This is a genomic window from Vibrio sp. 378, assembly GCF_033339435.1.
Genome location: NZ_JAWOUO010000005.1, coordinates 1 through 57,671 on the forward strand (window position 1 = coordinate 1; position 57,671 = coordinate 57,671).

51 protein-coding genes and 1 pseudogene (1 of these 52 running past the window's edge) are annotated in these 57,671 nt (G+C 44.9%); 22 read left to right on the forward strand and 30 right to left on the reverse strand.

All coding sequences use genetic code 11. The annotated features are described in order from the left end of the window. Nucleotides 1-471: 471 nt before the first annotated feature. Complete coding sequence (locus R7Q48_RS10600) at nucleotides 472-1,344, reverse strand: Tim44 domain-containing protein (protein ID WP_005384268.1); 873 nt, start codon at nucleotides 1,342-1,344, stop codon at nucleotides 472-474. Between the two features lie 392 nt (nucleotides 1,345-1,736). On the opposite strand from R7Q48_RS10600, the gene R7Q48_RS10605 reads away from it, so the two are divergent. The 3 genes from R7Q48_RS10605 to R7Q48_RS10615 all read left to right on the forward strand — a co-directional run bounded on the left by R7Q48_RS10605 (nucleotide 1,737) and on the right by R7Q48_RS10615 (nucleotide 5,260). After that, a complete protein-coding gene (locus R7Q48_RS10605) occupies nucleotides 1,737-2,327 on the forward strand; it encodes a TetR/AcrR family transcriptional regulator (RefSeq protein ID WP_005382308.1) in 591 nt (196 codons plus the stop codon). 13 nt (nucleotides 2,328-2,340) lie between these two features. Continuing rightward, entirely contained in the window at nucleotides 2,341-4,215 is a 1,875-nt protein-coding gene (locus R7Q48_RS10610) for an MFS transporter (RefSeq protein ID WP_256903166.1), read from the forward strand. 115 nt (nucleotides 4,216-4,330) lie between these two features. Continuing rightward, nucleotides 4,331-5,260 carry a YeiH family protein gene (locus R7Q48_RS10615; protein ID WP_005384270.1) on the forward strand — a complete coding sequence of 310 codons (930 nt, stop codon included), beginning with the start codon at nucleotides 4,331-4,333 and terminating at the stop codon, nucleotides 5,258-5,260. Here the strand turns inward: R7Q48_RS10615 and R7Q48_RS10620 are convergent. The 7 genes from R7Q48_RS10620 to R7Q48_RS10650 form a co-directional block, all read right to left on the reverse strand. Beyond that, nucleotides 5,257-5,445 (reverse strand): hypothetical protein, encoded by a 189-nt coding sequence (locus R7Q48_RS10620; protein ID WP_017634658.1) that lies wholly within the window; start codon nucleotides 5,443-5,445, stop codon nucleotides 5,257-5,259. The genes R7Q48_RS10615 and R7Q48_RS10620 overlap by 4 nt on opposite strands. Before the next feature lie 100 nt (nucleotides 5,446-5,545). Further along, the gene (gene menE / locus R7Q48_RS10625; RefSeq protein WP_238844082.1) at nucleotides 5,546-6,973 is read right to left on the reverse strand and encodes an o-succinylbenzoate--CoA ligase; all 1,428 of its coding nucleotides are present in this window, start codon (nucleotides 6,971-6,973) and stop codon (nucleotides 5,546-5,548) included. Continuing rightward, nucleotides 6,958-7,947, reverse strand: a complete 990-nt coding sequence (gene menC / locus R7Q48_RS10630; RefSeq protein ID WP_238844081.1) for an o-succinylbenzoate synthase — start codon at nucleotides 7,945-7,947, stop codon at nucleotides 6,958-6,960. Before menC ends, menE begins: the two co-directional genes overlap by 16 nt. Before the next feature lie 125 nt (nucleotides 7,948-8,072). Beyond that, complete coding sequence (menB, locus tag R7Q48_RS10635) at nucleotides 8,073-8,939, reverse strand: 1,4-dihydroxy-2-naphthoyl-CoA synthase (RefSeq protein WP_005382318.1); 867 nt, start codon at nucleotides 8,937-8,939, stop codon at nucleotides 8,073-8,075. Further along, entirely contained in the window at nucleotides 8,932-9,759 is an 828-nt protein-coding gene (gene menH / locus R7Q48_RS10640) for a 2-succinyl-6-hydroxy-2,4-cyclohexadiene-1-carboxylate synthase (protein WP_238970239.1), read from the reverse strand. The genes menB and menH overlap by 8 nt, the downstream gene beginning before the upstream one ends. Then, nucleotides 9,746-11,464, reverse strand: coding sequence for a 2-succinyl-5-enolpyruvyl-6-hydroxy-3-cyclohexene-1-carboxylic-acid synthase (gene menD / locus R7Q48_RS10645; RefSeq protein WP_256903167.1), 1,719 nt, complete (start codon nucleotides 11,462-11,464; stop codon nucleotides 9,746-9,748). The genes menH and menD overlap by 14 nt, the downstream gene beginning before the upstream one ends. Continuing rightward, nucleotides 11,461-12,768, reverse strand: coding sequence for an isochorismate synthase MenF (locus R7Q48_RS10650; protein ID WP_033906881.1), 1,308 nt, complete (start codon nucleotides 12,766-12,768; stop codon nucleotides 11,461-11,463). The genes menD and R7Q48_RS10650 overlap by 4 nt, the downstream gene beginning before the upstream one ends. A gap of 217 nt (nucleotides 12,769-12,985) precedes the next feature. Here R7Q48_RS10650 and R7Q48_RS10655 point away from each other — a divergent pair, with 217 nt between their 5' ends. From R7Q48_RS10655 to R7Q48_RS10665, 3 genes are all read left to right on the forward strand, one after another. Further along, nucleotides 12,986-14,200 (forward strand): pyridoxal phosphate-dependent aminotransferase, encoded by a 1,215-nt coding sequence (locus tag R7Q48_RS10655; protein ID WP_005384283.1) that lies wholly within the window; start codon nucleotides 12,986-12,988, stop codon nucleotides 14,198-14,200. 90 nt (nucleotides 14,201-14,290) lie between these two features. Further along, nucleotides 14,291-14,875, forward strand: a complete 585-nt coding sequence (yfbR, locus tag R7Q48_RS10660; protein ID WP_025766954.1) for a 5'-deoxynucleotidase — start codon at nucleotides 14,291-14,293, stop codon at nucleotides 14,873-14,875. A gap of 15 nt (nucleotides 14,876-14,890) precedes the next feature. Continuing rightward, nucleotides 14,891-16,213, forward strand: a complete 1,323-nt coding sequence (locus R7Q48_RS10665; protein ID WP_213967019.1) for an anti-phage deoxyguanosine triphosphatase — start codon at nucleotides 14,891-14,893, stop codon at nucleotides 16,211-16,213. 6 nt (nucleotides 16,214-16,219) lie between these two features. Here the strand turns inward: R7Q48_RS10665 and R7Q48_RS10670 are convergent, their stop codons facing one another. Further along, nucleotides 16,220-16,834: a tRNA-uridine aminocarboxypropyltransferase gene (locus R7Q48_RS10670; RefSeq protein ID WP_213871761.1), complete on the reverse strand. Its 615-nt coding sequence runs from the start codon at nucleotides 16,832-16,834 to the stop codon at nucleotides 16,220-16,222. A gap of 3 nt (nucleotides 16,835-16,837) precedes the next feature. On the opposite strand from R7Q48_RS10670, the gene rrtA reads away from it, so the two are divergent. Then, on the forward strand, nucleotides 16,838-17,389 hold the full coding sequence (gene rrtA, locus R7Q48_RS10675) for a rhombosortase (protein ID WP_165401728.1): 552 nt from the start codon (nucleotides 16,838-16,840) through the stop codon (nucleotides 17,387-17,389). Between the two features lie 98 nt (nucleotides 17,390-17,487). Here rrtA and R7Q48_RS10680 read toward each other — a convergent pair whose 3' ends face one another. From R7Q48_RS10680 to R7Q48_RS10715, 8 genes and pseudogenes are all read right to left on the reverse strand, one after another. After that, nucleotides 17,488-17,772 carry a ComEA family DNA-binding protein gene (locus R7Q48_RS10680; RefSeq protein ID WP_031777211.1) on the reverse strand — a complete coding sequence of 95 codons (285 nt, stop codon included), beginning with the start codon at nucleotides 17,770-17,772 and terminating at the stop codon, nucleotides 17,488-17,490. A 255-nt stretch (nucleotides 17,773-18,027) separates the two neighbouring features. Further along, complete coding sequence (gene ppiD, locus R7Q48_RS10685) at nucleotides 18,028-19,887, reverse strand: peptidylprolyl isomerase (protein ID WP_005382334.1); 1,860 nt, start codon at nucleotides 19,885-19,887, stop codon at nucleotides 18,028-18,030. A gap of 201 nt (nucleotides 19,888-20,088) precedes the next feature. Beyond that, a complete protein-coding gene (locus R7Q48_RS10690; RefSeq protein ID WP_005382341.1) occupies nucleotides 20,089-20,361 on the reverse strand; it encodes an HU family DNA-binding protein in 273 nt (90 codons plus the stop codon). 191 nt (nucleotides 20,362-20,552) lie between these two features. Then, on the reverse strand, nucleotides 20,553-22,904 hold the full coding sequence (lon, locus tag R7Q48_RS10695) for an endopeptidase La (protein WP_005382343.1): 2,352 nt from the start codon (nucleotides 22,902-22,904) through the stop codon (nucleotides 20,553-20,555). 130 nt (nucleotides 22,905-23,034) lie between these two features. Beyond that, complete coding sequence (gene clpX, locus R7Q48_RS10700) at nucleotides 23,035-24,315, reverse strand: ATP-dependent protease ATP-binding subunit ClpX (protein ID WP_005382345.1); 1,281 nt, start codon at nucleotides 24,313-24,315, stop codon at nucleotides 23,035-23,037. Between the two features lie 70 nt (nucleotides 24,316-24,385). Then, nucleotides 24,386-25,012, reverse strand: coding sequence for an ATP-dependent Clp endopeptidase proteolytic subunit ClpP (gene clpP / locus R7Q48_RS10705; protein WP_005382347.1), 627 nt, complete (start codon nucleotides 25,010-25,012; stop codon nucleotides 24,386-24,388). A gap of 105 nt (nucleotides 25,013-25,117) precedes the next feature. After that, nucleotides 25,118-26,425 carry a trigger factor gene (gene tig / locus R7Q48_RS10710; protein ID WP_256903168.1) on the reverse strand — a complete coding sequence of 436 codons (1,308 nt, stop codon included), beginning with the start codon at nucleotides 26,423-26,425 and terminating at the stop codon, nucleotides 25,118-25,120. A 274-nt stretch (nucleotides 26,426-26,699) separates the two neighbouring features. Further along, a pseudogene (locus R7Q48_RS10715) lies at nucleotides 26,700-26,912 on the reverse strand (hypothetical protein). Nucleotides 26,913-26,951: 39 nt separating this feature from the next. Between R7Q48_RS10715 and R7Q48_RS10720 the strand changes: the two are divergent. The 3 genes from R7Q48_RS10720 (at nucleotide 26,952) to R7Q48_RS10730 (ending at nucleotide 30,360) form a co-directional block, all read left to right on the forward strand. Then, the gene (locus R7Q48_RS10720) at nucleotides 26,952-28,757 is read left to right on the forward strand and encodes a sensor histidine kinase (RefSeq protein ID WP_115385828.1); all 1,806 of its coding nucleotides are present in this window, start codon (nucleotides 26,952-26,954) and stop codon (nucleotides 28,755-28,757) included. A gap of 4 nt (nucleotides 28,758-28,761) precedes the next feature. Then, on the forward strand, nucleotides 28,762-30,099 hold the full coding sequence (locus R7Q48_RS10725; protein ID WP_005382254.1) for a sigma-54-dependent transcriptional regulator: 1,338 nt from the start codon (nucleotides 28,762-28,764) through the stop codon (nucleotides 30,097-30,099). Between the two features lie 78 nt (nucleotides 30,100-30,177). Further along, nucleotides 30,178-30,360, forward strand: a complete 183-nt coding sequence (locus R7Q48_RS10730) for a hypothetical protein (RefSeq protein ID WP_021034161.1) — start codon at nucleotides 30,178-30,180, stop codon at nucleotides 30,358-30,360. Nucleotides 30,361-30,393: 33 nt separating this feature from the next. Here R7Q48_RS10730 and R7Q48_RS10735 read toward each other — a convergent pair whose 3' ends face one another. The 13 genes from R7Q48_RS10735 to R7Q48_RS10795 all read right to left on the reverse strand — a co-directional run bounded on the left by R7Q48_RS10735 (nucleotide 30,394) and on the right by R7Q48_RS10795 (nucleotide 46,972). Further along, nucleotides 30,394-31,755, reverse strand: coding sequence for a TRAP transporter large permease (locus R7Q48_RS10735; RefSeq protein WP_005382255.1), 1,362 nt, complete (start codon nucleotides 31,753-31,755; stop codon nucleotides 30,394-30,396). Nucleotides 31,756-31,758: 3 nt separating this feature from the next. After that, complete coding sequence (locus R7Q48_RS10740; RefSeq protein ID WP_256903169.1) at nucleotides 31,759-32,433, reverse strand: TRAP transporter small permease; 675 nt, start codon at nucleotides 32,431-32,433, stop codon at nucleotides 31,759-31,761. 70 nt (nucleotides 32,434-32,503) lie between these two features. Beyond that, entirely contained in the window at nucleotides 32,504-33,502 is a 999-nt protein-coding gene (locus R7Q48_RS10745; RefSeq protein ID WP_017634784.1) for a TRAP transporter substrate-binding protein, read from the reverse strand. 212 nt (nucleotides 33,503-33,714) lie between these two features. Continuing rightward, entirely contained in the window at nucleotides 33,715-35,184 is a 1,470-nt protein-coding gene (locus R7Q48_RS10750; RefSeq protein ID WP_256903170.1) for a protein adenylyltransferase SelO, read from the reverse strand. 176 nt (nucleotides 35,185-35,360) lie between these two features. Then, nucleotides 35,361-36,173: a sugar transporter gene (locus tag R7Q48_RS10755; protein ID WP_256903171.1), complete on the reverse strand. Its 813-nt coding sequence runs from the start codon at nucleotides 36,171-36,173 to the stop codon at nucleotides 35,361-35,363. 172 nt (nucleotides 36,174-36,345) lie between these two features. Further along, nucleotides 36,346-39,330, reverse strand: a complete 2,985-nt coding sequence (locus R7Q48_RS10760) for a M6 family metalloprotease domain-containing protein (RefSeq protein WP_318132278.1) — start codon at nucleotides 39,328-39,330, stop codon at nucleotides 36,346-36,348. A gap of 360 nt (nucleotides 39,331-39,690) precedes the next feature. Beyond that, on the reverse strand, nucleotides 39,691-41,058 hold the full coding sequence (locus tag R7Q48_RS10765) for a TrkH family potassium uptake protein (protein WP_025766961.1): 1,368 nt from the start codon (nucleotides 41,056-41,058) through the stop codon (nucleotides 39,691-39,693). Then, complete coding sequence (locus tag R7Q48_RS10770; RefSeq protein ID WP_005388291.1) at nucleotides 41,055-41,717, reverse strand: potassium channel family protein; 663 nt, start codon at nucleotides 41,715-41,717, stop codon at nucleotides 41,055-41,057. The genes R7Q48_RS10765 and R7Q48_RS10770 overlap by 4 nt, the downstream gene beginning before the upstream one ends. Nucleotides 41,718-41,967: 250 nt before the next feature. Next, complete coding sequence (locus tag R7Q48_RS10775) at nucleotides 41,968-43,176, reverse strand: DEAD/DEAH box helicase (protein WP_206959869.1); 1,209 nt, start codon at nucleotides 43,174-43,176, stop codon at nucleotides 41,968-41,970. A 99-nt stretch (nucleotides 43,177-43,275) separates the two neighbouring features. Next, nucleotides 43,276-44,016: a transglycosylase SLT domain-containing protein gene (locus R7Q48_RS10780; RefSeq protein WP_017634789.1), complete on the reverse strand. Its 741-nt coding sequence runs from the start codon at nucleotides 44,014-44,016 to the stop codon at nucleotides 43,276-43,278. 210 nt (nucleotides 44,017-44,226) lie between these two features. Then, nucleotides 44,227-45,471: an NAD(P)/FAD-dependent oxidoreductase gene (locus R7Q48_RS10785; RefSeq protein ID WP_025766964.1), complete on the reverse strand. Its 1,245-nt coding sequence runs from the start codon at nucleotides 45,469-45,471 to the stop codon at nucleotides 44,227-44,229. A gap of 7 nt (nucleotides 45,472-45,478) precedes the next feature. Continuing rightward, nucleotides 45,479-46,546, reverse strand: coding sequence for a class I SAM-dependent methyltransferase (locus tag R7Q48_RS10790; protein WP_005388297.1), 1,068 nt, complete (start codon nucleotides 46,544-46,546; stop codon nucleotides 45,479-45,481). Nucleotides 46,547-46,573: 27 nt separating this feature from the next. Continuing rightward, the gene (locus R7Q48_RS10795; protein ID WP_005382272.1) at nucleotides 46,574-46,972 is read right to left on the reverse strand and encodes a hypothetical protein; all 399 of its coding nucleotides are present in this window, start codon (nucleotides 46,970-46,972) and stop codon (nucleotides 46,574-46,576) included. Between the two features lie 76 nt (nucleotides 46,973-47,048). Between R7Q48_RS10795 and R7Q48_RS10800 the strand changes: the two genes are divergently transcribed. The 12 genes in view from R7Q48_RS10800 to R7Q48_RS10855 are tightly spaced (at most 15 nt apart) and all read left to right on the forward strand, a layout consistent with a single transcriptional unit that may run on beyond the window. Continuing rightward, a complete protein-coding gene (locus R7Q48_RS10800) occupies nucleotides 47,049-47,777 on the forward strand; it encodes a beta-ketoacyl synthase chain length factor (RefSeq protein WP_206954006.1) in 729 nt (242 codons plus the stop codon). Continuing rightward, the gene (locus R7Q48_RS10805) at nucleotides 47,774-48,541 is read left to right on the forward strand and encodes a lysophospholipid acyltransferase family protein (protein WP_053307503.1); all 768 of its coding nucleotides are present in this window, start codon (nucleotides 47,774-47,776) and stop codon (nucleotides 48,539-48,541) included. The genes R7Q48_RS10800 and R7Q48_RS10805 overlap by 4 nt, the downstream gene beginning before the upstream one ends. A 13-nt stretch (nucleotides 48,542-48,554) precedes the next feature. Then, entirely contained in the window at nucleotides 48,555-48,815 is a 261-nt protein-coding gene (locus R7Q48_RS10810; RefSeq protein WP_005382278.1) for a phosphopantetheine-binding protein, read from the forward strand. Nucleotides 48,816-48,830: 15 nt separating this feature from the next. Further along, nucleotides 48,831-49,088 carry an acyl carrier protein gene (locus R7Q48_RS10815; protein WP_005382279.1) on the forward strand — a complete coding sequence of 86 codons (258 nt, stop codon included), beginning with the start codon at nucleotides 48,831-48,833 and terminating at the stop codon, nucleotides 49,086-49,088. Beyond that, a complete protein-coding gene (locus R7Q48_RS10820; RefSeq protein WP_025766967.1) occupies nucleotides 49,088-49,648 on the forward strand; it encodes a hypothetical protein in 561 nt (186 codons plus the stop codon). Before R7Q48_RS10815 ends, R7Q48_RS10820 begins: the two co-directional genes overlap by 1 nt. 4 nt (nucleotides 49,649-49,652) lie before the next feature. Then, nucleotides 49,653-51,053 carry an AMP-binding protein gene (locus R7Q48_RS10825; RefSeq protein WP_262580014.1) on the forward strand — a complete coding sequence of 467 codons (1,401 nt, stop codon included), beginning with the start codon at nucleotides 49,653-49,655 and terminating at the stop codon, nucleotides 51,051-51,053. A gap of 10 nt (nucleotides 51,054-51,063) precedes the next feature. Further along, nucleotides 51,064-51,432 (forward strand): 3-hydroxyacyl-ACP dehydratase, encoded by a 369-nt coding sequence (locus R7Q48_RS10830; protein ID WP_193837661.1) that lies wholly within the window; start codon nucleotides 51,064-51,066, stop codon nucleotides 51,430-51,432. Then, on the forward strand, nucleotides 51,425-53,131 hold the full coding sequence (locus R7Q48_RS10835) for a glycosyltransferase family 2 protein (protein ID WP_262580015.1): 1,707 nt from the start codon (nucleotides 51,425-51,427) through the stop codon (nucleotides 53,129-53,131). Before R7Q48_RS10830 ends, R7Q48_RS10835 begins: the two co-directional genes overlap by 8 nt. Next, nucleotides 53,115-54,668: an HAL/PAL/TAL family ammonia-lyase gene (gene hutH, locus R7Q48_RS10840; RefSeq protein ID WP_021449613.1), complete on the forward strand. Its 1,554-nt coding sequence runs from the start codon at nucleotides 53,115-53,117 to the stop codon at nucleotides 54,666-54,668. Before R7Q48_RS10835 ends, hutH begins: the two co-directional genes overlap by 17 nt. Continuing rightward, on the forward strand, nucleotides 54,668-55,114 hold the full coding sequence (locus tag R7Q48_RS10845; RefSeq protein ID WP_005388315.1) for an acyl-CoA thioesterase: 447 nt from the start codon (nucleotides 54,668-54,670) through the stop codon (nucleotides 55,112-55,114). Before hutH ends, R7Q48_RS10845 begins: the two co-directional genes overlap by 1 nt. Continuing rightward, nucleotides 55,114-55,734 (forward strand): LolA family protein, encoded by a 621-nt coding sequence (locus R7Q48_RS10850; RefSeq protein ID WP_025517803.1) that lies wholly within the window; start codon nucleotides 55,114-55,116, stop codon nucleotides 55,732-55,734. Before R7Q48_RS10845 ends, R7Q48_RS10850 begins: the two co-directional genes overlap by 1 nt. Continuing rightward, nucleotides 55,706-57,671: the 5' portion of an MMPL family transporter gene (locus tag R7Q48_RS10855; protein WP_318132279.1), read on the forward strand. It continues 377 nt past the right edge of the window; the window shows 1,966 of its 2,343 coding nt (coding positions 1-1,966); the start codon lies at nucleotides 55,706-55,708; its stop codon lies beyond the right edge, outside the window. The genes R7Q48_RS10850 and R7Q48_RS10855 overlap by 29 nt, the downstream gene beginning before the upstream one ends.

Genomic DNA, 57,671 nt, shown 5'->3' on the forward strand with positions numbered 1-57,671 from the left:
CAGTAAATAAGTGATCAGAAATAGCGTAGGGAAAATGCTTGAGAACAAGGCGCAATTTTTCGATAAGTAGTTATTCTGCAATCAAAAATTGCAACGCAGTTATCGAGTATTTTAACAAGCTAGAATGACCAGTTATTTACTACGATTGGTATAACCTATACTCAATCTCACTAAAGCAACCAACCCCATGTGAAGCTCCACAAACAAAAGGCTGAGGAGCAGATCTTTACCCTACAAACAATGTACTAGCTATTTTGATTTTGTTAGTTCGTATGGCCTTAATATGAATGTTCAATATAACTAGGAAAACACTTGAGGACTTACTAGAAAAAGTGGGTTCGCAAAATTACCAAACGGACTCAATTAGTGATGTTTGTATAAAAACACGTACAAGAAATATAAATGATAGATACAAAAAATCCCGCAGGGGATGCGGGATTTTTACTAGTGACTAAATTGGTTTAAAGGTGACTAGCCTTGAATACCAACGATTAACCATGGCGCATTAGGCGCAGTCAAGTCACGCTCTAGGTGCCAGATATCTTCGATTTCTTCTTCAACACCTTCTACTGTGTCACGGTAACGACCGCTAAACTGCAGACTAAGCTGTGCTTTATTTGCATCGTAATCAGCACGGACGATCTCCGCATCAACGTACATTACGTCAGTATGCTGCTCACCGTCGAGCTTCGCGCGCTCTGCTTTTAGGTCTTCAAACAAGCTTGGAGAAACATATTCTTCAATAGTTTCTAGCTGGTTGTGATTCCACGCACCTTGCAGGATTCGATAGTGTTCACGAGAACCATTAATGAACGCTGCTTGGTCAAAACCCGGTGGGTAGTTATGTGGTACGTCTGTTTGAGCGCCAAAACCACCAAAGCCACCATTATTTGTGTTTGGTTGTTGCTCAAAGTTTTGCATGTTTGGTTGCTCAAACTTAGATGCGTTGCCACCAAATGCAGGCTGTTGACGATGCTGGTTCATACTGCCCTGCTTCGCACCTAGCATACCGCGCATTAGTTTAAAGATGACAAAGGCAATCAAACCAATAATTAGGATATCCATAAACTGGATACCTTCAAAAGCACCGCCAAAGAATGCAGCAAGTAGACCACCAGCAAGAAGTCCGCCTAGCAGACCACCCATAAGGCCTTTCTTACTTGAAGACTTTGTCGTCTGATCTTTGCCGACCGTATTGGTGTTTTGTTGCTGTTGTTTCGGTGCTGGTGCAGTTTTGTAGCTCTTACCGAAAGACTTACTGCCACCAAACTTCTTCGCTTCCGCGATAGGCGTTACAGCAACAGTAAACATCAATAAAGCAACAATAGAAAATAAACGTTTCATCGTTATCCTTAAAGTTAGCTATCTAAGATAGTGCCCCATTTTCAAGACGAAACAATCGTTGTTTCAAACAGTAGCACGCCAAAGATGATTTTTAAGTCATCATACTCTGTATACCGATTGATGAAAATAGCTTATAGAAGCTGACATGTATCAGAATATTGCCAAAAATGCAGACTGCTCACACTGCTTACAATTCAGCTGAAGGCGCTTGATCAATGTAAAAAAAGTATGGAATAAGTTCACTAATACTCCAGATTGTTTTACTTGAATTAGAATCAGTGACACAGCTCAGAATCCTACACCTTGAGGACACTTGGATACATTGCCTTGTTGACGGTTAATAGGTAGCTGACTATCATATTGAACGATGTTCAATAAAGTAGTTTGAGAGTATGGCGCGCAGAAACGATCACACCCGAGAAGAGTTAGTGAATTTGACGTTAACAACGGTCAAAAACTTTTTAGATGAGAATTCTTACCACGAACTCAGTCTTCGTAAAATCGCTAACATGATTGGTTACGTGCCAAGCACATTGGTAAATGTTTTTGGTAATTATAATTTGCTACTGCTTCATGTTGTCGCTCAAACTTTAGATGAGTTATCTCAAGAAGCACGCAAAGCGACTAATGACAGCAAAGACTCCCATCAAGCGCTTTTTGAACTCGCTTATTGCTACCACGATTTTGCTCAAAAACACCCATACCGTTGGCAGTTAGTGTTCGAACACAACATGAATGGAGCAGAACTTCCGGAATGGCATGCCAAACGTATCGATGGTATGACGGGAATGCTAGAGTCACTATTGGCTCAAATCGCACCACATCGTACTGAATCCGAAGTGATTCAAGCGAGTCGAGTCCTTTGGTCTGGCGTACATGGCATTACTTTACTCAGTGTTGATGATAAGTTTTTCTCTAGTGAACCGATTGATGGCAAAGAGTTGATCAGTAATCTTCTTTCTAACTATCTCACGAACTGGTAGCAAAGGATTATCCATGTCATCCGACAGACAGCCGTCGTTACTTACGCAGAGAAAGTTCCTGCCCTATTTCATTACTCAGTTTTTTGGCGCTTTCAACGACAATATTTTTAAAAACGTTTTGCTGTTGTTTGTCGCATTCGCGGGCTCCAGTGCACTGCCTATTTCGAGCAATTTGTTCATCAACCTTGCGGCAGGCTTGTTCATTCTACCGTTCTTTCTGTTCTCTGCTTCCGCTGGCGTATTAGCCGACAAATATGAAAAGTCATGGTTTATTCGTAAGGTCAAACTATTTGAAATAGCCATCATGCTGTTGGGTGCCATCGGATTCATAACCGAAAGTTATGGTGTGCTTTTATTGCTACTGTTTTTAATGGGCACACAGTCAGCATTTTTTGGCCCAGTTAAATATGCCCTTTTGCCTCAAAAGTTAAATGCTAAAGAGTTAGTGCCCGGCAACGCTCTTGTTGAAGCTGGTACCTTTATCGCCATCCTTATTGGCACCTTAGGCGCTGGGATTATAGCCTCTGCAGACAACGCAAAATACCTTGCCGCATTTTGTGTCGTGATCTTCGCATTGTTAGGCTACTTGTCGAGCCGCTCAATCCCCTTTGCTGCAGCCAGCGCTCCCAATCTCTCTTTTCGTTGGCAACCATACAAGCAAACCAAACACACGCTCTCTATCGCCAAATCCGAGCGAGTTGTTTTTCAATGCATAATGGCAATAAGTTGGTTTTGGTTTTTAGGCGCCGCATATCTAACACAATTCCCGAATTTCACTAAGATTTACCTAAATGGCACCGAGAGTGCGGTGTCTTTCTTGCTCGCTCTATTTTCCATTGGTATCGCGCTAGGGTCGCTACTTTGCAATTGGATCTCAAACCATCGTATCGAAGTCGGTATTGTGCCAATTGGTGCCTTTGGCATTACGGTATTTGGGTACCTAATGGCCACTTCCATTCCCAATGATCTACCTGTTTTCCATAACTTTGTAGACTTCTTTAGATATGAGCCTTTTTGGCCATTATTTTTCTACCTATTGATGATTGGCGCTTCGGGCGGTTTGTTTATTGTGCCTCTTTACGCATTAATGCAGCATCGAGCAAAGGAAACCGAACGTGCTCAAGTCATCGCAGGGCTCAACATCTTTAACTCTCTGTTTATGGTCGGCAGCGCTGTCTTAGGTATTGTGTGCTTAAGTGTAATCAAGATGACAATTCCTCAGCTGTTTGCATTGTTAGCCATTTTAAATTTCTTAGTCGCCGCTTACATCTTTTTGCAAATTCCTATTTTTGTAGTTCGCTTTGTCATGTGGATGCTTACGCACACCATCTATCGAGTTAAGCATAAGAATCTACACAACCTACCCGAGCATGGTGGGGCATTGATTGTATGTAATCATGTAAGCTACATGGATGCATTGCTACTTAGTGCCGTATGCCCAAGGTTGATTCGTTTTGTGATGGAGGAAGATTACGCCAACCTACCTCCATTAAGGCGCTTTTTACGTCGAACTGGGGTAATTCCAATTTCAGCGAGTAACAGAAGCTCTATCAGACGTGCATTTAACGATGTGGAAGCTGCGCTAAGCGAAGGTCATATCGTCTGTATTTTCCCTGAAGGAAGATTAACTTCAGATGGTGAAATGAATGAATTCATGCGCGGTATTGATATCATTCTACGTCGTAGCCCAGTACCCGTCATACCTGTTGCACTTAAAGGCTTATGGGGAAGCTATTTCAGCCGCGCAAAAGGTCGCGCATGCCGTGGCTTACCGACTCGATTTTGGTCAAAGCTAGAAATTGAGGCAGGACAACCGGTGCCACCAAATGAGGCAACGGCAAAAACAATGTTCGATAAAGTGCATCAACTCAGAGGCGACTGGCGATAAAATACACTTGAACACATGTTTAGGATAACTGAACATGTGTTCAAATCATTAAGACAAACTGACCACACCCAGTGCGATATACTCTCCCTTTCATTCACAACAGCGAATAAAAACCTTGAATAGAAACTACCTCCTGTTTGGATTGGCGTTACTTTTTTGTTTAACCCCCCTTGCCTCCTCTCCCATTGCTCTAGTTATCGGTTTTCTACTCGCAAGTTTTGGTTTTGTGCCTTCCGAGCTGCCCATCGCTTCTTTTACTAAAAAGCTGCTGTCTTACTCGATTATTGGCTTAGGCTTTGGCATCAACTTTGAGCAAGCGCTTGCAGTCACATCGGATGGTATCGGCCTGATCATCGCCACTATTACAGGCACACTGATCATGGGCACTCTCATTGCCAGGGTAATTAAATTGGAGCGAGTAACCGCTTACTTAATCTCATCAGGTACTGCAATTTGTGGTGGTAGCGCAATTGCTGCTGTGGCACCGGCGATTAAAGCGAAAGACGAGCAGATTGGATTAGCACTGGCAACAGTGTTTGTCCTGAACTCCATTGCACTCTTTGTGTTTCCTGTGATTGGACATGCTTTAGGGCTAGATCAACACACGTTTGGCACATGGGCTGCGATTGCCATTCATGACACATCTTCTGTTGTCGGGGCTGCCTCGGCCTATGGGGAAGAAGCACTAACGACGGCAACAACATTGAAACTCGCGCGCGCTTTATGGATCATTCCTGTTGCTTTGATCAGTGCCGTCATCTTTTCAAGAGGCCAAAAAGAGAATGGAAAGAAAAAACTAGCTATCCCTTATTTCATTTTTTGGTACTGTGCAGCTATCGCGTTTAGCGACTTCTTTCCTCAATTTGAAATGGTCTATCACGGCATTTTCATTGGAGCAAAGCAAGCGTTGGTTGTTTGTCTGTTCTTGATAGGTTGCAGCATTTCAATTTCAAAACTAAAGTCAGCTGGAGCTAAGCCGCTGTTGTTTGGTGTGACTCTGTGGGTGTTAATTTCGACCACTTCTCTAAGTTGGTTACTGTTTTAGATATTGGTGGTCTGCTTATCGCGTTGAGGGGACGGTATTTCCCGTTTGCTATTTTTGTATATAACGACCAACGCAATAGCGATCAAAAATGCCGTTAGCTCAGCAAGAGAGCGGGCTAGCCCTTCACTACTTATCGCGATACCAATTTGTAGTGCTACTGCCGCAATTAAAACTAGCTTTGCCATCCTGAACCTTATGCATTTTCTCTCCACGAAGAAGCATAATTATGATTCAGAGTTATAAGGATACGAAATTCTCTTTATGACTAATACATAGCAAAATTGACTAATGCTGAAGTGATGACAACAGCCACTCTTTCACGGCCTTACGCGAAATTTTGATCCCATCTTCTAGTAGAGTTTGTGGCATTACATGGTATTCCACTGGCCATTTAAACTTCTCTAACTTTGATTGCAAGTGCTGGTCATACTCCGACTTGCTGCGCAATCCATTGGTCTGAATCACAGCTACTGGTCTATGACCAAACTCCGCGTCTTCGACTGGAACCACTATACTCTGCACTACACCATCAATTTGGTTCAAAGCGGCTTCAATCTCTTCACAATGGATATTCTCACCACCAGAGATAAACTGATTGTCGGCACGGCCGATTATCTTTAATTCATCACCTTGCCACTCGCCAAGATCCTTGCTGTCAAACCAGCCTTTCTCATCCAGGAATGGGGTAACATGTCCTTGATGGAAATACCCTGCCGCTAATGTCTTACCGCCAATAAAAATGCGTTGGTCAACTAATTTTATCTTACGGTGCTTCAATACATGTCCAGCATTACTGGTGCAGTCAATTCTCTTTGCGGTAACGGTAGAGGCCGCCTCCGTCATCCCATAACCTAACCATGTCTCAATGCCTTGCCCTGTTGCTCGTAGTGCCAACTCGTGATCAACGTGGCTGCCGCCCAGTAGCACATGTGTCAATGACAAATGTGCATCATCATCCAATAACCGTTTGAGCTGAGTCGCAACCAAAGAAGCGTGTGATACGCCCTGAACATCATCAACAAGTTTCCCTGAACCGACTTTTAGTGTTGCTCCGACATATAGCCAACGATAGACAATCGCTAATCCAGAGACGTGATACAGCGGAAGCGATAACAGCCAAGCATCTTGCTGAGTGAAAATGAACTCCTGCAACAAGCCCTCTGCAGACGCAAGATGCTGTCGATGTGTATGAACCACAGCTTTAGGCTCACCTGTAGAGCCAGAAGTAAATACTACTGAAGCGAGCCGGTCATGATGATAGCTATCTTCAGTCAACGAATCACTCTCTTGCTGTGATACTACAGGCGGTGAAAGCAATGTTGCCTTGAGTTTTTGTATATCATGTTCAGAAAAGGTCGAAGCGCACTCCTGAGAAAACCAGATAAACCGAGTTTGATCAGGCCTGTAAAGTGTAGCAAGCTTACCCTGCAACTTATCTAGTGGTTGTTCCATGGTCAGCGCAGCGAGCGCGCCTAACTGTTTGGAGGCAAGATAAAACAACAGTGTTTCTACTTGGTTCTTGCCAACCAAAGTCAGCACATCCCCCCGAGTTACACCCAAGTCATTCAAATAGTGAGTGTATTGGTCAATACGCTTCGAGAGTTGTTGCCAGTTTAAAACTTCTGTTGATGTCTTGAGTGCAATAGAAAAAGGGCTCGTTTGAGCCCAATATTTCCATGGTGCCTTCGCAATATTGTCTACGCAGAATGCCACACAATCTCCTGGTCTTTTAGAGGAAGTACGGGAAGTTCACACTTAGGCCAGCCCTGCTCTAGCTGAGCTTTGAATAAGCCAATCGTATCCAAACCTGGAACTTCATCAGGCAGCTGCCATTGGGCAAAGCGCGCTAATTGAGTTAAACCGAGACTGGATTCAATGCTCGAGCTAATCACTGCTTTCATCCCTAGTGACTTCGCTTTCTCTATCAGTGTAATACAAAAATCCACTGAACCAATGAGTGTGGGTTTGATAATGATCGTTTTCACTCCAGTTAGATCTTCAAGACGGAAATCTTCACGACGAACCGCATCTTGCAATGTTTCATCCCAAGCGATAGCAATACCAGTATTAATCGCAAAAGAGAGACTATCGCCAGGAGAGCGGCACGGCTCTTCCAAAAAGGTAATGCGCTGACGCAAAGACGGAGTAATGTATTTAGCAAACTGCTGCGCTCTTTCTGGTGTCCAAGCGCGATTGGCATCCAGTCGAAGCGTTAATTGAGGGATTGATTCAAGAAAAAGGTTCACAAGCATGCCATCGCGAATTGGCTCATAAAGTCCAACTTTCACCTTAGCGACTTTCTCACCTTCCATTTCGTTCAGCTTTGGAATGAGCTCATCTGGGTCGCCAGTGCATAGTGGCGCTGTTTGGTATTTACCTTGTTGTGGTAAGCCACCAGCTAATTCAAGCTGTGCCATCGATAAACCAAACGCAACCGACGGGTACATATTGGCATAATCCACATCCAACTCTGCTACCCAACGCTCAGCCTGCTCTTGTAGTTGAACACCCGCATCTTCGGTGCTCTCTAAGCTAAAACCAGGAAGAGGAGCGACTTCTCCAAGCCCTGTTTTACCATCTTCGATAAGCGCAACCACATAACCAACACGTTCGGTTAGCTTGTTGTCACGTAGGATGACACCACTATCCATGGGCAAGCTATAACGATAAATTTTCGCTTCACGCATAATTCAAGTCCTATGTAATGCCGTATATTTGAGCGTTCTGACGAGCAATCCCACCAGCCTCCCAGAGGGCGAGGCGCTCAGGAAAAAAGGAACAGAGGAGCTAACACGCTCCTCATTTAGACGGATTATGGGTTGCGTGGGAATTTATCGAAGTCTGGGCGACGCTTCTCGTTAAAGGCGTTACGACCTTCTTGGCCTTCATCAGTCATGTAGAACATCATCGTTGCGTTACCCGCTAGCTCTTGCAGACCCGCTTGACCATCACAATCTGCGTTTAATGCAGCTTTCAGGCAGCGCAATGCCATTGGGCTGTGCTGTAGTACTTCACGACACCAACGAACGGTTTCTTTCTCTAGATCCGCTAGTGGTACAACTGTGTTTACTAGGCCCATGTCTACTGCTTCTTGAGCATTGTAGAAACGACATAGGAACCAAATTTCGCGAGCTTTCTTTTGGCCTACGATGCGAGCCATGTAAGATGCGCCCCAACCTCCGTCAAATGAACCCACTTTAGGGCCTGTTTGACCAAATTGAGCGTTGTCAGCTGCAATTGTTAGATCACACATCATATGCAGTACATGACCACCGCCAACAGCCCAACCAGCTACCGATGCAATAACTGGTTTTGGACAAGTACGAATATCACGTTGGAAGTCCAATACGTTTAGGTGGTGCGTACCTTGGTCGTCTTTATAGCCGCCGTAGTCGCCACGGATCTTCTGGTCGCCGCCAGAACAGAATGCGTCTTCACCTAGACCTGTCAGAATGATCACGCCAACACCAGAGTCGTAACGCGCATCTGCCAACGCATCAATCATCTCTTTTACCGTTTGAGGACGAAACGCGTTACGCACTTGAGGACGCGCAATGGTGATTTTCGCGATACCATCTTCAGACTTATGGTAATGAATGTCCTCGTATTTCTCGCCGCAATCTTTCCATTGAACCGGAGCGTAAAGTTCTTCTTCAGAAATGCCTACTGTTTTAGCCATGGTGATTCCCATTGTTCTCGTTACTCTCACCAAAGTGAGACTGAATTATTTGCTTGGTATGTATCGCAAACTGTTTGGGCTGCTCTTGATGGACGTTATGACCAGCGCCTTCAACTTGTCGATACGCCAACCCGCTATGTTGTGCCAGTTGGCTAAATTTTTGGTCTTTCTCACCACACAAGTAATACACTGGTATGTTCTGCTTTTGCAGTGAGGGCAACAAATATGCCTGTTTGGCTAACGATGTCGCCATCAACATATTCGCCACCGCTGAGCCAAGATTATCACTTCGCTTCGCAATGAATGTTTGTCTTTGCTCATGGTTTAGTGAAGAAAACACCGCTTGTTGGTACCAATCGTTCAAAACACGTTCAAGTGGTTCAGTTTTGAAACGCATTGCCCAGCGAGCATCATTCTCTAATCTCACCTGTTTCTCTGACTCAGTTTGAAGCCCGAAGTTTCCCCCTTCAACAATCGCGCCCGCAATATTGAGATCTGGAAAGCATTGATGGGCAATACCATGCATCGCAATGCGGCCGCCCATAGAGTAACCAATCAAAATAAGTGGTTGTTGTGAGGGAAATAATAAAGATAGTGTGGAACCAAGAAGTTTGCAGCAATCATTCAGATCGCTGCAAGAAATAGATTGGCTGTGCCCATGACCAGGGAGGTCAACCGTAACACGTTCATACTCGGGTAACGCGTTGATACACGCTTGCCAATCGGCACCGCTACCAAGCAAGCCATGCAAAAACACCAAAGTGGGCAACGTTCTACTTTGGTGTTTTTCTAATACAGGGAAACGTTCAAAGTAAAGCATTCAGACTCTTATTAAATGCCTTGAGTGTCTCAGCAGCTTGGTTAGGTGGGGTTTGAACCTCGACCAGCAACGTTCCTTGGCCGTGACATAAATGCTCTTTTACAGATGATTGGAATTGCTCCAGTGTAGAAACATGCAAATACGCCAAACCAAACTGCTTTGCCGCGTGTTCAAACTGATAACCATGAGGCATTTGATAATATGTCGTCCTGCGCTCTGGTGGTACTGGCAACATATCAAAAATCGCACCGCCGTCATTATTAGTAACAACAAGTACCGCCGGCAGTTTATTGTGAGAAAATAGCGCCAGAGAATTGAGATCATAAAGTGCTGCTGTGTCACCAATATACACCAGTAACGGATTACCTCTTGCCCGTTGCACGCCTGATGCCGTAGCAAACAAACCGTCAATCCCTGACGCGCCTCGATTAGTGAAAACCTCTACACCATCCAATTTTCCGTACATATCAACAAGCCGAACAAACAAGCTATTACCCAAGAAAACATCTACGTTCTTTGTGCGCTCGTTGATGTCTGCTGCCAACGCAATTTCGTCAACGGCAGACGCTGAATCAGATAGGAAGGCTTCTTCGATACGTTGATGAACTCGCTTAACGTCATTCGCTAACCTATCAGCCCACCCAGCAAATATTGACTTCTCAAAGCTAATGCGAGAAACCCACGTTTGAGGAGGCTCAACCCAGTGCATTTGCGCCAGATGATTTTGGTTATTCCGGTCCATACAAGGTGAGACATACCAATACTGAACGTCTTTACTTTGTTGATTTTTCGATACTTGTTTATCAATCCATTGGTTCAAACGTTTGGAGATGATTCGGCTACCAAATTGGATAATAAGTTCACAAGATTCAAGCTCGTTTGCGAACTCGGGAAGTTGAAGCCATACATCGTAATACGCCCAATCCGAACTGAGACCACTTTGCGGGTCTGCAAGTACTGGCCATCCCATCTTTTGTGCAAATGCCTGCGCCGACTTCGCTTGTTCAAGCGGTAAGCTGCCAATCACAACCAAGCCTTTTTTGTCTGAAAAAGGCGGGATGTTCGCCTGTGACAAATGGCTAAAACGCTGAGTATAAGTGCCGCTTCCTTTTCGCCATCCGGCGACCGAATCTAAGTAGGTTTGATAATCCGCTTTTGCGCCGTTGGAATACAAAGGCTCTGGAAATGCACAATTAATATGAACGGCACTACCCTGCAATTGCTGAGTAAACATCACTTCGTCAACAGAGGTCAGCAACCAGTTAAGCGACGTTGCTAAATTTGGGCTTGGTAAATTCAAACTGGCCGAAACATGATGTGAAAAAATACCCAATTGATTTATCGCTTGGTTTGCACCACAGCCGACAAGTTCTACTGGACGATCTGCTGTCAGCAGCACCAGTTTTTCACCAGTAAGTTTGGCTTCGGCAACCGACGGTAATAAGTTCGCCACTGCCGTACCAGAGGTAACGATAATTGCCACGGGTTCCTGAGTAGCTTTCGCTAAACCAAGAGCCATAAAGCCCAATCCACGCTCATCAAAATGAGTATGAATGGAAAAGTCGGACTGTTCTGCCGCTTCTAAAGTTAAAGGCGTAGAACGAGATCCGGGAGCGATACAAACATGCTTAACGCCAAATCGCTGAAGCTCAATCAATATGGTTTCTGACCAAACTCGATTGAGCACCGCTTGGTCATGACTCATGATGCGACTCCCAATGGCGGATGATCAGAAATCAGCGTAAGTAACGTCGACATTTTCTTATCAAGTTCTGCCCACTCATGTTCTGCAATGGAGCCTGGAACAATCCCTGCGCCCGCAAACAGTTGTACTTGCTCACCGAGCACAAGCGCACTTCTGATTGCGACACAAAACTCTGCTCGTTCATGGCTGATGTAACCCATTGACCCCGCGTACCAGCCGCGTGCAAAGGGCTCATTATCAAGAATAAACTGCATAGACTCTTGTCGGGGTAAGCCAGCAACCGCCGCTGTTGGCTGAAGCGCCGATAACAACTGAACACCATTTATCCCCGCTCTTAGACTAGCGTGAATATTTCGCTTAAGGTGCTGCACTTTTCGTAGTCTGACCAAACTCGGTTCAGCTTCCACTTCAACCATTTCAGAATGCGGTGATAGACGATCAATGATGTCGTCCACCACATACTGGTTTTCGTTGAGGTTCTTTTGGTCTTGGGATAACCAATTCGCCAACTCCATATCTTGAGTGGCATTGTCTCCCCGACCAATCGTACCTGCTAACGCTTCGGTATGTAGCTCATGCCCTACGCGAGAATACAAACGTTCTGGCGTAGACCCCATAAAACTGTGCTTACTGTCTAAGCTCAGCATGAAATGGAAGCTATGATGGTTATTTAAGTAACTTGCTTTAAGTAGCTGTGCAGCACTTAATGTGTTATCAAGCTGCACGGTAGAGCGACGCGCTAAAACCACTTTCTTAAAATCATCATTCTCTATACCAGTCAGAACCTTATGAACTAACTCATTCCATTGAGGCTGACTTGGCGTATGAACAATAGAGCGGATGTGAGACGAAATTGGAGCTAAGGTTGCGACCTCACAAACCAGTTTATTCAACCCAGCTAGAGTTCGCGCTTTGTCTTCTGAAATATTAACTGCGAGAGACCACTGTTGGTCAAAACGAATTAACTCAATTTGAGGCAAAAAGAAAAAAGAAGGCATACAGCGGCGATTCTTCTCATGCTGCCCATCAAAAGAGCGCCCGCCCCAAACTCTTTGCCCTTCACCCAGAATGGTATAAGCAGGACCTGGCTCAACAAAAGCGTGCAATTGCCCTAGTGCAACGACCTCTTCACGTGTATCGCGGGACTGCCAATAAAACTTAGGGAAAAGTGGTTGTGCATCAAGCCAATCAATAAATGAGAAATTAGGTTTCTCGCTAAGGGGCTCGACCAGACGTGTTTGATTGCCTTCCGATTGCTGAACTCGCTCGATAATTCTCTTTACGGCTTGATGGAACTGTGACAAATCAACCTCGTTGTATGTGAGGATAAATGGTAACTGACGGCTACTCTAAGTTTAGACCCAAAGCAAATCAAGGTCGTATGCGATCTTTTGCAAAATCCTGTGATAGCAAGCGAGCAAAACTTAACCAGCAGACAGATTATTTACAGATATATATTCTAATAAAAAACAAATTATTGTATTTTAATAAAGAAATTAACGAATTTTTAGGAATTAAACAATGCAAAATATCGGGATGTCGTCAAAACTCGACAATGTCTGCTACGACATTAGGGGTCCTGTACTCAAACATGCTAAGCGCATGGAGGAAGAAGGGCATAAAATCCTAAAGCTAAACATTGGTAACCCTGCCCCATTTGGTTTTGACGCCCCTGATGAGATTTTAGTCGACGTGATTCGTAATCTGCCGACTTCTCAAGGCTATTGTGATTCCAAAGGTATTTACTCTGCTCGTAAAGCTGTGGTCCAACACTATCAGCGTAAAGGTATACGCTCGCTAGATGTCGAAGATGTGTATGTAGGTAACGGCGTGTCTGAGTTGATCGTAATGGCCATGCAAGCGCTATTAAACAATGGCGACGAAATGCTGATCCCAGCACCAGACTACCCGTTATGGACAGCTTCAGTTGCACTATCTGGTGGTAAGCCGGTTCATTACCTATGTGATGAAGAGGCTGACTGGTACCCAGACCTTGAAGACATCAAAAAGAAAATCACACCAAAGACACGTGGCATTGTTCTGATCAACCCGAACAACCCGACAGGTGCGGTATACAGCCGTGACTTCCTACTTGAAGTGATTGAGATAGCACGCCAGCATAAACTGATCATTTTCGCAGATGAGATCTACGACAAAGTGTTGTACGACGGTGCAACACATACCTCAGTCGCCACACTCACTGAAGACGTGCTAGTCATGACATTCAATGGCCTTTCAAAAGCCTACCGTGTTTGTGGTTTCCGTGGTGGCTGGATGTTCCTAACGGGGCCTAAACATCTGGCTCAAGGGTACGTGAATGGCTTGGAGCTGCTTTCATCGATGCGTTTATGCGCAAACGTACCAATGCAACATGCGATTCAAACCGCGTTAGGTGGATACCAGAGTATTAATGAACTGATTTTACCTGGCGGACGCTTATTAGAGCAGCGCAACCGAGCGTATGAACTGATCAATCAGATTCCTGGTGTTTCTTGTGTCAAACCTAAGGGTGCGATGTACCTCTTCCCGAAAATCGACACTAAAATGTACAACATCAAGAACGATCAACAGATGGTTTTAGATTTCTTAAAACAAGAGAAGGTCTTACTAGTGCAAGGTTCTGGCTTTAACTGGCCAAAACCAGACCACTTCCGCATCGTGACACTACCGCACGTTGAAGATCTAGAAATCGCCATTGGACGTTTTGAAAGATTCCTATCAACCTACAGCCAGTAACGAATCACTGGTAGTATTTAGTGCTGATCTCTCATATGCTTAGAGGAACTCCTAGTGAGTTCCTTTTTTACACCAGAAACGGAGAAAGCCATGAAAGAAAGCCATTTTTTCGCCCACCTGGCTCGAATGAAGCTGATCCAACGCTGGCCTTTAATGCGGTCCGTCTCACCAGAAAACGTTTCAGAGCATAGCTTACAAGTTGCTTTTGTCGCTCATGCCCTTGCCCTAATTAAAAACAAAAAATTCGGCGGTAACCTTAATCCAGAGCGTATCGCGATTCTTGCCATGTACCATGACTCCAGTGAAGTATTAACGGGTGATCTTCCGACTCCAGTGAAGTATTACAACCCTGAAATTGCCAAAGAATATAAGAAGATAGAATCGGCAGCGGAGCAAAAATTACTCTCAATGTTACCGGAAGAGTTCCAAGATGACTTTGCCCCCTATCTTCTTTCTCACTCTGCTCACGAAGAGGACGCAAAAATCGTTAAGCAAGCCGATTCCATCTGTGCCTATTTAAAGTGTCTCGAAGAACTAAGCGCCGGTAACCATGAGTTCGCTCTGGCAAAAAAACGCTTAGACGTCACTTTGCAAGAACGCAGAACGCCTGAAATGGATTACTTTCTCAATACCTTTGCCCCAAGTTTCGAATTATCGTTAGATGAAATCAGTTAGCTTACGGAGATAATCGTGTCGTTTGAATTACACCCGCAATGGCAAGAGCGCCATGATGATGAGCATAAAATCCGTCGAGACGACCATCGGAGCCCGTACCAACGAGACCGAGCGCGCATTCTTCACTCGGCTGCATTTCGACGCCTACAAGCAAAAACCCAAGTACACGGCAATAGCTTGGAAGACTTTCACCGCAGTCGGTTAACACACTCCTTAGAAGCGTCGCAACTCGGGACCGGTATCGTCGCCCAGTTAAAGAAAAAACAGCCAGAGTTCCGTGATCTATTACCATCAGACAGCTTAATTGATTCATTATGTTTGGCGCACGACATCGGGCACCCCCCATACGGTCATGGGGGAGAAGTCGCTCTAAACTACGTAATGCGCGAACATGGCGGCTTCGAGGGGAACGCCCAAACCTTTCGTATAGTCACTAAGTTAGAGCCTTATACCGAGCATTTCGGAATGAATTTATCACGCCGCACACTGCTTGGTTTGATTAAGTACCCTGCCCTCATTAGTCAAACACGCTCCGTCAAGTTGCCTCAGCCAGCCGAGCATCAACGTAAACTAAAAGCAAAAGACTGGAGCCCAGCTAAAGGCATTTATGATTGTGATAAAGACTTATTTGATTGGGTAATTGCACCGCTTTCTGACAACGACAAGGCATTGCTTAGTCTGATGCGTTCAACGCCAGAATCGGAGTTTGAGCACAGTAAAACGCGTTTTAAATCACTCGATTGCTCAATCATGGAGCTGGCAGATGATATCGCCTACGGTGTTCATGATTTAGAAGATGCAATCGTACTTGGTATGGTGACACGTCAGCAATGGCAAGAAGGCGCAGCAAGTCAATTAGCGGACTGTGGCGACCCGTGGTTTGAAGCTCATATCGATTCCATCGGACAGATGCTATTTAGCGGTAAGCACCATGAGCGGAAAGACGCCATCGGTGGTATGGTTAACGCGCTACTGACCAGCATTTCAATCAAAATGGTGGATGAGCCGTTTAATAACCCGTTACTGTCTTGGAATGCGTGTTTAGAACCACAGATGGCACGTGCACTTGACGTACTCAAGCACTTTGTCAGCACCTTCGTTATCCAAGTCCCGCAGGTCCAGATCGTTGAGTATAAGGGTCAGCAAATTATTATGGATATTTTTGAAGCGTTAACAGCAGACCCAGAGCGATTACTACCCGTTCATACAAAAGATCTGTGGTGTCAGGCGAAGAGCGAGAGCAATAAAATGAGGGTCATCGCCGATTATATTTCTGCAATGACCGATGGTCACGCGCAAAAGCTACACCGCCAACTTTTCTCTTCCATCGTTCTTTAGTAACACTCAACCTTTCAAGTAATTCTTTTCAAAAACGCCCGGAGGCATCTGGGCGATTTGGAATTCGATCATCTTTTCAAAGGCACGCATCAGCGGTGTAAAGTCTCGCTCGGGTTCAAGCAAGCGAAGCGAATGATAACCAGCCTCGACTGTCGATAAGCTATTCTCAGAGGGCGCCTTACGAATGGTGTAGTGCCCTTGTAGTTGCTTAGGCAACTGCACGGTTGGGAATGAATGTAAGTTGCTTGAGAGTTGCCACATTTTGTACGCTTTTTTCCACGTACCATCGAGCAAAATCAAACGTATTTTCTTAGATACACTATGACTCGCTTGAGTGATTTCAGAAATGCATCGTGACTCTTCTGATGGGTAAAGAACAAAATGTTGATATGACTCATCCGCTAATAAGTGATTTAAGACATCATCACAAGAAAAGTCCTCTCCTATCAAACAAATACAGTTATCTAAACTCAAATTGAGAATCCGTGCCGTACCAAGCGGACGATGTTCTTCACTCGTGTGCTGAAGAATGATAAGTTCTACCTCGCTTGCCAGCGGTACAATCCATTGGCAAATACACGCTTTTTGCGATTTTCCACAACGAGAACAATAACGAGACATAGAGTGAACCTTTATACCTTGCTGAGTATTATCAGCGTGATCTGTTTGATACTTCAATTTGAACCAATGGCAAGCCTAACCGAGTGGCACAGCTACAATATACGCCATGGTGAATGGTGGCGAATCGTAACAGGAAATCTCACACATACCAACTTTGCGCACTTAGGAATGAACCTCGCAGGATTGTGGATCATTACTTTTATTTTTCGCCCAAGCACTCGTAACTTCCTTATCGTTTTTTCAATCTTATGTGCATGTGTTGGTGCGCTGAATTTGTTTACCAACATGTCGGTGTACGTGGGTTTATCCGGCGTATTACACGGATTGTTTGGATTTTGGGCGCTCAGAGAAGTCTTTGAAAGCAGAAGAAGCAGTGTGTTGTTAGTCGGAGGGCTAATCGCCAAAGTAGCATGGGAGCAGGTCTATGGCCCATCCAGCAGTACTGCTGAGCTTATCGGTGCAAACGTTGCTATTGATGCTCATATGTTTGGCGCACTCGGTGGGTTAGTAATGGCTTTAATGGAAAAAGGCCTTCGCCGTCGTTTATTCGGATAAAAAATCCCGAACCACGAAAGAGGGGCTGGTTCGGGAAAGCAGTAATAGGGAAACAGATATTGTTCTGAATTCAGACTCAATATCTACGATACATCAAGCTACAGTAAAATGCGGTCTTCGTTTTTCTTAACTGTCGCTTCACCTATGCCTTTTACGCTCTTCAAATCTGCTGCCGTTTTAAAAGGGCCATGTTCCTCGCGGTAGTCCACTATACTCTGCGCTTTCTTCTCACCTATACCTTTCAACATGGTCGCAATTTCTTCAGCAGTGGCCGTGTTGATATTTACAGTAATTTCAATTCCTTCATATTTGTCAGTGGCTGAATCCGCAGCCATGCTAAAAGGTGCAAAAACAAATAAGCACAATGTCAAAATCCATTTCATATTGAACATACAATCTCCAAAATAGTAGGCTAAAAACAGTCGTCGAGAGCGAGTCACTATCAAGTTTGAAATGGAAAGCAATATGGTTATGCATTTAACAAACTGAGATGACCCGGAATTCACAACGGCCGCTATCACTTAAACGCGCACTAATTTAAGTAATGCCTATTGATGATTGAAGTTCATAAAGACAAAAATAAAACGGACCGCTTATGCGGTCCGTTTTATTCAACATACAAATTACACTAATTGTGCTTAGTTGCTCACAACAAAGTACTCAATGTCAGTATTTGCACGCAGTACGGCTAGTACAGATGATAAATCTTGCTGAGAAGATGCACGCTGCATTTGCATCGCAACTTGATCTTCTAACTCACTATCTAGCTCTGCGTTTACAGCATCAAGCTCGATGATAATGATGTTACCTTCAAGATCTTTAGACTGACCGTATACTGGTTTACCATCGACTGGTTTTGCCATCGCGAATACCGTTGTTGCCAACGGAGAACGACGATCTACTGTCTCTTGTTCACCAAAGGCAAGATTGTTTTCAGCAAGCACGTTCGTCTTACCTTCTTTCAATGCCGCAACGACTTGTGTTCCAAGTTCCATCGCTTCTTGCTCACCTTTAACACGAGATAGCTCTGCAACAACCTGATCTTTCACTTCTTCTAGTGGAAGAACTGTCTCGTCACGCGCATCTTCAACACGAACAACGATAATATGCTCAGGCGCAACTTCGATAGCTTCAGAGTTTAGGCCATCTTCTTTAACTTCAGGGCTTAGGATAGCTTGCATTACCGCAGGGCTACGAAGCACTTCAGGTGCATCAACCTGAGAAATAAAGTCCGTTGTCTTCACTTCTTGGTTAACCGCTTGAGAAGCATCATACAATGAGTCTGGGTATTCAAACGCTACGCGCTCAAGCTCATTTTGCAACTCGTAGAATTGATCGATCGCTTGTTGGTCGACCATCTCTTGTTTGATTTCAGCAGCGACTTCTTCAAATGGCTTCGCCACAGAATCTTTTAGCTCTTCAAGCTTGATAATGTGATAGCCAAAGTCCGACTTTACTAGACCCGACGTATCGCCAGGATTCTTCAGTGCGAATGCCGCTTCTTCAAAAGCAGGGTCCATCACATCACGCTCAATCCAACCTAGGTCACCACCGTTTTCAGCGCTGCCAAAATCGTCAGATTTCTCTTGAGCAAGCGTCGCAAAATCTGCACCCGCGTTTAGCTCATCTAGGATAGCTTGCGCTTTTGCTTCATCGTCCCCTTCTACAAGAATGTGAGCGACACGTCGTTGCTCTTCTGAAGAGTATTTGTTTAAGTGCTCGTCGTAGTACTTTTTCACCTCAGCATCAGAAACATTAACTTGTTCCTTTAGCGCTTCAGCTGACAGTTCGATGTAAGAGACTTTAACCTGCTCTGGGCGTGTAAAGTTGTCTGGGTTTGCTTTGTAGTACTCTTGAATTTCTTCGTCGGTCAATTCAATATTTTTCGCAAACTCCGCTAAGTCGATCTGAATCGTGCGAATATCACGAGTTTGAGTGAACAGCTTGCCTTCTGCTTGTACTTCACCCGGCAGAATAAATTCACTGTTTTGTAGCGCATTCAGCAGTTGCTCACGAACCAATTCACGACGCATGTACTCAGCAAAAGAGTCTGGCGAAAAGCCTGCACGACGCAAAGAAGCTTGATAGATCTCTTGATCAAACTGACCATTAGATTGGAACTGAGGCATGTCTAGAATCATGCTACGCACTTGAGTGTCGCTGATTCGCAGACCCAAAGCTTCAGCTTGTTGGTCAAGCAACACGTCATTGATCATTCGATCTAAAACGGATTTGCGGAAAGATTCAACATATGCAGGGTCAGCCAGCATTTGAGAGAAGTAGTCACCCAACTGAGCTTGCATACGGTTACGCTCATTTTGGTATGCCATCTCGAACTCACCACGAGGAATCTCAGTGTTACCGACTTTCGCTGCAGAGTTGTTGCTACCACCAACGATGTAGCTACCTACACCTGCAAATACGAAAGACAGGATGATAAGTCCAAGGATAATTTTGACCGCGATGCTATTCACGCCTTCGCGTAGTCGATCCATCATAATTTAACTGCTCTCCACAATTGAAGCCTACTGCTTCTATCTAATAGAAATAATGGCGCAATAATATCAGAAAAAGAAATGCGCATCAGTATGATGCGCATAATTTAAGAAAGTTCGGCTCGAAGTTTGTAAATTTTTGTTCGAAACTTATTGTTTGAGCAAAAGTTAAGCAAATGGCCGGTTACAGAAATAACGCCGTGATTAGTTACAAGCGTCTTTCAGTGCTTTACCAGCTTTGAAAGCTGGTACTTTTGCTTCTGCGATTTGGATTTCTTCACCAGTTTTTGGGTTACGACCAGTACGTGCAGCACGAGTACGAACGCTGAATGTACCAAAGCCAACTAGAGCGACTTGATCACCAGATTGAAGAGTTCCGCTTACTGCTTCGATGAATGCATCTAGAGCACGACCCGCTGACGCTTTAGAAATATCTGCATTTTCTGCGATTTGTTCTACTAACTGAGTTTTATTCACTGTAATTTCCCCTTTGTGTCATCTGTGATTATTTTTGTGATGACTTTCGTTCCATTGTTAAGAAAATATGCTCCACCCCTTATTCATCAAGGGCTGGCAGCTATCGAAACTAACTTAGCGCCCAAAAAAAACGCTGACAAGCCTTTTTGGGCTTATCAGCGTAAACTTTTACTTATTTTTGCTACACATCACTATTTTTGAGACTCAAACTCAACGCCCGTCGGGTCTCGCTCTAGTGCGACTTTCAGTACTTCATCAATCCACTGTACAGGGATAACTTCCAGATCCGCGATAACATTATCAGGAATCTCTTCCAAATCACGCTCGTTATCTTTTGGAATTAGCACTGTCTTAATGCCACCACGGTGTGCCGCAAGTAACTTCTCTTTTAGGCCGCCGATAGGTAGAACCTCACCACGCAGTGTGATTTCACCCGTCATCGCTACTTCTGCTTTCACAGGGTTGCCTGTTAGAGAAGAAACCAATGCTGTACACATTGCTGTACCCGCACTTGGGCCATCTTTTGGTGTCGCGCCTTCCGGGACGTGTACGTGAATATCTTTCTTCTCGTAGAAGTCAGTATTGATACCTAGCTTTTCTGCACGAGAGCGAACCACTGTCATTGCTGCTTGGATAGACTCTTGCATCACATCACCAAGAGAACCCGTTTGTGTCAGCTTACCTTTACCTGGCATTGATTGAGTTTCAATCGTTAATAGATCGCCACCCACTTCGGTCCAAGCTAGGCCAGTTACTTGACCAATTCGGTTACTTTCATCCGCTTTACCGTAATCGAAACGTTGAACACCTAAGTACTCTTTTAGGTTGTCCATCGTTACCGTTACTGACTTGATGTCCTTATCCAGCAAGATGTTCTTCACCGCTTTACGGCAGATCTTAGAAATCTCACGCTCTAAGTTACGGACACCCGCTTCACGCGTGTAGTAACGAATGATGCCAATAATCGCAGAATCTTCAATGACGATCTCATCCGCTTTCAAGCCATTACGCTTCACTTGTTTATCAACAAGGTGACGTTTTGCAATGTTCAGCTTCTCGTCTTCGGTGTAACCAGATAAACGAATAACTTCCATACGGTCTAACAATGGACCCGGGATGTTCATCGAGTTCGATGTCGCAACAAACATAACGTCAGAGAGATCGTAATCCACTTCTAGGTAGTGATCGTTGAACGAGTTATTCTGTTCAGGATCAAGTACTTCTAGTAGAGCCGATGCCGGATCACCACGCATATCGGAAGACATTTTGTCGATTTCGTCCAATAAGAACAGCGGGTTCTTCACACCAACCTTCGACATCTTCTGGATCAATTTGCCTGGTAATGAGCCGATATAAGTACGACGATGACCACGAATTTCCGCTTCATCACGCACACCACCCAACGCCATACGAACATACTTACGGCCTGTAGCTGAAGCAATTGAACGACCAAGAGATGTTTTACCGACACCAGGAGGACCAACAAGACAAAGGATAGGGCCTTTTAGCTTGTTGATACGGTTTTGAACCGCCAGGTATTCAAGGATACGTTCTTTGACGCGTTCTAGACCGTAGTGATCTTCATTAAGAACCTCTTCTGCTTTCGCTAAGTTTTTCTTAACTTTTGAGCGCTTAGCCCAAGGAACGCTGACCATCCAATCGATGTAGCTACGAACCACTGTTGCTTCAGCAGACATTGGAGACATCATCTTAAGCTTTTGCAGCTCTTGCTCTGTCTTTTCACGTGCCTCTTGAGGCATTTTTGATTCGTCAATCTTCTTCTGTAGCGTTTCGAACTCGTCTGGTGCGTCTTCCATCTCACCAAGTTCTTTCTGAATCGCTTTCATTTGCTCATTCAGATAATACTCACGCTGAGATTTTTCCATTTGCTTTTTAACGCGACCACGAATTCGTTTTTCAACTTGCAGCAAGTCGATCTCTGATTCCATCTGGCCCATCAGGAATTCCAGACGCTCAGTGACGTCAACAATTTCAAGCACTTGCTGCTTATCTACCAACTTTAACGGCATATGAGCCGCAATGGTATCCGCTAAGCGTGCGGCTTCGTCGATACCATTAAGTGACGTTAGCACTTCTGGTGGAATCTTCTTGTTTAGCTTAATGAACCCTTCAAACTGATTAATCGCGCTGCGAACAATCACTTCTTGCTCACGCTCATCCAATTCTGGCGTAACAACAAATTCAGCTTCCGCTAGGAAGAAGTCACTCTCTTTAAAGTGATTGATTTTTGCTCGCTGCTGGCCTTCGACCAATACTTTTACTGTGCCATCCGGAAGCTTCAAGAGCTGGAGAATGGTGGCTACCGTACCTACGTCAAATAGGTCGTCAACCGTAGGCTCGTCAGTATCCGCTTGCTTTTGTGCCACAAGAAGAACTTGTTTGTTGGTTTCCATCGCCGTTTCTAGACAGCTAATCGATTTCTCACGACCAACAAACAATGGAATAACCATGTGTGGGTAGACCACTACGTCACGTAGAGGTAGTACCGGGATCTCGATACGCTCGGAACGTTCCAAGTTCATATAATTCTCTCTTCCGCTTTCACGTTTAACGTATTACTTAAGGCAGTATATGGGGGCTAATTGTTTGGATTCAATAAGAGAAATAAAAAAAGGAGGTAATTACTTACCTCCTTTTTCATTATGGCTGAATTTACTCTGCTCCAGCTGCCTGATTGTCTGCGTTACTGTAAATAAGCAGTGGCTCTGACTCGCCATTAATGACGGACTCATCAATCACGACTTTACTAACGTCTGTTGCAGATGGTAATTCGTACATGGTTTCAAGTAGCACGCCTTCAAGAATCGAGCGTAAGCCACGAGCACCTGTTTTACGCTCCATTGCTTTTTTCGCGATAGCGCGCAGCGCATCTTCACGGAATTCAAGTTCGGCGTTTTCTAGCTCAAACAATGCTGCATATTGCTTGGTCAGTGCGTTCTTCGGTTCACATAGGATCTGAATCAACGCTTCTTCATCAAGCTCAGTCAGTGTTGTTGTTACAGGTAGACGACCAATGAATTCTGGAATGAGGCCGTACTTCACTAAGTCTTCAGGTTCAACTTGAGTAAATAGCTCACCTACCGTCTTCGATTCATTCTTCGAACGAACTTCAGCACCAAAGCCAATACCTGTACCTGTTGCAACACGCTGCTCAATCACCTTGTCTAAGCCAGCAAAAGCACCACCACAAATGAACAGGATCTTAGATGTGTCCACTTGTAGGAATTCTTGCTGAGGATGCTTACGACCACCTTGAGGTGGAACCGATGCAACCGTACCTTCGATAAGTTTTAGTAGCGCCTGCTGAACACCTTCACCAGATACGTCACGCGTAATAGATGGGTTTTCAGCTTTGCGTGAAATCTTATCAATTTCATCAATGTAAACGATGCCGCGTTCCGCTTTAGCTACATCGTAATCACATTTTTGCAGAAGCTTTTGGATGATGTTTTCAACGTCTTCACCTACGTAACCGGCTTCGGTTAGTGTCGTCGCGTCTGCCATTGTAAATGGCACATCCAAGAATCGAGCTAATGTCTCCGCAAGTAGTGTTTTACCGCTACCTGTAGGACCAATTAGAAGGATGTTACTCTTACCAAGCTCCACACCTTCGCTCGTTGTATCACCATTGCGTAAACGCTTGTAGTGGTTATATACCGCAACTGCGAGCACTTTTTTCGCGTAATCTTGCCCGATCACATAGTCATCAAGGTGTTCACGGATCTGTTTTGGCGTTGGTAACGCTTCAGATTCTTTCTTAGGGAGAACATCCTTGATTTCTTCGCGAATAATATCGTTACATAAGTCGACACACTCGTCGCAAATGTACACTGACGGACCTGCGATTAGCTTGCGAACTTCGTGCTGACTTTTGCCGCAGAAAGAACAGTACAGCAATTTACCGCTGCCACTTTCTTTGCTTTTATCTGTCATTCGCTAACCTCTTAGCCTTTACTCTTCATGAATGAGTGTATATCAATTTTTGCCAAAATGCGCTGGCTAATTACTCGCCACGGTGGCTTAACACTGCATCCACGATACCGTATTCCACAGCCTGCTCTGATGACATGAAGTTATCACGATCAGTATCGCGCTCAATGACTTCAAGAGGTTGGCCTGTATGTTCTGCTAACAACTTGTTTAGTTTCTGTTTAATCGTCAGGATTTCCTGAGCATGGATTTGGATATCAGAAGCTTGACCCTGGAAACCACCCAATGGTTGGTGGATCATTACACGTGAGTTAGGCAGTACGTAACGCTTACCTGGCGCACCACCTGCAAGCAGGAAGGCACCCATTGAACATGCTTGACCCATACACACAGTGCTGACATTTGGCTTAATGAACTGCATGGTATCGTAAATAGACATACCAGCTGTTACGCTGCCGCCTGGCGAGTTGATGTATAGGAAAATATCTTTATCTGGATTTTCAGATTCTAGGAAAAGTAGCTGAGCCACGACAAGGTTTGCCATGTGGTCTTCCACTTGACCCGTTAAAAAAATCACGCGCTCTTTAAGCAGACGTGAGTAGATGTCGTAAGAGCGTTCGCCTCGGGAAGTTTGTTCAACCACCATTGGTACTAGCGCGTCCATAATTGGCGACATTGCATTTTTTTCTTGGTAGCTCATATTCTTATGTCCCTAAAATAAATGGCCCGGATGATGACTATCATACGGACCATTGTTAGCAGAATAGTTAACGTTAAGTCAACCTTCTACGCAAGATATTGCTTATTAAGCAGCAGGTTGTTGTTGGTTAAGTAGCTCGTTGAAGCCTACTTCTTTCTCAGAAACCTGTGCTTTAGCGATGATCGCGTCGATTGCTTGCTCTTCTAGAGCTACGTTGCGCATGTTGTTCATCATTTCTTCGTTTTGCTCGTAGTAAGCAATAACTTCTGATGGATCTTCGTATGCAGTAGCCATTTCTTCGATTAGAGCTTTAACTTTCTCGTCGTCCGCTTTTAGCTCTTCAGATTTGATTACTTCACCTAGTAGAAGACCAACAACTACGCGATGTTTAGCTTGTTCTTCGAACAGTTCACGTGGAAGCTGAGCAGCAGCTTCTGGGTTACCACCGAAGCGTTGTGCAGCTTGTTGACGCAGAACTTGGATTTCTTGCTCGATAAGCGCTGATGGTACGTTGATGTCGTTTTGCTCAACTAGACCGTCAATCGCTTGCTCTTTGATGCGGTTCTTAACAGCTTGCTTAAGTTCGCGTTCCATGTTCTTACGAACTTCAGCTTTAAGTGCTTCAACACCACCTTCAACAACACCGAACTTAGCAACGAACTCGTCGTTTAGTTCTGGTAGTTCACGAGCTTCAACTTTGTTCACTTTGATTGCGAACTTAGCTGCTTTACCTTTTAGGTTTTCAGCGTGGTAATCTTCTGGGAAAGTCACGTCGATGTCGAATTCCATACCAGCAGTTTTACCTGCGATACCGTCTTCGAAACCAGGGATCATGCGACCAGCACCCATTTCTAGAGGGAAGTTCTCAGCTTTACCACCTTCGAACTCTTCACCGTCGATAGAACCAACGAAGTCGATGCTTACGCGTTTGCCATCTTCTGCTGCTTCTTCAACTTCAACCCAAGTTGCTTGTTGCTTACGTAGAGTATCGATCATCTCTTCTACGTCTGCATCTTTAACTTCTGTTAGTGGTTTTTCAACAGTGATGCTCTCTAGGCCTTTAAGCTCAACTTCTGGGTAAACTTCAAAAGTTGCAGTGAAAACTAGGTCTGAACCTTCTTTGTTCTCTACAGGAGCGAAAGTTGGAGCGCCAGCTGGGTTGATTTTCTCTTTAACGATAGCTTCGATGAAGTGGCGTTGCATTACTTCACCAAGAACGTCTTGACGTACTGCTTTGCCGTACATCTTAGCAACCATTTTTAGAGGCACTTTACCCTTACGGAAACCATCGAAACGACGGTTTTTAGCGATGTTGCGTAGTTCAGCTGTTACAGCGTCTTCGATGTTTGCAGCTGGAACAGTAATGTTTAGACGGCGCTCTAGGCCCTCTAGCGTTTCAACAGTAACTTGCATTATATATAAACCTCTAAAGTGGCTCGGTTTTCCGAGCGTATGAGCGAAACTCAGAGGAGCTTACGCTTCATCCTTGTGTAGTGTTCTGTCCGAACACCTAATTTAAAATCGAGTATCGATACTGGTTGTCAGTACCGGACTAATCAGTGATATCTTCGATAAAATAACCAAAGGTATCTCCTATTAGCCTCAGGACAGAATTTTTAGACGCGACATTCTAGCGATCTGTCGCAACCCTGTCGAGCCAATAGCCACTATGTGGACATTGTCTGCGCTAAATTCTCGAATGCTGACCCATTTTTTCTTCAAAAATGCGATTCAGACACCGTCTAAGCATCGCCAGCATATCTAGAATGGGGACAATAGCGACTTTTTCAAGAGAATCGACCGGTTTTTTTATCGAAAAGCCTAAAAAGAGATCTTGCTCTTGTTTTACTCCACAGAGTTGAAAACTAAATCCCTAATCCTTCCTACAAACTATTAACATTTTCTTACGTGACCAAAGGAAGTTGTAAGGAGTGTAAGGATGTCGCAAAAAAAACGGATTCTGCTGACATTTTTTGCTTTCTATTTCCTGTGCGCAATTATCGGTGGCCATTGGGTTTGGCAGACCAGTTATCAATCTCTACTTGATAAACACCAATCACAGCTTGAGCAATTTTCTGGCCATATAAAAAATAAACTCGATAAGTACGCCCATATCCCAAATCTTCTAGCTAAAGATGATCCACTTTATCAAGCGCTTCTGCACCCCAACAACAGTGCGCAACTGGAAATCACTAATCGGTATTTAGAATCCGTTAATGGCGTGATTGAAGCAGCGGACACCTACTTAATCGATCAATGGGGTACAACGATCGCAGCCAGCAACTGGCGTAAAGAGCGCTCCTTTATCGGGCGAAATTTTGCATTTCGCCCTTATTTCAAACAAGCCATTGTAGGCAAAAGAAGCCAATACTACGCACTGGGCTCAACATCTGGTAAACGTGGCTACTACTATTCTTATCCCATCGTATACGCTGGCGGTGTACTTGGTGTCGTCGTGGTGAAGATGGACCTAAGTAAGATAGAGGACAACTGGCAGCAACCTAACAGTGTTTTTGTCGCCAGCGACCCATACGGAATTGTTTTCATGAGTAGCCGAAGTGAATGGCTACTCAAAAGCTTACGACCACTGACAAAAAAAGAGAAAAAGCAAGTTTGGGCAAGCCAACAATATCTTGATGCGCCAATTGAAACGCTTGGATTAGTGGGTAGTTTGGACGAGGTGCATTCTGAGCTTAAACAGGGTTACCCATACAATAAAGGAACCTTGGTGGTCTCTTCGCTGCCCCTTCCCGAACTCAAACTGACAATTCGTGTGCTGTCTCCTAAACAGTCTATCGTTTGGTTCACCATGGGTTACATCTTTGTACTCACTCTAGCATTCATGGTTTTGTTTTTAATTGGTCAGCTTATTTATCACCGTCAACAGCGTCACTTGCAAATTGAACGAATTCAACAAGAAGCCAATCAAAAGTTGGAATATCAAGTCATGGCACGGACTGCCGAGTTGCAAGCGGAGATCGCACAGCGTATCGATACCGAGCAAACTTTACGCGTTACTCAAGACGAATTGGTGCAAGCAGCGAAACTCGCGGTGTTAGGACAAATGTCGGCCAGTATCAGCCATGAACTGAATAATCCACTTGCGGCAATTCGTAGCTTTGCGGAGAACGGCAAGCTGTTTCTAAAAAAAGAAAAATATGAGCGAGTGGAAGATAATCTCACTCGCATTTCTGCTCTCACTGACCGTATGGCAAATATCAGTCAGCAACTTCGCTCTTTCGCCAAAAAAACCAGTGGTGACGAGTTGGCTCAATCTCGATTGTTCCCTGTTATTGCCTCTGTAAAAGAACTGATGAAGCCCGCATTTAAATCAGGGCGCGTCACGTTAGAAACAAATTTGCCAGAGCATGATGTTGAAGTGCAGATCAATATTATTCAACTGGAGCAAGTGTTGGTCAATTTACTGACTAATGCGATAGAAGCACTCAAAGAACAACAAGACAAACAGGTAGAATTATCTGTAGAACACGATGAGCACACTGATTTGGTTTGGATTCATGTTGATGATAATGGCCCAGGGCTTGGCTCTTTCTCACTTTCTGATTTATGTGAACCGTTTCTAACCACTAAACTGAACGGTTTAGGTTTGGGTCTCTCTATCTCGCAACAAATCTTAGCCAGTATGAAAGGAAAATTATGTGCCCATAATCGAGAACAAGGCGGCGCTCGATTCTCATTGTGTTTACCTATCACTTCTTACAACACTGAACCATCAAAAGGATAAGATCATGTGTCAGGTGTTTTTTATTGATGATGAGGCCGATCTCAGAATCGCTATAGAACAGACCTTTGAACTGGCGGATATCGACGCCAAGTTTTTTGTGGATGCAGAATCGGCTTTAATAGCGATGCAGCAAGGAGAAGAAGCTGGCGTCGTGGTCACTGATATCTGTTTGCCGGGCATTTCTGGTATGGATATGCTGACAACTTTGACTCAACGCGATGCAAACTTACCCGTCATCATGATCACTGGACACGGTGATATTTCCATGGCTGTGCAAGCCCTTCATCAAGGCGCTTACGACTTTATTGAGAAACCTTTTGCGCCAGAACATTTGGTTGAAACGGTTAAGCGGGCGATTGAGAAGCGCAAACTAACCAATGAAAATGAAAAACTGCGCCTGTCACTTAAAGCCAGTAAAACCCTTGGTCCACGAGTTATTGGTGAAACCTCTAGCATCCAAATATTACGAGAGACCATCACCCAAATCGCCGATACCGACGCCGATATTTTATTGTTTGGTGAAACCGGTACAGGGAAAGAGTTAATCGCTCGTTCTTTACATGAGCAAAGCTCTCGCCGGAACCAAAACTTTGTCGCCGTAAATTGTGGAGCGGTTCCAGAGAACTTAATTGAGAGTGAACTCTACGGCCATGAAAAAGGCGCATTCACTGGCGCCGAAAGCCGTCGTATCGGTAAATTTGAGTTTGCACAAGGCGGCACACTTTTCTTGGATGAGATCGAGTCGATGCCTATCCAAGCCCAAATTCGTTTATTGAGGGTATTACAAGAGCGCGTGATTGAGCGTGTCGGTTCAAATGAATTATTGCCTTTAGATATTCGAGTGATTGCCGCAACAAAGGTCGATTTAAAACACGCAGCTGAAGAAGGTACTTTCCGTCAGGACCTCTATTATCGGCTCAATGTCGTGACCTTGGATCTCCCGCCACTACGCGAACGAAAAGAAGACATTCCCGCCCTCTTTCACCACTTTCTGTTGGTAGCAGCTTCACGTTATGGCAAAAGCTCACCTAGTTTGTCACCCCAAGATCTAGCGCAACTGATGAGCCATGACTGGCCTGGTAATGTTCGAGAACTCAGAAATGCTGCAGAACGTTTTGTACTATTGGGTAAGTTAATTCAGTTGGGAGAATCGAACCCAGTTGCTAAGTCTTCCTCAAGCCTTGCAGAGCAAGTGGCGGAGTTTGAGAGAGCAGCCATTGAAGGCGCTTTATTAGAAAACAACGGTAGTATTAAACAGACAATGTGCCAATTGAATGTGCCAAGAAAAACCCTTTACGACAAGATGCAGCGCTACCAAATAAATAAAGACCTTTACAAATAAAACACGTTCAGATAACTGGCATTATATTCAACTTGAATCATAATTTTTAACAACGGATTTATCATGGTTGTTATAGATATGAACGAAAAAGTGAGAATACCGATTGTTACAGATACTGTGCTCGTAGACGGTTGCTATCAAGAAGAGAGAAGATTCGGTGAAGAGCGTCGTAAAAATAAAAAGAGGTGGCGACACTATGAACGTCGAATTAATTCAGACCCGCGCAAAACTTGTTACAAGTCAATAGACGAAGAGGTGTGAATTCTCACACCTCTTTCTACTTTCTGGCTTCCATTACTTGGTAATGATCTCCGGCCCCATCAAGGTAGTAGGCAACCAAGTCGATACCCATGGTACATATGTGACGATAATTAGGAATAAGAACATCACTCCAACCCAAGGTAATGCTGCCTTCACTACGTTCATCATCGACATTTTGGCAACACCAGCGGTCACAAATAAGTTAAGACCCACGGGCGGCGTTATCATTCCTATCTCCATATTCACCACCATCATTATGCCCAAATGAATTGGGTCTATGCCTAATGCAATCGCAATTGGGAACACGAGCGGCGCAACAATGATCAACAAGCCTGATGGCTCCATGAACTGACCACCAATCAACAACAAGACGTTCACCACAATCAAGAAAGTGATGGGTCCGAGACCAGCCGAGAGCATCGACTCGGTGATCATTTGCGGGATGCGTTCTTCCGTTAAAACATGCTTCAAAATTAAGGCATTAGCAATGATGAACAGCAGCATGATGGTGAGTTTGCCCGCTTCATACAGGGTGTGTTTCGTGTCTTTATGAACAAAGGTTTGGAAGATTTTAACGAGCGCAGGTTTAGTGTTTTTCTTGTCTGCAAATGGCCCCATGTCTTTGTATACAAAGTTAGCAATAAAGAATGAGTACACAGCAGCAACCGCAGCGGCTTCTGTCGGCGTAAAGATACCGCCATAGATACCACCAAGAATGATGACGACCAACAACAAGCCCCAGCTTGCATCCTTGGCAGCATCAAAGGTTTCTTTCCAACCGACAAAAGGTTGTTTTGGAAGGTTCTTGATTCTCGCGGCAATGTAAATCGCAATCATCAACATGACACCCGCCAGCAAACCGGGAATCACACCACCAAGGAACATACGTCCAACTGACACATCCGTTGCGGCTGCATACACCACCATCACAATCGAAGGTGGGATCAAAATCCCTAGCGTACCTGCGTTACAAATTACCCCAGAGGCAAACTCTTTTGAGTAACCGTTTTTGATCATACCTGCGATAACAATACTACCTATGGCAACAACCGTTGCAGGTGAGGAACCTGACAACGCGGCAAACATCATACACGCTACAACCGAAGCCATCGCCAAACCGCCGCGGAACCAGCCTACAATGGCAATGGCGAAACGAATGATCCGCTTTGCTACGCCACCCGTCGACATAAAGCTTGAAGCCAATATAAAGAATGGAATAGCCAATAGCGTGTAGTGGCCCGCGAATGCATTAAACAGCGTTTGAGCGACTGACGCTAAAGAGGCATCCGAATGCATTAAAAGGAAAAGAACACTGGAAAGGCCCAGCGAAATAGCAATTGGCACGCCAACCAGCATAAAGCCAATTACCATCAAAAATAGAAATAAGATATCCATGGCTTATTGCTCCTTGTTTTTAGCGTCTTGCGAGGCCTTTGGAGCCATTACGTCTTCAGCGTCACTCATCTCAGCTTTAAGAGATTCGAGCTCTTCCTCCGCTTCATGTCCTGCAATCAAGCGATCGAGCTTGCCAGTAGCGATTTGCCACGTGACTTGAACAAATCTAAACGTTAGTAGCGCCATTCCAAGTGGCAAAGCGAAATAAGGAATAAAACGTGGCAGCTTTTCATAACGCTCTCCCTCATTTAACCAGTCGGCCATGAACTGGAGTATTTCAGGCATCGGAATATCGTCCGTTTCATACCACGCTCGGTCGGTAGCGAACGGATACCAGTAGTTCCAAGCGCCAATTAACAGCAAAATAGAGAAGGCTAAGCAACACATTGCTGCAAAAAGCGCCAGGGCTTTTCGTTTACCTTCCGGAACGATGTTAATAATGACATCGACACCAATATGAAAGTGTTTTTTCACACCATAAGATGCGCCAACCAACACCATCCATGCGAACATGAAAACGGTGAGCTCAAGCGCCCAAAGAATATTGTCGTTAAGGACATAACGAAAGATGACATTGGCAAAGGTCAGCAAGGTCATGGCACCCAAGAAGAAAGCAATCAAAGTCTCTTCAATGGCATCAGTGATTCGTCCAGCCTTGGCAAAAAAAGTCTGTTCCATAATTACATCACGTCGTCTGTAGGGGGAAAGAGCCCCCTCAGTTTGAGAGGGCTAAATGTGCTAGGTGTTATTATTTTTGGTTAGACGCCAAAGCGGCTTCGATTAGGTCAGAACCAATGTCTTTTTCGAACTTCTTCCATACTGGTTGAAGTGCAGTGACCCATTCTTGGCGCTGTTCTGGCGTTAGAGTACGAACCACACCACCTGCTTCGATGATATTGTTCTTATTCGCAAGGTTTACTTTGGTTGACTCAGCATTACGCTGAGCAGTTACCTCTTGAATAATGGTGTTTAACTGCTCGCGCTGATCATCTGGTAGGTTTTTCCAGAAGTCGTTTGACGTCACAACTAAGTAATCCAGAATTCCGTGGTTCGTTTCCGTAATGCCATCTTGAACTTCGAAGAATTTTTTGCCGTAAATGTTTGACCAAGTATTTTCTTGACCATCAATAACCTTAGTTTGCAAGCCGCCGTAAACTTCTTTGAACGACATTTTTTGTGGGTTAGCACCTAGCTGCTCAAACTGAGCAACGAGTACATCAGACGCTTGAACACGGAACTTAAGTCCTTCAGCATCAGTTGGAGAAATGAGCGGCTTGTTGGCTGACATTTGCTTCATGCCGTTATGCCAAAACGCAATGCCTTGTAGGCCACGACGTTTCATTGAATTTTTCAGCTTTTCACCCGCTTCCGAGTTTTGGAAACGGTCAACCGCGTCGACATCATCGAACAAGAAAGGGAGATCGAAAAGGCGGTACTTCTTGGTGAATTTCTCAAACTTAGAAAGAGAAGGAGCAGCGAGTTGAACATCACCATTCAGTAGCGCTTCCAACACTTTGTCATCATCATAAAGTGTTGAGTTAGGAAACACCTGCATACAGACTTTACCGTTCATCTCTTCGTTGACGCGCTTTTCAAGTAACGAAGCCGCGATGCCTTTAGGGTGTTTGTCCGCATTCGTTACATGGCTAAACTTGATGACCGTTTCACCCGGGTCACAATTTGCGGCAGCATTAAAACTGGTAACAGCAAGTGCAGAGACAGATAGTAGAGTTAGAGGCTTAAACATTATTATTCTCCTTGTTGAATCACATCCCATCCCGTCCATGAGTAACTAGGTGTTAGGCGATGGGTACGGATGTTCAACAAAGAGCAATTAATGGACCATGTTAAAATTTATATATATTTCAATAAATTAACAAAGCCCGTTAACATGAATCCGAAGTGTAACGAGTGAATTCCACCCAAGAAAAAGATATAAATGGGTGGGAAATGACCCATTTATGAAGAACAGCTTATCTCCATTTTCTTCCCCCATTCCGGCGGCAATTTCGCATAATCATCAAACTCGGGTTGCTCATCAAATGGGCGTTTTAACAGTTCGGCCAATCGGTGTAATTCGCTAAAGTCCCCTTCTTCCGCTTTATCAATCGCCAACTGAGCCAAGTAGTTACGCAAGATGTATTTGGGATTGGCTTGACGCATCTGTTTGCAACGCTGTTCGGTTGAAATCAGGCCCCCTAGTTCATCAACCTCTAGCTCACACCGAGCTAAGTACAGATCAAGCCAAGCTCGCGCAGCTTCTCGGTCGAGAAATAAATCGATTACGGCTTGGGAAGGCGCATTATCAAGGTTTGAAAGCGTTCTGAAGAAGCGAGTGTAGTCCGTTTCGTTCTGGTGAAGAAGCTCAAACATAGCTTCAAACAAACGCCCATCTTCCGCTATCTTGGTTTTTAAGCCCAACTTCTCACGCATGAGGCGGCTGAACTGCTGGCTTAAATGAACTTCAAATTGACTCAACGACGATTCTAAATCTTCTCGTTCAACGAGTGGCGATAGCGCATGCGCCAGTGCTGACAGGTTCCAAAGCGCAATTCTAGGCTGTTGATCAAATGCGTAACGACCCTGGTAGTCTGAATGATTACAAATGTATCCCGGCTCATAATCATCAAGAAAGCCAAACGGACCATAATCAAAAGTTTGCCCAAGAATTGACATGTTATCGGTATTCATCACACCATGCGCAAAACCAAAAGCTTGCCAATATGCGATCATCTCGGCTGTTTTAGTCACGATGGCGTCAAACATCGCGGCATATGGTTTCTCCGCCGATGCACAATCAGCAAAGTGCCACTCAATCACCTTATCCGCCAACAGCTTCTGCTCTGCTAACTGGTTGGTGTAAAAGAAATGCTCAAAGTGACCGAATCGAACATGGGTTTCAGCCATTCGAAGTAACAAAGCGCCCGATTCCGTTTTTTCTCGATAAACAGGTGTATCACTGACCATCATACCAAGAGCACGTGTCGTGGGAACCCCAAGGCCCGCCATGGCTTCACTGCACAAGTACTCACGGATAGTTGAGCGTAATACCGCTCGCCCATCCCCCATTCGCGAGTAAGGCGTTAGCCCTGCACCTTTGAGGTGAAGATCAAACCAAGTACCATCCTGATGCTCAATTTCTGCCAACAGTAATCCACGTCCATCGCCCAAATCTGGGTTGTAAACGCCAAACTGATGGCCTGCATATTTCATCGCAAGAGGACGAAATTGTTCGAATTCACTTAGCCCAGAAAAAACCGCCAATAACTCATCGTTTTGCTCTTCTGGTAAACCAAACTGCTGTGCAAACTCACCATTCCAAGCGACCCAGCGAGTGTTGTCCAAGGGTTGTGGCTCGACCAACGTATAGAACGCTGACGGTAATTGACTAAAGCGATGGGTGAAATTGACCCGTTGCCAAATGGACATGTAGGGTTCCTTAATAAAAAGAAGTACTGTTGTGAGTATACGTGTGAATGTCCCTTTCATTCAGCCATGAAATGGGCATGGGTATTTTGCGTGAATAACGCGAAAGCGGCAGGAAGGTATCAACCTGCCGCAGACCGTCTCCTAAACGGAGGTAGCATGTAAAAACGATCAAAGGGTTAAGCGGAAAATTCTTCACCCGTTTTTGGTGGCTGTGATGTCGTATCAAAACGAGCGCGTTCGATATCCACTACCGTTTTATAGCTCAACGATAACAATGCCAGCTGGTACGCGCCAAAAATACCATAGGCCACACCGACGAGGCTCAACATAAAGAGATTCGTAAAGTGGCTAAAGATCAGCTGACTGAGCAAGCCCGCACCCAATGGAATTAGTCCCATCAAAATGAATACTTGTTTGTTGTATGCTCTGCTCTGGTTCCACGAACGACGCAAACTGCGCGGTTGATGATCCATTGCAGTCGCTGGCAACACAAATGACCATCGCGCCATTACCCAATAGCCAGGAATGCTTGCAATCGTTGTGATAATAGCCATAGCAACAAAGTCGGCTTCACCACTTTCTGCAATGTAGATAAACGACAACACAAAGATCGGGATACCAATAACGAGCATCATCATCAGTCCAAACAGTATCCACCAGCCTATGAAACGGAATTCTCGAGCTGACAAACGAAATACATCCAACGCAGAGTGCATGTAATCGCCGGCTAAATAAATTCGATGCACACGCACAGCCGCCATAGCGGCAACAAGTGGGTACAAAATAATTGTGACGAAATAAAATCCTGAGACATTGCCTTCTTGAACGTTCGCTTGATCTTGCCCCGTCATTTCAGGATACATAAAAGCAAAAATTGAGTGCACGATAATCAACGGAATACAAGCAATAACAATTGCGAGTAGATTCCTTCTGACCATCACTGCCGCTTCTCGGCATATTTCCGAAACAGAAAAGCCCTCGGTAGACATATAACATCCTTAGTTCATAAAAATCGGCCCCTAGGGTAACCGCAGAGTAGAAAAATCGCTTTAAAAATAATGAGAAACACATCTCATAAGATAATGAGAACGAAACCAAAATAAATCAGATAAAAAATAAGCCACTCAATGTGAGTGGCTTATACCGCAATTCAATACCGTTTTAGACGCGACGTCGCCAGCCTAATGTTGCAAGTAACATCAAAGCCCAATAAGAAACACTGCCGCTACCTTCAGAGTTCTTGAATGTCGTTGTCTTCAAATAAGCAACAACCGTCACGATAACTTCACCCGTAGCAGTGGCACCATGACCGTCTGAAACCGTATATTGCAGCTTGATGCCGTCAGTAGGGCTATCCGGTGCTTGAAAACGGATTTTGCCATTCTCTACACTCGCACTTCCCACACCCGTTACGTTCTGTACACTTTCTACAACCAGTTTATCGCCGTTCACATCCGAATCATTGCTCGCTACATCAATCAGAATACTTTCACCAACGGCAACGGTCGCCGTATCTGCAAGCGTAAGTGGCGCTGCGTTTTTCATGGTTAAATCGACGGTAGCACTGGACGTTTCATTACTAGGATCAGTCACGGTTAAACGGAATGTCAGAACCTCACCAGCTTTTGCACCTTGAGGCACCGTAAAGCTTGTGCTAACACTGGTTGCATTGCCAAGAGAAACTGAAGTGCCAGCCAACTGCTCCCATTTATAACTCAACACATCACCATCAGCATCCGTACTATTTAACGCAGACAACGTGACTCGCTGCCCAACCGTCATGTCTTTATTATCAACATCAATCACAGCCACTGGCGCTTCGTTGCTGCCAAGCACTTCCACCTGCACATTCACGATTGAAGATGAGTACGCACCATCAACCGACAACAAACGATATTGGAAAGTGTCCAGACCAACGAAGTTAGCTTCAGGTTGGTACTGGTTGCCAGAGATGGTGCCGTGCTCAGGCTTCTGCACAATGTCCACATTGAACTGATACCCTACCGCCATGAAATCATTGTCCATCAGGTTCAGTTTGATTGGCGTATTTTTATTGGTTTGTAACGAATCAGATTTCGCTTCAACCAAGTTGCTCGCATCCACATTTAATAATGCTGCAAACGGAATATAAGAGAACCCGGCTTTTTCTAGACCAAACGTGCCAATCTCACTGTAATCACCAGTCCACATTACAGGTAGGGAGGCTTTTTCAGTTTTTAGCAAGCGACCGAAATCAAAGTTTGCATCAAATTGACCGCCTTCCAATTCAACGACCAATAAATGCTGACCCGCACTCAATTGGCTTGGTTGGGGGAATAAAATTCGAGATGACTTTTGGAAGTTACCTTGCTGTAAAAGCTCAGCGTTGTTTTGATTCAATATTAATCGATAGCCAATGTTTCCAGAAAATGGGAATCGCCAAACTCGATAAGTCATGTCACTTTGAGCGCTATCTCTTTGCGCGTAAAGTTGAAGACCATCAAGCTCTGTATCACTATTCAAGTCCAGTGACACCGCCAGAGTGTTACTCCCACTCGCGTACACATAACCTTGATGAAGAGAGTTCAGCCATGCTGATTTATTTGGTTCGTTTGTATGCTCAAGAGAAAAGCTACCGCCGTTGGTGTTGCTGGCAATGTTGGAAATACGAACCCCAGTATCAAACCCTGTGATCGCTCTCAGACCCGGGGTCGATGTATCTGAAATGACATCGCCACCATTAGGGTATAAATCGTCAGCGTCACTCCTACCATCATTTTCTAACTCATTCAGACCATCAGCCTGCATGATTTGAACCTGCATCGCGCCAACATCATTAAAGCGGTTCTGGACATTGACCGACGTCGCTAGGATACCTTCAGCCGCCAATGCTCGGTCGTAACCGCTAAAGGTGCGATTTTCCAAGTAAATACGTGGACCAAACTCTTTCAAGTACGGGTCGAGATACACCAGCTTGACATCGTCGTTGTTCACAGAAATAGGCGCTGGACTTTCATGAGTTACCGTTGGTACAACAAAACCAGCAGCGTGTTTGCTCCATGCACTCATGTTCACCGGAGTGTCACCAGCGTATGAATCTCCCGGTTTCTGCGCCCATGAACCGCCACCCATCACGCCCCAAGAGCCGATCGAGGCATCACTGTTCCTTGCGTACAAATCCGGTAAGCCAAGCATTAAGTGGCCAAGCTCGTGTACGATCACGCCCAAGGTCGCTTGATGATCAACTTGATAGTCAGCGAACACACAATAGTCTGTGATCTTTTTACCATCTAGTGTGACATCATCGTGAGAGAATTTGTGCGGCCAAATAGCAGGACGGTTGAGAACCCCTGTTGAACGATCGCCCCCCGCAAAAATAAACATGACAGAGAGTTCTGACGGTTCTACGGTACCATTTTGATTGCTGTCGTAGGCCGAAAGATTAAAGTATGGATCCAGTTTTTGATAAGCCTCGGTGAAAACCGCATTCAACTTGGCGGTGCATGTCTTATCAGTCGAACTAGAGTGACAGTTAGGGTGGCTTTGTGCCACAGTCACATCTATCACACCGTCATTGGCGGTGCCGTAACTCTCAAGTGCAGGAACAACTTTGAATTTACCTTGAGAGTTTTTATCAAAGTAATCCACAACGCTTTGACCATTGGTATTAAATACGCGTTGCTCAAAATCATGCACCATTGCTTGGTCATCAAACGAAACTTGCACAACCAATAGGGGCTGCTGCTTCACCGTTGAACTGCTCATCGCCTGGTAACCTTGCGCCGAACGCAGTAGGTTTTTTCGTGCCATCGGTTCAATGGTTTTTAAAGAAGATAATTGCGGTTTAAATTGTAAATCCGGGCGAAACCTCGCCGACTCAGGTGGCTCACTCGACTGCGTTTTCACCACACCTGTCGAGATCAATATTGGCGTGTCTGACTCGCGCTGAATCTGCGCGAAAAACCAAACGCCGTCTTCTTGAAGTAAGGCATTGCCCTGCTTATCTTCAAACCAGTGGAAATCTGCCGTTCCACGTAGAATTGCCTCACTGGAGCTACCATCGCTCAACGCAATAGTATGCCAAACCGGCGATGGCGGAGTAGTTGCCATGCTCTTCCCTGCAAGAAGCGCTGTTAGCATAGCCATGGCGAGTGTGTTGAATTTCAAAGTACGACTCCATCTTTTCGATTCGTTCATTCATACCAAGCACAACAAACACAAAGTAACCCTATGGGCATAGAGTAAGACTGAGTGACTATTGACGAAGGCTGGTATCAATTCGCTCAGATAACACGACGTAGTTTGGTGTCACACTACAAAAGCGTCGGATTCCAAAACGCATTTATGAGCGTAGCTTCTGAGAATATAAATTGAGTGAATGAATAGTATCGAAACGAAAGGAAGAAGAAATGAACTTCTACGAATTTATAGGTAAAACTGGGCAACGTTCCACATATTCTATAAATGTACGAGCACTGCTATTAATCAATGCTCGTAATGGTCGCGCGGCCATTGTTTAACGCTATATTAACCTGTAAGAACGGCGTCTTCTGGGTATTTGACCAAGGTAGGTTCAGGACGTGCCAACATGTAGGCAAGCGTGAGCGGCCCAATACGACCAATGATCATCACCACGATCATAATGTATTTACCAGGTTCAGAAAGTTCCGCAGTCAAACCGGCGGTGAGCCCCACTGTGGCAAATGCGGAAATGGTTTCAAACATAACTTTATCAAAGCTGGCCTTCTCGGTAAGCATCAATAAAAACATTGCGCTTGTCAGGATGGCTCCGCTCACAACGATAATTGCCAATGACTTAGTCACAGTTTGCCAATTTATGGTTCGCTTAAACATAACCACATGTTTCTTTTGGCGTAAAAAGGTCCACGTAGCCATAAACGCAACAGCAAATGTGGAAACTTTAATACCGCCCCCCGTTGAGGTGGAACCCGCTCCAATTAACATCAGAACAATCATGACCAGTAAGGCTGGCTGGGTAAACAACGCCAAGTCAACACTATTAAACCCTGCCGTTCGAGCACTCGCAGATTGAAAGAATGCCGCCAACCATTGCCCTGTTGCAGGTAAAGACGCCATTGTGTTTGGGTTGCTTCGCTCAAGTAACCAAAACATCATCGTTCCGACTAAGAGCAATATCGGTGTCGCAATCAGCATGATTTTGGTGTGAAGATGCAAAAAGTGGAAACCTTTGCGCCAGTTTAGCCAGATGTCACCCACAACAGTAAAGCCAAGCCCGCCAAAAATGAATAGCCCCGCCAGTGTAAAGATAACCAACGGATCATTCACAAAGCTCATCATACTGTCAGAAAACAGCGCGAACCCAGCGTTGTTAAATGCAGAAATTGCATGAAACAAGGCGTAAAACATACCAGTCTGCCAGCCCATTTCAGGGACCCAGCGGATAGAGAGAAAAATAAACCCGACCGTTTCTGCAACAAGCGCGAAAACAACAATCCGCTTTACTAGTCGGTTTAGATTGACTTGCCGATCTTGCCCTAATGCTTCTTTCGCCAGCGCTTGTTGACGCAAACTCAAACGCACGCCGAACATATAGAGTAAGACTGCCGACAACGTCATCTGCCCCAACCCACCGATTTGCATTAAAAACATCAGCAAGATTTTACCCGCAAGCGTAAAGTGTTGCCCAGTATCGACAACACCAAGCCCTGTCACACTAATAGCGGACGTTGCGGTAAACAAAGCATCCGTTATCGACAGGCCCGTAACAGAAAAAACTGGCAAGGTTAGCAATACCGCAGAAGGCAGTAAAACACCGAGAAAACTGAGCAATATAATTCGCGGTTCGTTGCCTTTCGCTTTCTCTTGTTTACCATCTGGTGCGTAAAAAACACCTTTCTGATGAAAATACGTCATAGCGATTTTAATTTATTTGCGAGCGCATCTTGAGGGCCGACCACAATAATTAGGTCACCAATTTCTAGTGTGGTATTAAGGTCAGGTGCCTTGGTAATTTCTGGGCCCCGTTTAAACCCTAGCACTTGCACGCCATCGACTTTGCACAGAGCCAAATCACTTAGTGTCTTACCCATCCAACGAGAGCCAATCACAAACTCCGTCATAGCTAAGCCACTGCCTAATGGGTGGAACTCAAGAACCCGTTTATCGAGCATTTTACGCGCGACACGTATCCCCATGTCACGCTCAGGCATGATAATGTGGTCTGCGCCAATTTTTTGCAGAACACGAGCTTGGAAGCGGTCGTTGGCTTTAACCCATACTGACTTTACTCCCGCCTCTTTAGCAATCAATGTCGCAAGAATACTGGCATTGACATCCGCTCCGATGGCAATCATCACCATGTCGTAATCATCAAGTTTGAGCTCAGCAACCGTCTCTTCGTGAGTACAGTTAGCCACAACCGCCTGACTAACAAAACTGGCGGCTTCTTTAACTCTGTCTTCGTTGATGTCAACGGCTAAAACTTGAGCGCCTGAATCTTGTAACTCTTTACACACTGCCAAACCAAATCGGCCAAGACCAATAACGGCGAATTGCTTATCACCTGTTTTCATTTGTGCCCCATCTTATGCATTCATTAGCAAGCAAAAAAGTTTGCGCCCATTCCTTACCTTGTGCAAACCTGCGGACAGATAATTGACAAAAGCTTAACGCACCTTGATTCACTTTACGTGTTAAGCGTATGACACTGATTAACTTTTTTCCTCATTACCGAATAGAAACCGTCGCGATGGCTACATAATTGGATGCCTTAAAACGCAAAAAGCCGCAAGAATGCGGCTTTTAGATCATGGGATAAACTGGCTATTTTGATTCGCGCTTATCGTGCGGTTTACGTTTATTCTTAGGCACGTAATTTAAAATTGAAATTGGTACTGGCTTTCTTGGCGCAAAACCTTCAATTTCCACTCGCTCTAGCAAGTGCCCTAAACGACTTTCAATCATGCAGAGGTTCTTAAAGTCGTCTTTTGAAACCAGTGATATCGCCTCACCTTTCGCGCCAGCACGACCTGTACGACCAATACGATGTACATACTCATCCGCTGGGTAAGGTAAATCGTAGTTGATGACAACTGGCAGATTATCAATATCAATACCGCGCGCAGCAACGCCGGTTGCGACTAAGTACTGGATTTCACCCGCTTTAAACTTTTCTATTAATTCCTGGCGAACACGCTGATTACGGCCACTGTGGAATGCTTCTGCCACAATGCCACGTTTCTCAAGTTGGCTTACCAGTTTGGCCGCGCCGTGTTTAGTTTCAATAAATACCAGTACTTGCGACCAGTCATTTTCTTTAAGCAAGTGACTTAACAGCGACGACTTCATGTCTTTATCGACGGTCGTGATCCACTGTTTAATATTTGATTTTGAGGCACTGTGCTTTGCAATCGTGATCTCTTCAGGATCAATAATCGCATTTTTCGCCAAGTCACGAACAGGGTTAGATAACGTCGCTGAGAACAGCAAACTTTGCACATGTTCTGGCATACAGTCGACGATTTTGTCGATCGCTTCGATGAATCCCATATCCAACATTTTGTCGGCTTCATCAAGCACTAGCATTTCCACTTCATCAAAGTGAATCGCGCGTTGACCGTACAGATCAATCAAGCGCCCAGGCGTGCTTACCACAATATCGACACCCTCGATCAAGGCTTGTTTTTGTGGTGCATAATCCACACCACCAAACATCGCCATTGAGCGTAATGGTAAGTTTTTACCATAAGCTTCAATACTTTGATGAACCTGAAGCGCAAGTTCGCGTGTTGGCGTTAGGATAATCGCACGAGCGCGTTTTTTACGTTGCGTTTCGCCTCGACTAAGCTTTTCTAAGATTGGCAGAACAAAACTGGCCGTTTTACCTGTGCCCGTTTGCGCTGCTGCAATTAAATTGCGGCCACGCAATACGATTGGAATGGCTTTTTGTTGGATAGAAGTGGGTTTTTCATAACCTAGCGCTTTTACTGCATCAGCAATCGATGCGCTTAAACCAAGCTTAGAAAATGGCATAGAAAGGTCTCAACAGAGGAAATGGGCGCGTAGTGTATCAGAATCCCCGTGAAGTAACAGAAGGATTCATGCGCGAAAAACTAGGAACATGACACAATCTTAGCCCAGGAAATTGGGCTGCAAACCTTTTTCTAATTTTTTCCTCACTTTGTAGGAAACATCATTAAGCGTGATTTTCCCCGTTTTGTGGCGGTCGATACCTGCATTCTGTCGATAGGCAATTGAGCCTTGTCTGAACAAAACGAAAGACGGCGGTTTACCAATCGCAGCAGGGTAGAGAATGGCCATGTAAGCATCTTCTAAGCTATTAATTTTATTTCGATAGGGCCAATAGTACGCTTTCACATAGTCAAGTTGTTCAAGCGCGCTCATTCTCGCAAGAGTCTTTGTGTTCACTCCTAATGACTCTGCGGTAGAGGGCATAAATTGAATTAACCCTGTAGCCCCGCTTCCGGAACCATTTTTGATGCTTGGACTGAAAGTTTCAGCAGTTTCAAATGCCATGCACGCCATAAGATGATTAGGATTGATCTTTAGCTCTTTACTAATACGGATGACTTTAGATTTGAACTCTGGAGAAACTTTGCCTCCCCACGCTACCGCGTTCTCGGGATCTGCAATCGAAGAGACCGTTGATGCGTCATGTTCTTCGACAATTTTAGAAAGTAGAGGAAGCGTTTGGCGTAGTCGATGGCTCGAACTCACCAAGCGAATTGATTTGGTAAGAAACTTGTCTTTTTTTTGGTGTAGTTTTTGGAACTTTACTAACTTATACAGTTGCTTATAAACCGTTTTCACAACGAAGCCAGATGTAGGGAACACTCCCAGAATGTAATCCATTTCCTACAAATTTAATATAAATATCAGCAACAGGAATTCTAGATGTGATCAATGTCACCATAAAAATTCTCAAATTCGATACACACCGATGTAAGTGGTCAATGTGTCTCCAACACGCTAGAAGTAAAAGTAAAGAGGCATTAAAAAGGTCTTACCAATTTTTTGGTAAGACCTAGGTTTACTGATTCTCGGATAAGCGAATGTATATTCTTACAGTTCAGCTTCCCGAACCAGTTCTGCAAGCGTCGACAAACGCTGCTCACTTTGTTTTACGTAAGGATTATTCGTATCCCAAGCATATCCAGCCAAAATCGCACTAATCATCTGTTTAATACGTGGGTTCGGGTTTTGATAGAAAATCACATCTTGCAACGTGCCGTTGTACCAGCCTTCCACATAAGTGCGGAATGTGTTCACTCCCACCATTAAGCGTTGCGAGTACTCTTCTTGCCAACCAACCTTTTCACCATTCAGCTGACGAACCACGCAGTCCGCTGCAAACTCTGCCGATTTCATGGCGATAGTGACACCCGATGAAAATACAGGATCAAGAAACTCACCTGCATTACCAAGCAACGCGTAGTGCTCTGTCGCTAAACGTTTGACGTTAGCAGAATAGCCACCCAACTCGCCTGCTGGATTCGGGTAATTCGCATTTCGCAACAAAGAAGCCAAACCCGGCTCTTCATTGGCTAACTGCTGCAACGCTGCAATCTTATCTTCTGGGTATTGTTCGAAAAATTCTGGCTCACCCACCACACCAAACGAACAAGTACCATTAGAGAATGGGATTAGCCAGTACCATACGTCGTGATTTTCAGGATGAACTGAAATTAAAATTTTGTTGCGATCGTATTCCGGCTCTTGGGGAGAGATATGATCTTCGATATGGGTAAAGATCGCTTTTCTAGGCGGAAGACAAGAAGGTTCTTCTAGCTCCAACAAGCGTGGCAAAACACGCCCAAAGCCACTGGCATCCAACACAAAATCTGCTTCGATTTGATAAGCCTTCTTATTTGAGTCGAGCACTTCTAATCGAGACTTTTTCCCTTCAAACACTAGATTGAGCAGTTCATGCTGATAGCGAATCTCTACGCCTTGCTCTTCAGCGCTATCTGCCAATACTTTATCAAAGCTGGCACGTTGAACCTGAAACGTCGTGCCCGGTCCTGGCGTGTATTTGTTTGTAAAGTCGAACTGGGTGTATACGCCATTACGACGAAATGCAGCACCATCTTTATACTGGAAGCCAAACTGCTTTACTGCATTGGTCATTCCTGCTTGTTCAACAACTTCCATACATGCAGGGAGTAGGCTTTCTCCTATGGAAAAACGTGGAAAAGTCGCTTTTTCTAAGACAACAACATCTATGCCACGCGATTTTAATAAGGCAGAAACGGTTGAACCTGATGGCCCCGCTCCTACGACAACAACTTGCTTGAGCTCTGTTTTCATTCTGAATTTAGTTTGCTTGTAGTTTTAATAAGGTATGACCAAGGCCAATATTGTCGGTTCTTTCAACGACAGATAAACCTGCCGCTTCGACAATTTCTAAGAAATCATCACTGCGATAAAAGCGACTATTACCGTTAGCTAAACAGGTAAAATAAAGAGAAGTGGCATTAAGGCTATAGGAAGCTCCCGCGTATTTTTGAGCATCCCAAAACAGCTCCAATACGTAAATAGTATCTCCCTTCGTTAACTGGGCTTTAACTTTTTTAAGGATATTGAGGATCTCAATTGGGGAAAAGCAATCCAAGAACTGGCTCATCCACCATACGTCAGCGTGTCCAGGCAATGTTTGTGCTTTATCCAGCATGTTTGCAGGGTATGGACGTACACGCTCGACGAACTGGTTTTCTGAAACATTCTTCATCGCTACTTCTAATTGCTGTGGTAAATCAACAATCGTCACTTGAACGTCAGGGTCATGTTTACAACACTGAATCGCCCATTTTCCCGTATTTCCGCCAATATCCACAAGATGCTTTGGCTTGCTTGCAAATACTTCTTTAAGCAGAAGTGGGAACGAGCGATCCGAATAGAAATGATCGAACTTAAACCAGCTCTGTTTGGCTTGTTCTGGTAACGTCGATAGACCTTGATAAATGGTCTCCCAATTGCCCAACTCTTTCAAACCTGACGGTTTACCTTCTTGAATTGCTTCCGTCAAATGCATCATCGCGGCGTAACAAACATCTGCCGTAAAATCCATGTTTGCATTCGTCATACCATCATGAAGAAGGTAAAAACCAAGGTTTGCAAGCGAATAGTTAGGTCGTTCCCATAAAACAATATGCGCACTAATCGCCATATCCAACAGTACTTTAACACCATATTCTGATACTCCCGTTTTCTCGGCAATATCTGTGGCACTCATGCCTTGAGCGCCAGCGCTGTCTAAAGCGGCTAAAATACCTAAATCTCGAAGCGTTTTGGCGGTCTGGAACACGATTGGTGCAAAAGATAACTTCTGAGCTTCTGTCTTCGCTTCAAAAGCATTAAAAGGGTCATTATTTTGATTTAACACGGAAAAACCTAACTGCAATTAATAGTTTTATTGTTGAGATTGATTGCCCAACAATGCAATAGCTCGCTGAATATCAACATTCAAGTTGTTTACCCAACGATTGTAATTGCGGTGGATTTTGCCATCACTTGCTTTGAGATTTACTGAGTTGAGATAAATAATTGAGTAATATTTATTATTGTATGGGATTTTTACTTCTGCAGAGTGTTTACGAACGTGGATTTTTGCAATAAGAACACCAGGGCTTACTTCTTCGATCGTCCAGCCTCGGTTAGTTGCTGATTGCACTATGGCCATTTTTACTTGTTTATTTTGAAGATCATAAGCAACTGGAGTATCCTCCACATTCATTACAGGTTGTACTCGTCCACAACCAACAAGAAGCAAAGTTAATAATAACGAGACATACAGCTTAAAACGCGACATGATAATTTCCTTTTTATTGTGAATTTGGGTCAACCCCAATTTGTATCGAGCTGTAAAATAAACAATTTAACCCAATATGCCAAACTCGAAGATCAACATTTCGTTCAATATTGATGCGTGGACAGCGAATTCATTCGGTTTATCCGAATCCAATGAATGGAAACAATGGGCAACAGAGATAAAATGGCCAGAAGATGGCAAAATCAATGTTGCAAATATTCCTGCGATGATGCGCAGAAGAATGAGCCCACTCAGTAAACTGGCGGTACAAACTGCAATCGAAATGCTTAATCAACATCAAGTTGATTACCTTGTATTTTCAAGCCGTCATGGTGAACTGCATCGCAGCGTCGCACTAGTTGAAGATATAATTAATGGAGAAGAGGCGTCTCCGATGGCTTTTTCTCAATCGGTGCACAATACCGCCGCAGGGCTTGCCACTATCGCAACTAAACAACCCATTCCCCTAACTTCTATCGCTGCGGCAGAAAACACATTCCAAAGCGCAATATTAGAAGCTTGGCTGTTTTTGTCCGACAATCCTGACAAAAAAGTACTGCTTGTTGATTTTGATGAGCCTATGCCTGACTCTTATTTAGAATATGAAAACCAACAATACCAAGGGTTTGGACTTGGCTTAATACTTTCTCATGGAGACAATTTCGCGATACAAAGCTCCATAAACGCAGAATGTTCCAGTCATCCTCTTCCTCAAGGTTTAGTATTTTTGCAACAATACTTGTTAGATAAAAGCCAGTGGACTATTTTCGCTCCGCATCAAGCTTGGGAATGGCACAAAAAATGATTCGCTTAAATCAGTATTGGCGTGTGCTAGCAACAGGCTTTTGTTTTTCAGTATTTGGGTTAGGTGGTTTAGTACTGAGCTTCATTGTTATTCCGACCATTCGTATTTTTGTTTCAGACCAAACGGAACGCGAATATAAAGTTCAAGGTGCGATTCGATATTCATTCAACACATTTTGTAAATTGATGAAGTTGAGTGGCGCAATCGATTATCAAATTATTGGCGCCGATATTCTTCAACAAGATCGTAATTGTTTAATTGTTGCCAACCACCCTAGTTTAATCGATTACGTTCTCATTGCTTCACAATTAAATCGCTGCGACTGTTTAGTAAAATCGGCAATATGGTCGAATCCTTTTATGAAGCACATCGTAAAAGCAGCCGGATATATTCCCAATGAAGCACCGGATGATTTATTAGCACTTTGTGATGAACGATTTAACAAAGGCAACGTGTTGCTTATATTTCCTGAGGGAACAAGAACAACACCAGGTGTAGAGCCGAAATTACAACGCGGTGCAGCACAAATTGCGGTAAGAACAGAACGAGATTTAAGAGTTGTCCATATTACGGTAACGCCAAGTTTCCTCACAAAAGAGAAAAAATGGTATCAAGTACCGGCAACAAAGCCCTTTTTCAGGGTTGAAGTAAAGGATAAAGTTGAGATTACCCCCTTTATAAAGCAAACTACGTCGCCGACAATAGCGGCGCGACGCTTACAACAGCACCTAGCTGAAAACATTTTTCCAGAAAACTTTTATTAATAAGCAGGTCCCAGTGGAACAGTTACACAACGACATTAAGCAACTTATTATTGATGCTTTAAACCTTGAAGATTTAACCGTAGATGATATTGAAACGGATGCACCACTTTTTGGTGATGGACTTGGCTTAGATTCTATCGACGCGCTTGAGCTTGGACTCGCAATAAAAAAACAATACAACATCGTTATTGATGCCGACGACTCAAATACGCGCGAACACTTTGCGTCTGTAGCAAATCTAGCGAAATACGTTTCTTCTCAAACTAATGAATAAGTTGTAGGTATATTCATGACTGATGTAAATAAAGATCAAGTATTTGAACAAGTTAAAGATGCGCTTGTTGAGCTGTTCGAAATTGACGCAGCCGACATTCAATCAGATGCGCACTTATACCAAGATCTCGATCTTGATAGCATTGACGCCGTTGATTTGGTCGTACACCTACAGAATGTCACTGGCAAAAAAATCAAGCCAGCAGAGTTTAGTGCAGTAAGAACCGTTGACGATGTGGTTAACGCTGTCACTGAGTTATTGAAGGAAAGTTAATGCGCCAATTGCTGACTGGTCTGTCTGCAATTGTACTGTTTGCCTACCCCTTCGCCGTCTATTTCGGTATAGATAAATTTGGCTTGAACTTAGTTGGGGGCTTGTTAATTGCTGCGTTACTTTTGCGTGTTTTCGTCGCAAATAAGACCCCACTAAAAGAGTTTAAGTTCTTGGCGCTCGTTACGGGCGCTGTTGGCATTGTCCTAATTACGCTTGGCATGGTGTTTAAACAACATGGGTGGCTTCAGTTTTACCCTGTCGTTGTCAATGTATGTATGCTGTGTGTATTTGGACTGAGCTTAAAACAGCCGCAATCGATCATAGAGAGGCTTGCTCGCTTGCAAGAACCCGACCTTCCGGCTAGTGGCGTGGCTTACACTCGCAAAGTGACGATGGTTTGGTGCGCCTTTTTTACGCTCAACGCTGCCGTTGCACTCTATACCTGTTTCCTACCAGTAAAAATATGGACGCTTTATAACGGCCTCATCAGCTACTTACTTGCTGGTGGCTTGTTCGCTGGAGAATGGATCGTGCGTCAATTTGTTCGAAAGGAACACTAATCGTATGAATACAACGTATTCGAGCTTTACCTCCCTAGCGACCTTGTTCATCGCAGAGAGGTCTGAGCAATCCCCAGTCTCTTACGAGCGCGACACGGTTATCACGTGGGGTGATTTCCAGCAGCATGTCGCAACACTTGCTCAGCAGTTAGAAACCCAACCAACGCAAAACATTGCGTTGTGTTTTGGCAGCAGCTACCTGTTTGCCGTTGGCTTTTTTGCTTGTTGTTATGCAGGAAAATCCATTGTATTACCTGGTAATTACCAACCAGAAGCACTCAAAGAGCTCAGTGAGCACTACGATTTGTTGCTGCATGATGCCGATGTCTCGGCTCCAGAAAAGGTGAGTTCACTCCTAGTAAAAGCTCAATCATTGGTAGACATCACCTTGATTCACGAGCAACAGATAGACCAACCTTTTGTTTGGCGCGAATTGAATCTGGCAAAAATACCAGTAACGTTATTTACTTCAGGTTCAAGCGGTAAACCAAAAGCCATTGCAAAAACGCTGAAACAGCTCGATATCGAAGTTGCTATTCTAGACAACCTGTGGGGCGACACGGTTGCCAACACACGCGTTGAAAGCACCGTCTCTCATCAACACATTTACGGCTTGCTGTTTCGCATATTGTGGCCTTTGTGCTCTGCACGTCCATTTTCAGCACACAACCTCGAATTCCCAGAGCAAATTGTCCATCACGCTGATGCTGACACCACGCTAGTAAGCAGCCCTGCGTTACTAAAACGACTCAGTGAAGAGCACAATCCGGTTGCGATTCGGTGTGTATTTTCTTCTGGTGGTCCCTTGCCAAACCAAGCCGCGCAGCACAGCCAGTTGTTGTTTGGGTCACTTCCTATTGAAGTTTTTGGCAGCACAGAAACCGGCGGCATCGCTTACCGTCAGCAGCACGTAGCTAGCACTCCCTGGACGTTATTCCCTGGTGTTGAAGCCGAGCTTAACCATGAAAATTGTTTAAAGCTCCGCTCGCCACACATTGATGAAAACACTTGGTACCAAACTGCGGATGAATGCTATTTCCATGATAGTATTTCTTTTGAATTGCGTGGACGCACTGACCGAATCGTCAAAGTCGAAGAAAAGCGTATTTCCCTTGTCGAAGTGGAAAAACGTTTAGAGCAATTGCCGTGGGTTCAAGAAAGCGTGGTGATCCCAATGGAAGAATCTGGTCGTCTCACATTAGTCTCGATCATCGTACTTAACGATCAAGGCAGCGATGTGCTTAATGAACTTGGTAAAGGCAAGTTTTGGCTTGAACTTCGCAAGGCACTGCGCAATTGGTTAGAACCGATCGCTATCCCGAGAAAATTCCGAGTGGTCGACGAAATTCCATTAAACAGCCAAGGCAAACGCCAAGTTGCTGAAATTGAAAAACTATTCCAATAAAGCTAGTAACATGGAAAAAAGAAAACCAACTATCCAGAATATTGAAGTGAGTGACCATACCGCGGAGCTGTCGCTGCGAGTGGATGCTGACATCTTAGATTTCCAAGGTCATTTCAATCACTTCCCTCTTTTACCCGGCGTCACTCAAATTGATTGGGCGCTGTTCTACGCCGTTCAACATTTGAATACTCCCAAGGTATTTAAAGGAATGGAAGTCATCAAATTTCAAGAGCCGATTCTGCCAAACGCCGACGTTTGCCTCTCACTCTCTTGGGACAATGAGCGCGAGAAATTGACCTTTAAGTACACATCGAAAAACGGTGAAACCTTGGTGACTCACTCTTCAGGCAAAATGAAACTGGGTGAGTCACGTGAGTGATTATCGCCCCTGCTTTTTAATTCCTTGCTACAACCACGGCAGCACAATTGCAGACGTGGTTGCGTCGTTATCCTCTTTCGCTTTGCCAGTGCTGGTCGTGGACGACGGCAGCAATGAAGACACCAAACAAGCGCTTTCTGCTTTGAGCAAGCAAGGGCTGATAAAACTGATTAGTTTGAGAGAAAACCAAGGCAAAGGTGGCGCTGTGATGGCAGGCCTACATCAAGCTCATCAACTTGGTTTTACGCACGCCATTCAAATCGACGCAGACGGTCAGCACGACCTAGAAGCATTGCCGAAATTGCTCAGCGCCAGCGAAACAAAACCAGATAACCTGATTTCGGGCCAACCGATATACGACGAGAGCGTACCTAAATCCCGTTTGTATGGTCGCTACGCTACACACGTTTGGGTGTGGATAGAAACCTTGTCACTGTCTATCAAAGACAGCATGTGCGGTTTTCGCGCCTACCCAGTGGCGAAAACGGTCGCCGTGTTGAACAAGTACAGCATTGGCAAACGCATGGATTTTGATATCGAAATTCTGGTGCGAATGTACTGGGAAGGCGTCGATATTGATTTTGTTCCAACGCGCGTGATCTACCCTGAAGGTGGCATTTCCCACTTCGACGCATTGCGGGATAACGTCAAGATAAGCTGGATGCACACTCGCCTATTTTTTGGCATGTTGCCGCGCATTCCTTCGCTACTCGCCAGAAAGCACAGTCACACAGACGACAGCAATGCCCACTGGTCGAAACGAAAAGAACAAGGCACGATTTTAGGCATCAAAACCTTGCTCGCGGTTTACCGCTTGTTCGGCAGAAAAGCGTTTGACCTGATTTTAAAATTAGTCATGCGCTACTACCACTTCACGGGTAAATCTGCCCGTGAAGCGTCTGAGGTTTACCTGCAAAACTTGCAGTACTACGCAACGCAGCAGAGCATCGCACTACCAAAGCAGTTGGACAGCTATCATCATCTGCTTTCCTTTGGGCGTACCATGCTCGACAAACTGGCAGCCTGGCAAGGTGACTTTAACGTCGATAACCTAACCATTCACGGCCAGCATCATTTCGAAGAGATGGCGCAGAAAAAACAAGGCGTGCTCATTTTAGGCTCGCACCTTGGCAATATCGAACTCTGCCGTGCGCTTGGTCGTCGACACTCTCATGTCAAAATCAATGCCTTGGTATTTACCCAACACGCTGAACAATTTAATGCTGTAATGAAGGCGGTAAACCCAAATTCGGAACTGAATCTGATTCAAGTCAGCTCAATGGGACCAGACACCGCGATTCTGCTTCAACAAAAAATCGAGCAAGGCGAATGGGTGGTGATCGTTGGCGATCGCACTTCCACCAGCAAAGAAAATCGTGTCGTTTGGGCAGATTTTCTTGGTAAACCTGCCCCATTCCCGCAAGGCCCATTCATGCTAGCCTCGGTATTAAAAGCGCCGGTCTATCTACTCTTCGGCCTACGCGACGATGAAGCGAACACTCCGCATTTTAATGTGTACTTTGAACACTTTAGTGACCAAGTCACGCTACCACGCAAGGAGCGTCAGCAGGCACTAGAACGCGTTGTTCAACAGTACGCACAAAGATTAGAACACCACACACTGCAAGCGCCGTTACAGTGGTACAACTTTTTTAACTTCTGGACTTTAAGTAATCAGCCACATGACAAACAACAATAATCACAACATCACTTTTGGTGCCCAATCTTTAACCATCGAAGATGTCGTTGCCATTGCTCAAGGTGCAAAGGCAAACATGAACACCTCGCCAGAATTTACCGCGAAAATTGATCGTGGCGTGGCGTTTCTGGAACGATTACTGAAAGAAGAAGGCGTTATTTACGGCGTGACTACGGGTTACGGCGATTCATGTACTGTGGCGATTCCACCCGCTCTTGTGGATGAACTTCCGTTGCACCTTACGCGCTTCCATGGCTGTGGCTTAGGTCAAATCCTTTCTCATGAGCAAGCTCGTGCGGTGCTGGCAACACGTTTATGTTCATTGTCGCAAGGCGTATCTGGCGTGTCTCACGATCTGTTGAACCAAATCGTTACGCTTATCAACCACGACATTGCGCCACGTATTCCACAAGAGGGCTCGGTGGGCGCAAGTGGCGATTTAACGCCTCTGTCTTACCTAGCGGCGACCTTAATTGGCGAGCGTGAAGTGCTTTACAAAGGCGATGTGCGACCAACACAAGAAGTATTTGCAGAGCTGGACATAGAGCCAATTCGCCTAAAACCAAAAGAAGGTTTGGCGTTAATGAACGGTACATCCGTGATGACTGCCCTCGCCTGTCTTGCCTACAAACGCGCAGAATACCTAGCTCAGCTATGCACCAAGATTACCGCGATGGTCTCTGTGGGTATGCAAGGTAATGACTTCCACTTTGATGAAGCGCTGTTTGCGGTAAAACCTCACCCTGGTCAACAGCAAGTTGCGGCTTGGCTGCGTGATGATCTTAATGCTGAACGTCCGCCACGCAATAGCGACCGACTGCAAGATCGCTACTCGCTGCGTTGCGCGCCACACGTAATTGGCATGGTGCAAGACTCACTGCCTTGGCTACGTCAATTGATCGAGAATGAACTAAATAGTGCCAACGACAATCCAATTATCGATGGCGACAACGAGCGCGTTCTGCACGGCGGTCACTTCTACGGTGGTCATATCGCAATGGCGATGGATACGTTGAAAGTGAACATTGCCAACTTAGCTGATTTGCTGGATCGTCAGATGGCGCAATTGATGGATTACAAGTTCAATAACGGCCTGCCGTTTAACTTAACCGGTGCAGAAGGCGAACGTAAACCGATCAACCACGGCTTTAAAGCGGTTCAGATTGGTATCTCAGCTTGGACGGCAGAAGCGTTGAAAAACACCATGCCAGCGAGCGTTTTTTCTCGCTCAACCGAATGTCACAACCAAGACAAAGTGAGCATGGGCACCATTGCGGCTCGTGATTGCCTACGCGTACTTGAGTTAACAGAGCAAGTTGCTGCGGCTTCACTCCTAGCAAGCGTTCAAGCGGTTGAGATTCGTCGCCGTCATAACGAATTGGACGAACACCACATGAGTCAGAGTTTGCGAGTAATTCGTGACGCCGTACTGAGCGAGTTTAAGTTTGTGATTGAAGATCGCCCGTTAGAACAAGATTTGCGTCATTTCATTGAACGCATTCAGCAACGTCATTGGCCACTCTACGCGGAGGTATAATGCAAGAGCAGGTTCTCTACCCATTAGAAGCGGAGGTGACTATGGTCACCTCATTCCAAGATGCTGACCCGATGGGCGTGATATATCACGGCAACTTCTTTCGGTATTTTGAAGAAGCGCGTCGTGTGCTGATGGAGAAGATCCAATACAGCTATCGCGATATGCAAGACTCTGGGTACATGTGGCCGATCATCGACACGCGCGTTAAATACGTCAAGGCGATTCCGTTTAATCACACCATTCGCATTACCGCGCAACTCACTGAGTGGGAAAACCGCTTGCGTGTGGATTACGTGATTTACGACGCCGAAACGAATCAACGTATGTGCAAAGCGCATACAACGCAAGTCGCCGTATCCATTGAAAAGCAAGAGATGTGCTTTGTGTCTCCAGCAGTCTTTTTAGATAAAGTAGAGCAATGGCACAACCATGGGAGCCTGAACTAATGCAAAAGTGGTTACTCTCTTTTTTGTTGATATTTTCTGTTCCAGCACTGGCCACACCGACAGCAAACGTAACGGATTTGGCATCGCTTCAACAGCAGTTGTCTCAGCATGAAATCGTACGCGGAGATTTTACGCAGCAGCGTCATCTGGAAATGTTTAGTCAACCTTTAACCTCTAAAGGTCAGTTCACACTGAGCAAAACACATGGCTTGTTGTGGCAACAAACTGAACCTTTCGCAGTCAATTTGGTATTGACGGAAAACAAACTTCGTCAGACTTTTGCCGACCAAGCTCCGAAAACGATCTCTGCACAAGAAAACCCAATGGCGTTCTACTTTAGCCATGTGTTTTTATCCGTGTTCCACGGGGATACTTCTGCACTGCAAGAACAATTCACACTCGATTTTTCAGTTGAGAACAATCAATGGCAGCTCGTTTTAGTGCCAAAACAGTCGCCATTAAATGCGGTGTTTCAATCCATCACTCTTTCCGGTAAAACGCACATTGATCGCCTAACCCTACAAGAGCTGCGTGGCGATAAGACCGAAATCACGTTTACGAACCAGACCTCTCTACCTCAGGAACTCACGGATGCCGAAGACGCTCAATTCCGTTTCTAAACTCAGTCTTGGCACTCATACCTTTGCTCTGGTTTGGCTCAATCTCGTTGTTTTAGCGGGCGCGTTGCTACTCAAACAATGGGTTTGGAGCGCAGAATCTCCGATTGAGACCAACATTTTAAAACTGTTGCCGAAGAACCAACAAAACCCAGTGGCTGAGCAAGCCTTTGAGTCGGTCTCGGCAAGTATGAGCGACAAAGTCATTTTCGTGATCACAGCGCCGGACAAAAATGCCCTTTTTGCAGCGGCCACTGAATTTGATAAGGGGTTACGACAAAGTAATCATTTTCGCGATGTGGTGGGAAAAATCTCACCTCAAGAGCAGCAAGCTTGGGCGAGTTACTACTTTAAGCACCGTTTCCAATTGCTGACGCCTGAACAACGAGAGCGTTTAAGCCAAAATCCAGAACAGCAAGTGCAGCATGTGATTCAATCTCTGTACAACCCGTTTTCTGGAGTGACTGGGCAAGAGTTACAAAATGATCCTTTCTTGCTATTTCGTGATTATTTAAGCCAAGTTACCCAGCAATCGTCCTCTTTCCGATTGGATAACGGCTATCTGTCCGTCGAAAAAGACGGTGCTCAATACTTGCTTATTACTGCTGAGCTAAAAGACTCGCCTTATAGCCTAACTGGGCAGCTTGCCGTCCCTGACATTCAAGCGCTAGAGCAAAGCGTCGCGCAGAAATATGGCGCTAAAGTGGCACATACTGGCGTTCTATTTTACGCCAACTTTGGTACGCAAAGTGCCAAATCGGAGATCAGTACCATCGGTGTGTTCTCTCTGCTCGGTATCATTGCATTGCTCGTGTTGGTCTTTCGTAGTGTGATGCCACTGTCTCTGGCACTGCTTTCCATCACCATTGGTTTGCTCGTTGCTTTGTCCGTTACGGCGTGGATTTTTGGAAAAGTCCATCTGTTCAGCTTAGTGTTTGGCGCAAGTTTAATCGGCGTGTCTATCGACTACGCATTCCACTACCTAACCGAACGCCTTGCGGCGGGAAATGAATGGGATAGCGAGCAAGGGTTAAAGCATATTTTCATAGCGATCACACTTGGCTTAATCACCAGTTTGATCGGCTATTTGGGCATGTTAGTGGCGCCGTTTCCTGGTTTGCAGCAGCTTGCGCTGTTTTCATCCATTGGTCTGATTGCCGCTTACATCACCGTGGTGGCTTGGTATCCGATACTGGCTCGTAACCCATCGCGCACCATTTCGACTTTACCGGGACAATCATTGTTGGCGAAATGGTTAACGCTTTGGAATCAACCTCGAATTAAAGTCGGATTACCGATGTTATGTGTGGTTGCGAGTGGTTTTTTCTTGCTGCAATTGAACTACGATGACGACATTCGTCTGCTGCAAACGATGCCGAACGATCTCAAGCAGCAAGAAACCTTGATTACGACGCTCAGTGGCATGCAATCTTCGCAGCAAATGTTGGTCGTTACCGCCGACGATGACGAAAACCTAATGAAAAAGCTGGAGTCTTTGACACCAACTTTAGAAGCATGGAAAGCGGACAGCACCATCGAAAGCTACCAGAGCCTGAGCCGCTACTTGAGCTCAGTGGAACGTCAGCAACAAGACTATCAATTGATTCGCGATCTTTACGCGACACAATCCAGCCCACTTGCTTCCGGGCTGGGCTTAAGTAAAAAGCCCAAAATGGACGCCGACTTTATCCCTGTTACGGTTGAACAGTACTTGCAAAACCCGGTATCAGCGCCTGTACGTTTTCTTCATTTGGGTAAAATTAAAGAAAAATCAGCAACGGTTGTGGTGTTAAACCAATTGCAAGACTCCGCTGTTGTTAAGGCATTTGCCAAATCACAGTCTGATGTTGTCTACCTAAACAAAGCTGAAGAAATATCCGCCCTATTTGGTGAATACCGAATCAAAATCATGGAGCTATTGGCAGCCGCCAGTGCTTTGA

Excerpts from the sequence above, each read along its gene's own strand:
- R7Q48_RS10745 (WP_017634784.1), bottom strand. The coding sequence starts at position 33,502 with ATGTTTAAGCCTCTAACTCTACTATCTGTCTCTGCACTTGCTGTTACC.
- R7Q48_RS10775 (WP_206959869.1), bottom strand. The coding sequence starts at position 43,176 with ATGCCATTTTCTAAGCTTGGTTTAAGCGCATCGATTGCTGATGCAGTA.
- hutH (WP_021449613.1), top strand. The coding sequence starts at position 53,115 with ATGACAAACAACAATAATCACAACATCACTTTTGGTGCCCAATCTTTA.
- clpP (WP_005382347.1), bottom strand. The coding sequence starts at position 25,012 with ATGAGCTACCAAGAAAAAAATGCAATGTCGCCAATTATGGACGCGCTA.
- R7Q48_RS10720 (WP_115385828.1), top strand. The coding sequence starts at position 26,952 with ATGTCGCAAAAAAAACGGATTCTGCTGACATTTTTTGCTTTCTATTTC.
- menD (WP_256903167.1), bottom strand. The coding sequence starts at position 11,464 with ATGAGTCATGACCAAGCGGTGCTCAATCGAGTTTGGTCAGAAACCATA.
- R7Q48_RS10780 (WP_017634789.1), bottom strand. The coding sequence starts at position 44,016 with ATGGATTACATTCTGGGAGTGTTCCCTACATCTGGCTTCGTTGTGAAA.
- R7Q48_RS10670 (WP_213871761.1), bottom strand. The coding sequence starts at position 16,834 with ATGTCTCGTTATTGTTCTCGTTGTGGAAAATCGCAAAAAGCGTGTATT.
- yfbR (WP_025766954.1), top strand. The coding sequence starts at position 14,291 with ATGAAAGAAAGCCATTTTTTCGCCCACCTGGCTCGAATGAAGCTGATC.
- R7Q48_RS10730 (WP_021034161.1), top strand. The coding sequence starts at position 30,178 with ATGAACGAAAAAGTGAGAATACCGATTGTTACAGATACTGTGCTCGTA.
- R7Q48_RS10805 (WP_053307503.1), top strand. The coding sequence starts at position 47,774 with ATGATTCGCTTAAATCAGTATTGGCGTGTGCTAGCAACAGGCTTTTGT.
- R7Q48_RS10770 (WP_005388291.1), bottom strand. The coding sequence starts at position 41,717 with ATGAAAACAGGTGATAAGCAATTCGCCGTTATTGGTCTTGGCCGATTT.
- ppiD (WP_005382334.1), bottom strand. The coding sequence starts at position 19,887 with ATGATGGATCGACTACGCGAAGGCGTGAATAGCATCGCGGTCAAAATT.
- menH (WP_238970239.1), bottom strand. The coding sequence starts at position 9,759 with ATGCTTTACTTTGAACGTTTCCCTGTATTAGAAAAACACCAAAGTAGA.
- R7Q48_RS10755 (WP_256903171.1), bottom strand. The coding sequence starts at position 36,173 with ATGTCTACCGAGGGCTTTTCTGTTTCGGAAATATGCCGAGAAGCGGCA.
- menC (WP_238844081.1), bottom strand. The coding sequence starts at position 7,947 with ATGCGTGAAGCGAAAATTTATCGTTATAGCTTGCCCATGGATAGTGGT.
- R7Q48_RS10600 (WP_005384268.1), bottom strand. The coding sequence starts at position 1,344 with ATGAAACGTTTATTTTCTATTGTTGCTTTATTGATGTTTACTGTTGCT.
- R7Q48_RS10800 (WP_206954006.1), top strand. The coding sequence starts at position 47,049 with ATGCCAAACTCGAAGATCAACATTTCGTTCAATATTGATGCGTGGACA.
- R7Q48_RS10765 (WP_025766961.1), bottom strand. The coding sequence starts at position 41,058 with ATGACGTATTTTCATCAGAAAGGTGTTTTTTACGCACCAGATGGTAAA.
- R7Q48_RS10605 (WP_005382308.1), top strand. The coding sequence starts at position 1,737 with ATGGCGCGCAGAAACGATCACACCCGAGAAGAGTTAGTGAATTTGACG.
- tig (WP_256903168.1), bottom strand. The coding sequence starts at position 26,425 with ATGCAAGTTACTGTTGAAACGCTAGAGGGCCTAGAGCGCCGTCTAAAC.
- R7Q48_RS10740 (WP_256903169.1), bottom strand. The coding sequence starts at position 32,433 with ATGGAACAGACTTTTTTTGCCAAGGCTGGACGAATCACTGATGCCATT.
- menB (WP_005382318.1), bottom strand. The coding sequence starts at position 8,939 with ATGGCTAAAACAGTAGGCATTTCTGAAGAAGAACTTTACGCTCCGGTT.
- R7Q48_RS10850 (WP_025517803.1), top strand. The coding sequence starts at position 55,114 with ATGCAAAAGTGGTTACTCTCTTTTTTGTTGATATTTTCTGTTCCAGCA.
- R7Q48_RS10655 (WP_005384283.1), top strand. The coding sequence starts at position 12,986 with ATGCAAAATATCGGGATGTCGTCAAAACTCGACAATGTCTGCTACGAC.
- R7Q48_RS10735 (WP_005382255.1), bottom strand. The coding sequence starts at position 31,755 with ATGGATATCTTATTTCTATTTTTGATGGTAATTGGCTTTATGCTGGTT.
- R7Q48_RS10610 (WP_256903166.1), top strand. The coding sequence starts at position 2,341 with ATGTCATCCGACAGACAGCCGTCGTTACTTACGCAGAGAAAGTTCCTG.
- clpX (WP_005382345.1), bottom strand. The coding sequence starts at position 24,315 with ATGACAGATAAAAGCAAAGAAAGTGGCAGCGGTAAATTGCTGTACTGT.
- R7Q48_RS10795 (WP_005382272.1), bottom strand. The coding sequence starts at position 46,972 with ATGTCGCGTTTTAAGCTGTATGTCTCGTTATTATTAACTTTGCTTCTT.
- R7Q48_RS10750 (WP_256903170.1), bottom strand. The coding sequence starts at position 35,184 with ATGTCCATTTGGCAACGGGTCAATTTCACCCATCGCTTTAGTCAATTA.
- R7Q48_RS10845 (WP_005388315.1), top strand. The coding sequence starts at position 54,668 with ATGCAAGAGCAGGTTCTCTACCCATTAGAAGCGGAGGTGACTATGGTC.
- R7Q48_RS10620 (WP_017634658.1), bottom strand. The coding sequence starts at position 5,445 with ATGGCAAAGCTAGTTTTAATTGCGGCAGTAGCACTACAAATTGGTATC.
- R7Q48_RS10830 (WP_193837661.1), top strand. The coding sequence starts at position 51,064 with ATGGAAAAAAGAAAACCAACTATCCAGAATATTGAAGTGAGTGACCAT.
- R7Q48_RS10785 (WP_025766964.1), bottom strand. The coding sequence starts at position 45,471 with ATGAAAACAGAGCTCAAGCAAGTTGTTGTCGTAGGAGCGGGGCCATCA.
- R7Q48_RS10825 (WP_262580014.1), top strand. The coding sequence starts at position 49,653 with ATGAATACAACGTATTCGAGCTTTACCTCCCTAGCGACCTTGTTCATC.
- R7Q48_RS10820 (WP_025766967.1), top strand. The coding sequence starts at position 49,088 with ATGCGCCAATTGCTGACTGGTCTGTCTGCAATTGTACTGTTTGCCTAC.
- R7Q48_RS10815 (WP_005382279.1), top strand. The coding sequence starts at position 48,831 with ATGACTGATGTAAATAAAGATCAAGTATTTGAACAAGTTAAAGATGCG.
- lon (WP_005382343.1), bottom strand. The coding sequence starts at position 22,904 with ATGAACTTGGAACGTTCCGAGCGTATCGAGATCCCGGTACTACCTCTA.
- R7Q48_RS10680 (WP_031777211.1), bottom strand. The coding sequence starts at position 17,772 with ATGAAATGGATTTTGACATTGTGCTTATTTGTTTTTGCACCTTTTAGC.
- R7Q48_RS10725 (WP_005382254.1), top strand. The coding sequence starts at position 28,762 with ATGTGTCAGGTGTTTTTTATTGATGATGAGGCCGATCTCAGAATCGCT.